47 protein-coding genes (2 of these 47 only partly in view) are annotated in these 57,671 nt (G+C 61.6%); 17 read left to right on the top strand and 30 right to left on the bottom strand.

Annotated features, from left to right (window positions below; genetic code table 11):
- From gshB to AC27VO_RS06975, 6 genes are all read right to left on the bottom strand, one after another.
- Positions 1 to 182: the start of a glutathione synthase gene (gshB, locus tag AC27VO_RS07000; protein WP_488665988.1), read on the bottom strand. It extends 778 nt beyond the left edge of the window; only the first 182 of its 960 coding nucleotides appear in the window; it begins with the start codon at positions 180 to 182; the stop codon falls past the left edge of the window.
- A 42-nt stretch (positions 183 to 224) separates the two neighbouring features.
- Positions 225 to 1,412: a benzoate/H(+) symporter BenE family transporter gene (locus tag AC27VO_RS06995; protein WP_488665987.1), complete on the bottom strand. Its 1,188-nt coding sequence runs from the start codon at positions 1,410 to 1,412 to the stop codon at positions 225 to 227.
- A 221-nt stretch (positions 1,413 to 1,633) separates the two neighbouring features.
- The gene (gene gshA, locus AC27VO_RS06990) at positions 1,634 to 2,929 is read right to left on the bottom strand and encodes a glutamate--cysteine ligase (protein ID WP_488665986.1); all 1,296 of its coding nucleotides are present in this window, start codon (positions 2,927 to 2,929) and stop codon (positions 1,634 to 1,636) included.
- 95 nt (positions 2,930 to 3,024) lie between these two features.
- Positions 3,025 to 4,491: a TrkH family potassium uptake protein gene (locus AC27VO_RS06985; RefSeq protein ID WP_488665985.1), complete on the bottom strand. Its 1,467-nt coding sequence runs from the start codon at positions 4,489 to 4,491 to the stop codon at positions 3,025 to 3,027.
- A gap of 15 nt (positions 4,492 to 4,506) precedes the next feature.
- The gene (gene trkA, locus AC27VO_RS06980) at positions 4,507 to 5,964 is read right to left on the bottom strand and encodes a Trk system potassium transporter TrkA (RefSeq protein ID WP_488665984.1); all 1,458 of its coding nucleotides are present in this window, start codon (positions 5,962 to 5,964) and stop codon (positions 4,507 to 4,509) included.
- Positions 5,965 to 6,033: 69 nt separating this feature from the next.
- Positions 6,034 to 7,314: a glutamate-5-semialdehyde dehydrogenase gene (locus AC27VO_RS06975; RefSeq protein ID WP_488665983.1), complete on the bottom strand. Its 1,281-nt coding sequence runs from the start codon at positions 7,312 to 7,314 to the stop codon at positions 6,034 to 6,036.
- A 101-nt stretch (positions 7,315 to 7,415) separates the two neighbouring features.
- Here AC27VO_RS06975 and AC27VO_RS06970 point away from each other — a divergent pair, with 101 nt between their 5' ends.
- Complete coding sequence (locus AC27VO_RS06970; protein WP_488665982.1) at positions 7,416 to 7,709, top strand: hypothetical protein; 294 nt, start codon at positions 7,416 to 7,418, stop codon at positions 7,707 to 7,709.
- 123 nt (positions 7,710 to 7,832) lie between these two features.
- Here the strand turns inward: AC27VO_RS06970 and mnmA are convergent, their stop codons facing one another.
- Positions 7,833 to 8,954 carry a tRNA 2-thiouridine(34) synthase MnmA gene (gene mnmA / locus AC27VO_RS06965; protein ID WP_488665981.1) on the bottom strand — a complete coding sequence of 374 codons (1,122 nt, stop codon included), beginning with the start codon at positions 8,952 to 8,954 and terminating at the stop codon, positions 7,833 to 7,835.
- 56 nt (positions 8,955 to 9,010) lie between these two features.
- On the bottom strand, positions 9,011 to 10,252 hold the full coding sequence (locus AC27VO_RS06960; RefSeq protein WP_488666001.1) for a mechanosensitive ion channel family protein: 1,242 nt from the start codon (positions 10,250 to 10,252) through the stop codon (positions 9,011 to 9,013).
- Between the two features lie 250 nt (positions 10,253 to 10,502).
- Here AC27VO_RS06960 and leuS point away from each other — a divergent pair, with 250 nt between their 5' ends.
- Genes leuS through holA form a run of 3 tightly spaced genes read left to right on the top strand, consistent with a single transcriptional unit; the run spans position 10,503 to position 14,816 of the window.
- A complete protein-coding gene (gene leuS / locus AC27VO_RS06955) occupies positions 10,503 to 13,211 on the top strand; it encodes a leucine--tRNA ligase (protein ID WP_488665980.1) in 2,709 nt (902 codons plus the stop codon).
- Positions 13,212 to 13,232: 21 nt separating this feature from the next.
- Positions 13,233 to 13,745, top strand: a complete 513-nt coding sequence (locus AC27VO_RS06950; protein ID WP_488665979.1) for an LPS-assembly lipoprotein LptE — start codon at positions 13,233 to 13,235, stop codon at positions 13,743 to 13,745.
- Positions 13,746 to 13,751: 6 nt separating this feature from the next.
- On the top strand, positions 13,752 to 14,816 hold the full coding sequence (holA, locus tag AC27VO_RS06945) for a DNA polymerase III subunit delta (protein WP_488665978.1): 1,065 nt from the start codon (positions 13,752 to 13,754) through the stop codon (positions 14,814 to 14,816).
- Positions 14,817 to 14,996: 180 nt separating this feature from the next.
- Here the strand turns inward: holA and AC27VO_RS06940 are convergent, their stop codons facing one another.
- Positions 14,997 to 15,917 carry a phosphoribosylaminoimidazolesuccinocarboxamide synthase gene (locus AC27VO_RS06940; protein WP_488665977.1) on the bottom strand — a complete coding sequence of 307 codons (921 nt, stop codon included), beginning with the start codon at positions 15,915 to 15,917 and terminating at the stop codon, positions 14,997 to 14,999.
- A gap of 386 nt (positions 15,918 to 16,303) precedes the next feature.
- On the opposite strand from AC27VO_RS06940, the gene hpf reads away from it, so the two are divergent.
- The 3 genes from hpf to hprK all read left to right on the top strand — a co-directional run bounded on the left by hpf (position 16,304) and on the right by hprK (position 18,270).
- Positions 16,304 to 16,651, top strand: coding sequence for a ribosome hibernation-promoting factor, HPF/YfiA family (gene hpf, locus AC27VO_RS06935; RefSeq protein WP_488665976.1), 348 nt, complete (start codon positions 16,304 to 16,306; stop codon positions 16,649 to 16,651).
- Positions 16,652 to 16,781: 130 nt separating this feature from the next.
- Positions 16,782 to 17,249: a PTS IIA-like nitrogen regulatory protein PtsN gene (gene ptsN / locus AC27VO_RS06930; protein ID WP_488665975.1), complete on the top strand. Its 468-nt coding sequence runs from the start codon at positions 16,782 to 16,784 to the stop codon at positions 17,247 to 17,249.
- A gap of 52 nt (positions 17,250 to 17,301) precedes the next feature.
- Positions 17,302 to 18,270 (top strand): HPr(Ser) kinase/phosphatase, encoded by a 969-nt coding sequence (hprK, locus tag AC27VO_RS06925; protein WP_488665974.1) that lies wholly within the window; start codon positions 17,302 to 17,304, stop codon positions 18,268 to 18,270.
- Between the two features lie 72 nt (positions 18,271 to 18,342).
- On the opposite strand, the gene fur is transcribed toward hprK, so the two are convergent.
- Positions 18,343 to 18,771 carry a ferric iron uptake transcriptional regulator gene (gene fur, locus AC27VO_RS06920; protein ID WP_488665973.1) on the bottom strand — a complete coding sequence of 143 codons (429 nt, stop codon included), beginning with the start codon at positions 18,769 to 18,771 and terminating at the stop codon, positions 18,343 to 18,345.
- A 152-nt stretch (positions 18,772 to 18,923) separates the two neighbouring features.
- Between fur and AC27VO_RS06915 the strand changes: the two genes are divergently transcribed.
- Both AC27VO_RS06915 and dapB read left to right on the top strand, forming a co-directional pair.
- On the top strand, positions 18,924 to 19,469 hold the full coding sequence (locus AC27VO_RS06915) for an outer membrane protein assembly factor BamE (RefSeq protein ID WP_488665972.1): 546 nt from the start codon (positions 18,924 to 18,926) through the stop codon (positions 19,467 to 19,469).
- Positions 19,470 to 19,566: 97 nt separating this feature from the next.
- Positions 19,567 to 20,388 (top strand): 4-hydroxy-tetrahydrodipicolinate reductase, encoded by an 822-nt coding sequence (gene dapB, locus AC27VO_RS06910; RefSeq protein WP_488665971.1) that lies wholly within the window; start codon positions 19,567 to 19,569, stop codon positions 20,386 to 20,388.
- Between the two features lie 48 nt (positions 20,389 to 20,436).
- Here the strand turns inward: dapB and AC27VO_RS06905 are convergent, their stop codons facing one another.
- From AC27VO_RS06905 to AC27VO_RS06895, 3 genes are all read right to left on the bottom strand, one after another.
- Complete coding sequence (locus AC27VO_RS06905; RefSeq protein ID WP_488665970.1) at positions 20,437 to 21,783, bottom strand: diguanylate cyclase; 1,347 nt, start codon at positions 21,781 to 21,783, stop codon at positions 20,437 to 20,439.
- Positions 21,784 to 21,963: 180 nt separating this feature from the next.
- Positions 21,964 to 22,527: a single-stranded DNA-binding protein gene (gene ssb / locus AC27VO_RS06900; protein WP_488665969.1), complete on the bottom strand. Its 564-nt coding sequence runs from the start codon at positions 22,525 to 22,527 to the stop codon at positions 21,964 to 21,966.
- A gap of 266 nt (positions 22,528 to 22,793) precedes the next feature.
- A complete protein-coding gene (locus tag AC27VO_RS06895) occupies positions 22,794 to 23,984 on the bottom strand; it encodes an MFS transporter (protein ID WP_488666000.1) in 1,191 nt (396 codons plus the stop codon).
- Between the two features lie 229 nt (positions 23,985 to 24,213).
- Between AC27VO_RS06895 and uvrA the strand changes: the two genes are divergently transcribed.
- Positions 24,214 to 27,216 carry an excinuclease ABC subunit UvrA gene (gene uvrA / locus AC27VO_RS06890; RefSeq protein WP_488665968.1) on the top strand — a complete coding sequence of 1,001 codons (3,003 nt, stop codon included), beginning with the start codon at positions 24,214 to 24,216 and terminating at the stop codon, positions 27,214 to 27,216.
- Between the two features lie 146 nt (positions 27,217 to 27,362).
- Here the strand turns inward: uvrA and AC27VO_RS06885 are convergent, their stop codons facing one another.
- Complete coding sequence (locus tag AC27VO_RS06885; RefSeq protein WP_488665967.1) at positions 27,363 to 29,312, bottom strand: methyl-accepting chemotaxis protein; 1,950 nt, start codon at positions 29,310 to 29,312, stop codon at positions 27,363 to 27,365.
- A 342-nt stretch (positions 29,313 to 29,654) separates the two neighbouring features.
- Here AC27VO_RS06885 and AC27VO_RS06880 point away from each other — a divergent pair, with 342 nt between their 5' ends.
- A complete protein-coding gene (locus tag AC27VO_RS06880; protein WP_488665966.1) occupies positions 29,655 to 30,797 on the top strand; it encodes an NAD(P)/FAD-dependent oxidoreductase in 1,143 nt (380 codons plus the stop codon).
- Positions 30,798 to 31,004: 207 nt separating this feature from the next.
- Here the strand turns inward: AC27VO_RS06880 and AC27VO_RS06875 are convergent, their stop codons facing one another.
- A complete protein-coding gene (locus AC27VO_RS06875; RefSeq protein ID WP_488665965.1) occupies positions 31,005 to 31,985 on the bottom strand; it encodes a Bug family tripartite tricarboxylate transporter substrate binding protein in 981 nt (326 codons plus the stop codon).
- Between the two features lie 246 nt (positions 31,986 to 32,231).
- Between AC27VO_RS06875 and AC27VO_RS06870 the strand changes: the two genes are divergently transcribed.
- The 3 genes from AC27VO_RS06870 (at position 32,232) to AC27VO_RS06860 (ending at position 35,205) form a co-directional block, all read left to right on the top strand.
- Entirely contained in the window at positions 32,232 to 33,227 is a 996-nt protein-coding gene (locus tag AC27VO_RS06870; protein WP_488665964.1) for a Bug family tripartite tricarboxylate transporter substrate binding protein, read from the top strand.
- Positions 33,228 to 33,230: 3 nt separating this feature from the next.
- Complete coding sequence (locus AC27VO_RS06865) at positions 33,231 to 34,226, top strand: asparaginase (protein ID WP_488665963.1); 996 nt, start codon at positions 33,231 to 33,233, stop codon at positions 34,224 to 34,226.
- 61 nt (positions 34,227 to 34,287) lie between these two features.
- Complete coding sequence (locus AC27VO_RS06860; protein ID WP_488665962.1) at positions 34,288 to 35,205, top strand: LysR family transcriptional regulator; 918 nt, start codon at positions 34,288 to 34,290, stop codon at positions 35,203 to 35,205.
- Between the two features lie 98 nt (positions 35,206 to 35,303).
- Here AC27VO_RS06860 and fba read toward each other — a convergent pair whose 3' ends face one another.
- The 5 genes from fba to AC27VO_RS06835 all read right to left on the bottom strand — a co-directional run bounded on the left by fba (position 35,304) and on the right by AC27VO_RS06835 (position 41,145).
- Positions 35,304 to 36,368 (bottom strand): class II fructose-bisphosphate aldolase, encoded by a 1,065-nt coding sequence (fba, locus tag AC27VO_RS06855; RefSeq protein WP_488665961.1) that lies wholly within the window; start codon positions 36,366 to 36,368, stop codon positions 35,304 to 35,306.
- Positions 36,369 to 36,558: 190 nt separating this feature from the next.
- Entirely contained in the window at positions 36,559 to 37,992 is a 1,434-nt protein-coding gene (gene pyk / locus AC27VO_RS06850; RefSeq protein ID WP_488665999.1) for a pyruvate kinase, read from the bottom strand.
- 34 nt (positions 37,993 to 38,026) lie between these two features.
- The gene (locus AC27VO_RS06845; RefSeq protein ID WP_488665960.1) at positions 38,027 to 39,406 is read right to left on the bottom strand and encodes an aminopeptidase P N-terminal domain-containing protein; all 1,380 of its coding nucleotides are present in this window, start codon (positions 39,404 to 39,406) and stop codon (positions 38,027 to 38,029) included.
- 74 nt (positions 39,407 to 39,480) lie between these two features.
- Positions 39,481 to 40,227 carry a TSUP family transporter gene (locus AC27VO_RS06840; protein WP_488665959.1) on the bottom strand — a complete coding sequence of 249 codons (747 nt, stop codon included), beginning with the start codon at positions 40,225 to 40,227 and terminating at the stop codon, positions 39,481 to 39,483.
- 150 nt (positions 40,228 to 40,377) lie between these two features.
- Positions 40,378 to 41,145 carry a nucleotidyltransferase family protein gene (locus tag AC27VO_RS06835; protein WP_488665958.1) on the bottom strand — a complete coding sequence of 256 codons (768 nt, stop codon included), beginning with the start codon at positions 41,143 to 41,145 and terminating at the stop codon, positions 40,378 to 40,380.
- Positions 41,146 to 41,295: 150 nt separating this feature from the next.
- Here AC27VO_RS06835 and tkt point away from each other — a divergent pair, with 150 nt between their 5' ends.
- On the top strand, positions 41,296 to 43,338 hold the full coding sequence (tkt, locus tag AC27VO_RS06830) for a transketolase (RefSeq protein ID WP_488665957.1): 2,043 nt from the start codon (positions 41,296 to 41,298) through the stop codon (positions 43,336 to 43,338).
- A gap of 97 nt (positions 43,339 to 43,435) precedes the next feature.
- Entirely contained in the window at positions 43,436 to 44,434 is a 999-nt protein-coding gene (gene gap / locus AC27VO_RS06825) for a type I glyceraldehyde-3-phosphate dehydrogenase (protein WP_488665956.1), read from the top strand.
- Positions 44,435 to 44,553: 119 nt separating this feature from the next.
- Here gap and AC27VO_RS06820 read toward each other — a convergent pair whose 3' ends face one another.
- Both AC27VO_RS06820 and AC27VO_RS06815 read right to left on the bottom strand, forming a co-directional pair.
- Positions 44,554 to 44,811, bottom strand: coding sequence for a hypothetical protein (locus tag AC27VO_RS06820; RefSeq protein WP_488665955.1), 258 nt, complete (start codon positions 44,809 to 44,811; stop codon positions 44,554 to 44,556).
- Positions 44,812 to 45,020: 209 nt separating this feature from the next.
- A complete protein-coding gene (locus AC27VO_RS06815; protein ID WP_488665954.1) occupies positions 45,021 to 45,392 on the bottom strand; it encodes an HPF/RaiA family ribosome-associated protein in 372 nt (123 codons plus the stop codon).
- Positions 45,393 to 45,792: 400 nt separating this feature from the next.
- Between AC27VO_RS06815 and AC27VO_RS06810 the strand changes: the two genes are divergently transcribed.
- Complete coding sequence (locus AC27VO_RS06810) at positions 45,793 to 46,671, top strand: gamma-glutamyl-gamma-aminobutyrate hydrolase family protein (protein ID WP_488665953.1); 879 nt, start codon at positions 45,793 to 45,795, stop codon at positions 46,669 to 46,671.
- A gap of 16 nt (positions 46,672 to 46,687) precedes the next feature.
- On the opposite strand, the gene AC27VO_RS06805 is transcribed toward AC27VO_RS06810, so the two are convergent.
- The 8 genes from AC27VO_RS06805 to AC27VO_RS06770 all read right to left on the bottom strand — a co-directional run.
- Positions 46,688 to 47,950, bottom strand: a complete 1,263-nt coding sequence (locus tag AC27VO_RS06805; RefSeq protein ID WP_488665952.1) for a PepSY-associated TM helix domain-containing protein — start codon at positions 47,948 to 47,950, stop codon at positions 46,688 to 46,690.
- 12 nt (positions 47,951 to 47,962) lie between these two features.
- Complete coding sequence (locus tag AC27VO_RS06800; RefSeq protein ID WP_488665998.1) at positions 47,963 to 50,140, bottom strand: TonB-dependent receptor; 2,178 nt, start codon at positions 50,138 to 50,140, stop codon at positions 47,963 to 47,965.
- Positions 50,141 to 50,564: 424 nt separating this feature from the next.
- Positions 50,565 to 51,050, bottom strand: a complete 486-nt coding sequence (locus AC27VO_RS06795) for an FKBP-type peptidyl-prolyl cis-trans isomerase (RefSeq protein ID WP_488665951.1) — start codon at positions 51,048 to 51,050, stop codon at positions 50,565 to 50,567.
- A 111-nt stretch (positions 51,051 to 51,161) separates the two neighbouring features.
- The gene (locus AC27VO_RS06790) at positions 51,162 to 52,199 is read right to left on the bottom strand and encodes a pirin family protein (protein WP_488665950.1); all 1,038 of its coding nucleotides are present in this window, start codon (positions 52,197 to 52,199) and stop codon (positions 51,162 to 51,164) included.
- A 185-nt stretch (positions 52,200 to 52,384) separates the two neighbouring features.
- Positions 52,385 to 53,095, bottom strand: a complete 711-nt coding sequence (locus AC27VO_RS06785; protein WP_488665949.1) for a glutathione S-transferase N-terminal domain-containing protein — start codon at positions 53,093 to 53,095, stop codon at positions 52,385 to 52,387.
- A 142-nt stretch (positions 53,096 to 53,237) separates the two neighbouring features.
- On the bottom strand, positions 53,238 to 53,810 hold the full coding sequence (locus tag AC27VO_RS06780; protein ID WP_488665948.1) for a DUF1439 domain-containing protein: 573 nt from the start codon (positions 53,808 to 53,810) through the stop codon (positions 53,238 to 53,240).
- 168 nt (positions 53,811 to 53,978) lie between these two features.
- On the bottom strand, positions 53,979 to 54,740 hold the full coding sequence (locus AC27VO_RS06775; protein ID WP_488665947.1) for a tyrosine-protein phosphatase: 762 nt from the start codon (positions 54,738 to 54,740) through the stop codon (positions 53,979 to 53,981).
- A 134-nt stretch (positions 54,741 to 54,874) separates the two neighbouring features.
- A protein-coding gene (locus AC27VO_RS06770; protein ID WP_488665946.1) for a DNA topoisomerase III crosses the window boundary here: on the bottom strand, positions 54,875 to 57,671 show its 3' portion. 125 nt of this gene lie beyond the right edge of the window; the window shows 2,797 of its 2,922 coding nt (coding positions 126-2,922); the start codon falls outside the window, past its right edge — the gene reads right to left on this strand; its stop codon occupies positions 54,875 to 54,877.

Here is a 57,671-nt window from a genome sequence, read left to right as displayed (position 1 = left end):
CCGGTCAGGCGAATCTGGCGCACCTGCGCCACCACCTGGCCACCCACTTGCCAGCTCATGTCCTTGGACTCGGCAGCAAAGATGGTGTGACCACGTTTTTGCGCTTCGCGCATCATGACGAAGGTGGTGTCTTTTTTGGTGTTGAAAGATTCCAGCGGATCGGCAACGAAAAGAAATTGCATGGCAAGCAGGGGGCGAGCCCCGTTCAATAAAAGACAAAGTGTTCAGCGCTGTGTTGTACGCCAAGGTTTGTACTGTTGCACAAACAAGGCCAAACTGCCGGCCAGCACACCCCAAAAGGCCGAGCCAACACCTGCAATCACCACGCCACTCAAAGTGACCAAGAAGGTGATGAGCGCGGGCTCTCGGCTGCTTTCTTGTTGCATGGCCACCAGCAAACCACCGCCAATGCTGCCCAGCAAGGCCAAACCTGCAATGGCCATGACCAGCTCTTTCGGGAATGCAGCCAGCACACCCGCCACCATGGCACCGAAAATGCCCACACCTATATAGAACACACCGCACCATACGGCAGCGGTGTAACGCTTGTCTTTGTCCGCATGGGCTTCAGGCCCCATGCAGATGGCAGCAGTGATGGCCGCCAGATTCAAGCCAAAAGCACCAAAGGGTGCCAGCAGCAGAGTCATCAACCCCGTGCCCCCCACCAGTTTGGACACGGGCAGCACATAGCCGCTGGCGCGGATCACAGCCACGCCGGGCAAGTTCTGCGAGGCCATGGTCACCACAAACAAGGGCAACGCCAAGCTGATGCAGGCTTGCCAGGAAAACACCGGAGCCGTCCACGCCGGCATGGCGAAAGACCACTGCACCTGCGACCACTGCATCTGCCCCTGGAACGCAGCACAGGCAATGCCCGCCAGCAGCGTGCACATGACGGCATAGCGTGGCAGCAGGCGGCGTGCCAGCAAGTAGGTCAGCAGCATGCTCAGCACCAGGGGTAGCGCCGTTTGGACCGATTCAAACACCTGCAACCCGAAACGCGCCAGCACCCCGGCCAGCAAAGCGGCCGCAATCGAGGCGGGAATGCGGTCCATCAACTTCTCAAACCAGCCGCTAAAGCCAAACACGGTGATCAGCGCGGCACTGAGCATGAATGCACCCACCGCCTCGGCCATCGAGAAGCCTCCGCTCAAGCCCGCAGCCGCCAAGACCGCAGCGCCCGGCGTGGACCAGGCCACCATGACGGGCTTGCGCAACAGCAGCGACGGCACCGCGCAGCACAGCCCAATGCCCCAGCCCAGCGCCCACATCCATGAGCTGATCTGTGCGGGCGTGGCACCAAACGCCTGCGCCGCCTGAAAGACCAGCGCCACCGAGCTGGTGATGCCCACCAGCACCGCCACAAAGCCAGCGCTCAAGGCAGACAGGCTGAAGTCTTTGAAAAATTGCATAGCTGCACATTGTGCGCAGACGCAGCGCCGCCCGCCACCCTTACTTGCAGCCCGCACACGCCCATGAAAAAAGCGCGCGGTTTGCACCACGCGCTTTCAATAAACAGGAGCAGTGAGCGCTTGATTGGCAATGACTTCAGAAGATTTTCAACCTAAAAGCTAAAGAATACGAGCGCTAGCAGCTCCTATTTTTGCAGAACCACCTGCCAAAGGAACCGCTTTTAGTCGTAAACCTCGGCCTCAGGGTTGGTGGCCTCCAACTCATAGCTGGCAGCCAGCATGGCCAAGCGTGCAATCACGCCATACATATAGAAGCGGTTGGGCGCGCTGGCACCGGGGTTCATACCGGGTTGGGGCATGTGGTTGCTGTGCGCAAACGCCAGGGGCACGTAGCTGGAGCCTGGGGCGTTGAGGTTTTCGTCAATGCCGCGCTCGGGGTGCATGCGGTAGAAGCCGCCAACCACGTAACGGTCCAGCGTGTACACCACGGGCTCGGCCACCGCATCGTGCATGCGCTCGGAAGTCTGCACACCTTCTTGCAAGATGAAGTCCTGCACAGGCAGGCCATCTTTGATGATGCCCATCTTGTTGCGCGCCTTCTTGGTCAGCTCTTCCAAGTCTTTCGCGTCGCGCACCGTCATCACGCCCATGCCATAGGTGCCGTTGTCAGCTTTGACAATGACAAAGGGCTTTTCCTTGATGCCGTATTCCTTGTACTTGCGGCGCACCTTGGTCAGCAACGCATCCACCTGCGTCGCCAGCTCGTCCATGCCCTTGCCTTCGTTGAAGTCCAGCTGCTCCACCTTGGCAAACAAGGGGTTGATCAACCAGTGGTCAATGCCCAGCAACTTGCCAAAGCGCTTGGCCACTTCTTCATAGCTCTGGAAGTGGCGGCTCTTGCGGCGCACGCTCCAGCCTGCGTGCAGCGGGGGCAGCAGGTATTGCTCGTACAACTCTTCCAGAATGCCCGGCGCGCCGGCAGACAGGTCGTTGTTGAGCAAGATGGTGCAAGGGTCGAAGTGCTTGAGGCCCAGGCGGCGCTTGGTGCGCAGCACCGGCTCCAGCAGCACGGTTTCGCCATTGGGCAGCTTCAGCTCGGTCGGCTTTTTGATGTCCGGGCTGATCGAGCCCAGGCGCGTGTTCAGCCCCGCCATCTTGAAGATGCGTTGCAGCTGGGCCAGATTGCTCAGGTACGAGGGGTTGCGGTTGTGGTTCTCCGGAATGATCAGGAGGTTGCGCGCCTCGGGGCAAATTTTTTCGATGGCCGCCATGGTGGCTTGCACGGCCAGGGGCAGCATCTGATCGGTCAGATTGTTCCAGTTGCCGGGGAACAAGTTGGTGTCCACTGGCGCCAGCTTAAAGCCCGAATTGCGAATATCAACCGAGCTGTAGAACGGCGGCGTGTGCTCCATCCACTCCAAGCGAAACCAACGTTCAATCGCGGGCATGGAGTCAATGATGCGCTGTTCTAGCTCGTTGATGGGGCCGGTTAAAGCTGTAATGAGATGGGGAACCATGTATGTCCTCAAACGACGGTGGTTATGTAATTGTAGGGAATTGCCACGAAATTAAGTATTAACCCTTATTTTCCGAATCATACGCATGCGCTCACTCACCTTCTCCAAAATGCGGGTGTCAGCAGTGCCAGAAAGCTCAGAATCTCCAGCCGTCCCAGCAACATGCCCAACGTGCACACCCAGATCTGGAACTCTGTCAGCGTCGCATAGGTCGAGGCCGGCCCCACCATTCCCAGGCCAGGCCCCACGCAATGCACACTGGCCACCACCGCAGAAAACGCGGTCAGCGGGTCCAGATCCGTCAGCAGCAGCACCATGCTCAGCAGCACGATCGTGCCGCCATACACGAGCATAAAGGCCATAACCGCAAAAATCATGCGGTTATCCACAACACGCCCGCCCAGTACAACGGGTTGTACCGCACGTGGGTGCACAAGCCGCGTCAGTTCACGCCGCGCCTGACTGAACAAAATCAGCACCCGCATCATCTTGATGCCGCCGCCCGTCGAGCCGGCGCTGGTGGCCATGCCCGACAGAATCAGCATGAAAACCGGTGCAAACACCGGCCAGGTCAAATAATCGGTGGTGACAAAGCCCGTCGTGGTCGCCACGGAGACGGTGTTGAACATGCCGTAGCGCAAAGCATCCAGCGGGCCATAGATGCCCTTGGCCCACAGCAGCAGCGCCACCAGCAAGCCACCTATCAACAGCACCCCCACCGTGGCGCGCATTTCCGGATCCTGCCAAAAACCCCGCCAGTGGCCTTTGCGCATGGCGACAAAGTACAGGGCAAAGTTGCAGCTGGCAGCCACCATGAAGACAAAGGCAATGCCCTCCAGCCACGGTGACTGGAAGTAGGCAAAACTGGCATCGTGCGATGACAGCCCACCCAGGCTGACCGTTGTGAACATGTGCATCAAGGCATCGAGCGGTGTCATACCGCCCAGCCAGAAGGCGCCAAAGCAGCTCACCGAGAACACGGCATACACCCCCCACAGCCCCTTGGCCGTGCCGGTGATGCGCGGCGTCAGCTTGGTATCTTTCACCGGGCCCGCCGCCTCGGCGCGGAACAGCTGGCTGCCCCCCACCCCCAACAGCGGCATGATGGCCACAGCCAGAATCAAAATTCCCATGCCCCCCAGCCACTGCAGGAAAGTGCGCCAGATATTGAGCGAGATGGGCAGCGTATCCAAATGATTGAGCACCGAAGATCCTGCCGTGGTCAGGCCCGAGACGGCTTCAAAGTACGCATAGGTGAACGGCAAGTCCTGACCCATCTGGTGGTAGACCAGCATCATGGGCAGGGCCGCACTCAGCGGCAGGCACACCCATACCAGCGTCACCAAAATTACCCCGTGGCGCGGCTGCAGCTCCTGCTTGTGGTGGCGCATGCCAAACCACAGCAACAGCCCCGCCACCACAGTCACCAGCATGGCCGTCGGCCAGGCCTGCCACATGCCGTCTTGCAAAAACCAGGAGGCGGCCAGCGGCACCGTCATGCCAAAGGCGAAGAACACCAGCAAGACGCCCAGCACGCGTAAGACAGGAAACAGATCGCGCATGCGCTACTCCCGTCCTTAGAAGAAGGTCGCGCTGACGCGGAACAGACGCTCCACGTCCTGCACCAAGCGCTTGTTGGGCAAGAAGAACACCACGTGGTCATTGCTCTCGATCACCGTGTGGCTGCGCGGAATGATGACCTCGGGCTCGGCACCATTGGCCTGCGCACGAATGTCTTCCGTATCCGGCAGCCCGCGAATGATCAGGCCAATGTGCACCTCGGGCGGCAACTTCAGGTCTTCCACCTTGCGGCCCACCACCTTGGAGCTTTTGCGGTCGCCGCGCGCCACGATCTCCAGCGCCTCCGCCACCCCGCGGCGCAGGCTGTGTACAGCCTGCACATCGCCCTTGCGCACATGGGCCAAAAACTCCCCCAGCATGGCCTGCGCGGGCGACAGGGCAATGTCGATCTGCGTGCCGTGCATCAAATCGGCGTAGCTGCGCCGGTTGATCAGCGCCAGCACGCGGCTGGCCCCCATGCGCTTGGCCAGCAGGCTGGCCATGATGTTGTTCTCGTCGTCTTCCGTCAGCGCCAAGAACAGATCGGTTTCGTCCACGCACTCGTCAGAGAACAGGTCTTCATCCGTCGGATTGCCCTGCAGCACCAGGACCTCGCTGGGCAGGGACGACGCCAGCTGCTCACACCGCTGGGGATCGCTTTCAATGATTTTGATGATGAAGCGCCCGGATTCAGATGCCAGCTCCTGCGCCAGCTGCAGGCTGACCTGGTCGCCACCTGCTATCAAAATACGACGCACTGCCCTGGCTTTTTGCCCGCTAGGGCGGTGAAAGGCATCCAAGACTTCCTGCAAGTGTTCGCTGGCGGCCAGCACAAATACTTCGTCGCCAGGCTCAATCCGGGTGACGCCATCGCAGCGCACAAAGCGATCCGGCTCATCGGCAAAGCGGCGGTAAATGGCCACCACGCGCAACCCCAGCTCTGGGTTGTGCAGGCGCAAATCCCCAATACGCATGCCCACCGCTGGGGCACCCAGGCGGGCGCGCACGGAAGACAAGCAGGCGCGGCCACCGGCAAACTCGCGCACCTGCAGGGAGTCTGGGTACTCAATCAGCTTGCGGATATAGCGGGTCAACGACGCTTCGGGGCAGATGATGGCATCCACCGCAAAGCCTTCAGGCCCCATCAGAGGCTGGGTCACGTCAAACCCGGAAGAGCGCACGCGCGCCACCCGCGTGGGAATGCCAAAGGCCATGTGTCCGATCTTGCAGCAGACCAGGTTGGTCTCGTCCTGGGCCGCACAGGCAATCAGCAAGTCGGTATCGGCCGCGCCGGCCTCGGCCAGCACCTGGGTGTCGATGCCATTGCCGACCACGCCGCGCAGGTCAAAGCGCTCCTGCAACTCGGCCAGCCGCGCGGCATCGGTGTCAATCACGGTGATGTCGTTGCGCTCGGAGACCAAACTCTCCGCCACGCTGTAGCCCACACGGCCAGCACCCAAAATAATGATCTTCATGCACTGTCCTTGGTCTTGTCGCGCATGCAAAAGAAAAGGCCGCCGAAGCCGCCTTGTCTGTCTTAGCCTTTAGCTGCGGACATCGCCCTCGCCCAACACCACGTATTTGAGCGACGTCAGCCCCTCAATGCCTACCGGCCCACGCGCATGGAACTTGTCGGTGCTGATGCCGATCTCCGCCCCCAGCCCATATTCAAAGCCATCCGCAAAGCGCGTGCTGGCATTGACCATGACGCTGGACGAATCCACCTCGCGCAGGAACTTCTGTGCGTGCACATGGTGGGTGGTCAAGATGGCTTCGGTGTGGCCGCTGGAGTACTGGTTGATGCGGGCAATCGCTGCATCCACCCCATCCACCACCTTCACGCTGATGATGGGGGCCAGGTATTCCTCGCTCCAGTCGGCCTCGGTGGCAGGCGTCAGCTGCAGGCCGTCCACGGACTGCAGAATCGCCAGCGATTCGGGGCAGCCGCGCATTTCCACGCCCTTGGCTGCAAACACCTTGCCAATTTCGGGCAAAAAGGCCTGCGCCACACCGCGCGCCACCAGCAGGCTTTCGGTGGCGTTGCAGGGGCTGTACTTGTTGGTCTTGGCGTTGTCCGTCACCTTCACCGCCAGGGCGATGTCGCAGGGCTCGTCCACATAGGTGTGGCAATTGCCGTCCAGGTGCTTGATGACGGGCACCTTGGCCTCACGGCTGATGCGCTCGATCAGGCTCTTGCCGCCACGGGGAATGATCACATCCACATACGCGGGCATGGCAATCAGTTGGCCCACAGCGTCGCGGTCGGTGGTTTCCACCAGCTGCACGCCGTGCACGGGCAAAGCGGCTTCCTGCATGGCCTGCGCCACCAGCTTGGCCAGGGCCTTGTTGGACTCGATCGCTTCCGAGCCACCGCGCAAGATACAGGCGTTGCCGCTCTTGATGCTCAGGCTGGCCGCTTCAATGGTCACATTGGGGCGGCTTTCAAAAATCATGCCGAACACGCCGATGGGCACGCGCATCTGTCCTACGCGAATGCCGCTGGGCTGCTGCTTCATGCCGAGAATTTCGCCAATCACGTCCGGCATATGCGCCAGCTGTTCGCACCCCTGAGCGCAGGTCTCCAGCACCTTGGGCGTCAAGCGCAGGCGATCGACCATGGGCGCTGCCAAACCGTTGGCCACGGCGCGCTCCACATCCTTGGTGTTGTCGACCTGCAAAGCCTCGACGCTCTCACGCAGCAGGCGCGCCAGCGCCAGCAGGGCTTTACTTTTAGTAGCTGCATTCGCCCGTGCCATTTGGGCTGCGGCCACTTTTGCTTGCAAACCCAAGGTTTGCATGTATTCGGCAATATTCAGCGCGTTCATGCCGCCATTCTCGCCGAGAAGTGACCCCAGGGCGCAGACCGGGCCCAGTGCCAGGCTCTACACTGCGGGCATCGATGTGCCGCACACCCCGAGGAGGCCCCATGACCACAGAGACCGATGCACTGGTGCAACTCCAGGCTTTTCAGGATGCGCTGCAGCGCTTTGAAGACGGCAGCATCCCTGCCAGCGCGCTGAGCGATCAGGCGCGTGCCTCCCAGGCCCTGCTGACCCGCTTGCCCGAGCGTTACGGGCAGGTGCTGCTGCAGCTGCTGGACCGGCTGGAGTCAAGCGCGCTGTTCACCGAAGAGAGCTGCTCGTTCAGCCAGACCGATCTGCACGAGCACCTGCGGGGCTGGCTGGGCAAGGCGCACGCACAACTGCAAAAAAACGCCTAAACCATAGCTACCAGCGCTTGTTACACATGGCCTTGCGACCAATTTCACGCATAAAAAAAGGCAGCCAAGGCTGCCTTTTTGTTGTGCTGTGTTTTGCAGTGAAGTGCCTGCTGGCACCCGCCTCTAGTCTTGAGGATCTACCGCCGCAATAATGCCGCCGCCCAAACACACATCCCCGTCATACAGCACGGCCGACTGGCCGGGCGTGACGGCCCACTGCGCCTCGGGAAAGTCCAGGCGGAAGTGGCTGTCCGTCGCCTCCGCGCCAATCACGGCAGGGGAATCGGGCTGGCGATAGCGGGTTTTGGAGCCATAAGTGCCGGCTACCGGCGGCTGGCCGGCCACCCAGCTGGCACTGTCCGCATCTAGGCGGTGCGACAGCAGCATGGGGTGGTCGTGCCCCTGCACCACGCGCAGCACGTTCTTGTCCATGTCCTTGGCGGCCACAAACCACGGTGCATGGTCGCCCGCACCGCGCGCCGCACCCTTTTCCTTGACCCCGCCAATGCCCAGACCCGAGCGCTGGCCCAAGGTATAAAAGCTCAGCCCCACGTGCTTGCCCAGACGGCGGTTGCGATCGTCCAGGATCCAGCCGGGTTCCTTGCTGATGTAACGGTTCAAAAAATCGCGGAACGGGCGCTCGCCAATGAAGCAAATGCCCGTGGAATCTTTTTTCTTGGCGTTGGGCAGGCCGATTTCTTCGGCAATACGGCGCACTTCGGTCTTGCACAACTCGCCCACGGGAAACAGGGCCTTGGACAGTTGGGCCTGATTCAGGCGGTGCAGGAAATAACTTTGGTCCTTGCTGGCATCCACACCCTTGAGCAGCTCATACAAGCCGGCTTCGGTGTTGTGGCGCACGCGCGCATAGTGACCGGTGGCAATTTTTTCGGCCCCCAGGCGCATGGCGTGGTCCAAAAAGGCCTTGAACTTGATCTCGGCATTGCACAGCACATCAGGGTTGGGCGTGCGGCCCGCCTGGTATTCGCGCAGAAACTCGGCAAAGACACGGTCTTTGTAGTCGGCCGCGAAGTTGACGTGCTCAATCTCAATGCCCAGTACGTCGGCCACGCTGGCAGCATCCAGAAAATCCTGGCGGCTGGAGCAAAACTCGCTGTCGTCGTCATCTTCCCAGTTCTTCATGAAGATGCCGACCACGTCATGCCCTTGCTGCTTGAGCAAATAGGCGGTCACTGCTGAATCTACGCCGCCGGACAGGCCAACGACTACACGGTGCTTGGTCATAGCGAAATTATGGCTGTGCGCCCACTGGCGCGTGCGGGCACGGGTTTTGGCAGCGATCAGGCATGCGGCGCCTCATCGCTGCGCAGTGCCTGCACGATCTGGCGGTTGCTGTAATCCGACGAGCGCTGGTAGAGCGACAGCCCAAACACCGGCAGCACGCCCATCAGGTGGTCAAAGATTTCCCCCTGAATGGCCTCGTACTCCACCCACACCGTGGTCTTGGCATAGCAGTACAGCTGCATGGGAATGCCGGTGGGCGAAGGCTCCAGCGTTCGCGCCAGCAAAAACATGCCGGGGCCCTTGGCAATGCGCGGATGCGCTATCAAATACGCATAGGCATAGGCCTTGAATGCGGCCAGGTTGGTCACCATCTCCGGCGCGATGGCCTGGGTCGGCATGGCGCTTTCGGCGGATTCGGGCTGCGCCAGCAGGCCCTCACGCTCGCTCCAGTAGCCTTGCAGCAGTGCAATCTGCGACAACGCCACACGCTCCTGTGCGGTCAGCAGGTGCACCGTGGCCGCATCAATGTGCAAAGCGCGCAAGATGCGGCGCCCACCCGCATCAAACATGCCGCGCCAGTTCTTGAAGCTCTCGCTCATCAGCTTCCAGGTGGGGATGGTGGTGATGGTTTTGTCAAAGTTCTGCACCTTCACGGTGTTCAGCGCAATGTCCACCACAAAGCCATCGGCGCCCACCTGGGGCATTTCAATCCAGTCGCCCACGCGCATCATGTCGTTGGACGCAATCTGCACCCCAGCCACAAACGACATGATAGTGTCCTTGAACACCAGCATCAGCACCGCAGACATGGCCCCCAGACCCGACAGCAGCAGCAGCGGCGAGCGGTCCATGATGGCGGCCGCAATCAGCAGCGCGCCCACGATATAGGCCAGCAGCTTGCCCAGCTGCACATAGCTCTTGATGGAATTGGTCTGCGTGGCCTTGGGGCCATCGTGGCGGTCATGCGCCTCATTCATCTCATTGAGCAGTGCCGACAGCACGCGCACCACGTGGTAGACGGTCAACGCCGTGGCGATGTTGGCAATTGCCCTGTTGGCATTGCCCGGCAGATGGTCAACCCAGTGAATTCCCAGCTGCACCACCACCGAAGGCACCACCTTGGCCATGCGCACCAGCACATGGTCGTGCAGCAGAATCTGCGCCCAACCCATTGCCGGCATGGCGCGGCGCCACAGCCGGATAAAGTGCATCAGCACGCCCTGTGCCGCAAAACGCGAGACAAAAGCAATCAACGCCAGCAGCGTCAAGCCTGTAGTGGCCCGAGCCCAGGGCTCCATCTCGGCATACATGGAAATAACGGTCGAAGACACACTCACCGAAACCAACCTTTAATCGGCCGCGCCACTGCGCTGCCTGGTAAAAAAACAAGAATTCATGCTACGGGTCGCCACCATCAAAAAACGGCCACCCGGCCGCCAAGGCGTAGAGGTCTGCGGGGCTGTCAGCCCACCATGACCGCAAGCAGCGCCCATGCGCCTAAAATCTACGCGAAGCAGTATTGTGACTGCAGCACCACCAACCAGTTCCATGCAAGACAAATACAACCACATTGAGGTCGAGCGCAGCGCGCACGACCACTGGGCCGCCACCGATGCCTACCGCGTCGTAGAAGACAGCAACAAAAAGAAGTTCTACGCCTGCTCCATGCTGCCCTACCCCTCGGGCAAGCTGCACATGGGCCATGTGCGCAACTACACCATCAACGACATGCTCACGCGCCAGCTGCGCATGAAGGGCTACAACGTCCTCATGCCCATGGGCTGGGATGCGTTTGGTCTGCCTGCTGAAAACGCCGCACTGAAGAACAAGGTGCCGCCTGCCAAGTGGACGTACGAAAACATCGCGTACATGAAAAAGCAGATGCAGGCCATGGGCCTGGCCATCGACTGGAGCCGCGAAGTCGCCACCTGCGACCCCGACTACTACAAGTGGAACCAGTGGCTGTTCCTGAAAATGCTGGAAAAAGGCATTGCCTACCGCAAGACCCAGACCGTGAACTGGGACCCGGTGGACCAGACCGTACTGGCCAATGAGCAGGTGATCGATGGCCGCGGCTGGCGCACTGGCGCGCTGGTGGAAAAGCGCGAGATTCCCGGTTACTACCTGGCCATCACCAACTACGCTCAGGAGCTGCTCGACCATGTGCAGATGGGCAACGACAAAGCCACTTTGACCGGCTGGCCCGACAAAGTGCGCCTGATGCAGGAAAACTGGATCGGCAAGTCGGCCGGTGTGCGCTTTGCGTTCACCCATGACATCAAGGATGCTGCAGGCAACCTGATCCAAGACGGCAAGATGTACGTCTTCACCACGCGTGCCGACACCATCATGGGCGTGACCTTCTGCGCCGTAGCGCCGGAGCACCCTCTGGCCCAGCACGCGGCTGCTTCCAAGCCTGAACTGGCAGCCTTCATTGAAGAATGCAAAAAGGGCGGCACGACCGAGGCCGAGCTGGCCACGCAGGAAAAGCTGGGCAAGCCCACAGGCTTGTTCGTGACCCACCCCATCACTGGCGCGCAAGTCGAGGTGTGGATTGGTAACTACGTGCTAATGAGCTACGGCGACGGCGCCGTGATGGGCGTGCCTGCCCACGACGAGCGCGACTTTGCCTTTGCCAACAAGTACAACCTGCCGATCAAGCAAGTGGTGACTGTGGAAGGTCAGGGCGAGTACGACAGCAAGACCTGGCACGATTGGTATGGCGACAAGGAACGCGGCGTTCTGATCAACTCTGGTGACCTGGATGGCCTGAACTACAAGGATGGCGTGCAGGCCGTGGCCAAGGCTGTGGCAGACAAGGGTCTGGGCGAGCTCAAGACCACCTGGCGTCTGCGCGATTGGGGCGTGAGCCGCCAGCGCTACTGGGGCACGCCTATCCCCATCATCCACTGCGAAGACTGCGGTGCACAGCCCGTGCCTGAAAAAGACCTGCCCGTGGTGCTACCGCAGGATCTGGTGCCCGATGGCTCTGGCAACCCGCTGATCAAGAGCGAAGCTTTCCACGCTGGCGTGGTCTGCCCCTGCTGCGGCAAGCCTGCCCGTCGCGAGACGGACACCATGGACACCTTCGTGGATTCGTCCTGGTACTTCATGCGCTATTGCGATGCGAAGAACAGCGAGAAGATGGTGGCCGATGGCGCCGACTACTGGATGCCGATGGACCAGTACATCGGTGGCGTGGAGCACGCCATCCTGCACTTGCTGTACGCGCGCTTCTGGACCAAGGTGATGCGCGATCTGGGCCTGCTCAAGATCGACGAGCCTTTCACCAAGCTGCTCACGCAAGGCATGGTGCTGAACCACATCTACAGCCGCCGCACGGCCAAGGGTGCCAAGGAATACTTCTGGCCCAAGGACGTGGAGCATGTGCTGGACGAAGGCGGCAAGGTCATTGGTGCCAAGCTCAAGAATGAAGTTGACAGCGCCGACGGCATGCTGCCCGTGGGCACGGCCATTGACTACGAGGGCGTGGGCACCATGTCCAAGTCCAAGAACAACGGTATCGATCCGCAAGAGCTGATCGAGAAGTACGGCGCCGACACCGCCCGCCTGTACACCATGTTCACCGCACCGCCCGAGCTGACGCTGGAGTGGAACGACGCCGGCGTGGAAGGCAGCTACCGCTTCCTGCGCCGCGTCTACAACTTCGGCCACAAGCTGCTGGGTCTGGACTATGCGGCCGCCGAAGCCACCACCCACGGCCTGACCGATCTGTCGCAAGTGCAGTTTGGCAAGGACGCCAAAGCGCTGCGCCTGGAAATCCACACCGTGCTCAAGCAGGTCGAATATGACTACTCGCGCATGCAGTACAACACCGTGGTGTCGGGCGCCATGAAGATGATCAATGCGCTGGAAGGCTTCAAGGCCACGGATACCGCTGACGGCCAGATCGCCGTGATCGAATGCTTCGGCATTCTGCTGCGCGTGCTCTACCCCGCAACACCCCACCTCACCCACACGCTGTGGCGTGAACTGGGCTACGCCAACAAGCAGGGCGACCTGCTGGATGCGGCCTGGCCAGAAGTGGATGCCGGCGCGCTGGTGCAGGATGAGCTGGAGCTGATGCTGCAAGTCAACGGCAAGCTGCGCGGCTCCATCCTGGTGCCCGCCACCGCCGACAAGGCCCAGATTGAAGCCGTAGCCATTGCCAACGAAGAAGCCCAGAAGTTCATTCTGGGTGCCACGCCCAAGAAGGTGATCGTGGTGCCTGGCCGTCTGGTCAACATCGTCGTCTGACGCCAACCAAGGATGCCCGCCATGCGTAAACGTACGCTGCTTTCCCTGATGGCACTGGCCCCCGTGGTCAGCGCCTGCGGCTTTCGCCTGCGTGGCGCGCCGTCCTTTCCGTTTTCGACCCTGTACGTGCAAGCGCCGGAGGGTTCGCCCTTCACGCGCGAAGTGTTGCGCAACCTGGCCACGGCAGGTGGCAACCTCACCGTGTTACTACCGCCCGCCAAGCCAGATCTGGCCGACGCCACCCTGCACCTGCTGGGCGAGCGCCGCCAGCGCGTGATTCTGGCCAAGACCGCCTCGGGCCAGGTGCGCGAAGTGGAGCTGCGCCTGTTCGCCCGTTTCAAGCTGGTCGACAAAGCAGGCCGCGTCTGGATCGAAGACACCGAAATGCTGCAAAAGCGCGAGATGAGCTACAGCGAATCGCTGGCCCTGGCCAAGGGTGAAGAAGAAGCTGCGCTCTACCGCAACATGTACGCCGACCTGGCGCAGCAGCTGCTGCGCCGCCTGTCTGCCGCCCAAGCCCCAGCTGCGGAATAGCACCGCATGCAACTGGCTTTGAACCAACTGGCCGCACACATGCAAAAAGGTCTGCGGCCTTTGTACACCTTGCACGGCGACGAGCCCCTGCAGCTGCAGGAAGCCGCCGACGCCATCCGTGCGGCAGCACGCGCTGCCGGCCACACCGAGCGCAGCGTGCACACCGTGCAGGGCGTACATTTCGACTGGAGCAATGTGCTGGCAGCGGGTGGCTCACTGAGCCTGTTTGCCGACAAGCAACTGGTCGAAATCCGCATTCCCTCGGGCAAGCCGGGCAAGGATGGCAGCGCCGCCATCCAGCAGCTGGCCAGCCAGGCGGCGGGCGATGACAACACGCTGACCATCGTGACCCTGCCGCGTCTGGATGCCCAGACCAAGAAAGGGGCCTGGTTTGCGGCGCTGGACGCGCATGGCGCCACCATCCAGGTGGACCCCATTGAACGCCCTGCCCTGCCCAGCTGGATTGCCCAGCGGCTGGCCCTGCAGCGCCAGCGCGTGGCGTCGGGTGAGGAAGGCCAGCGCACGCTGCAGTTCTTTGCCGACCGCGTGGAAGGCAACCTGCTGGCTGCGCACCAGGAAATCCAGAAACTGGGTCTGCTACAGCCCGAGGGCGAGTTGAGCTACGCCGTGGTTGAGCAAGCCGTACTCAACGTGGCGCGTTATGACGTGTTCAAGCTCTCAGAATCCGTGCTCTCGGGCAATCTGCCGCGCGTCATTCGCATGATGGATGGCCTGCAGGCCGAAGGCACGGCCGAAGTGCTGGTGCACTGGACGCTGTCTGAAGACATTCGCAACCTCAAGCGCGCCAAAGATGCGCTGGCCAGCGGCCAGCCCCTGCCCATGGTGCTGCGCAGCCTGCGCGTCTGGGGCAACAAGGAAAAACTGTTTGAGCGCGTGGTGCCACGCCTGACGGCCAGCGCCGCCGTGCGCCTGCTGCACTCGGCCCATGTGGTGGATGGCATTGTCAAAGGCCTGCCGTCGGATGGCTGGCCACGTGACAGCTGGCAGGCACTCCGCAAACTGGCCGTCGACATGGTGACCGCCTTGCAAGGGCCTGCAGACCGCAAATAAACATAGCAGCTTGCGCTTGTCAGCCCTTAATCTCAGGCACTTTCCAACCCAAGAACAAGGTTTCACCTACGCAAGAAGCTCACTTTTTAGCAATCAACAGCCCCAGCAACGTCTTTGCACGCCAAGCAGCCATAAAAAAAGCAGCCGATCGGCTGCTTTTTTTGCGGGTATGTTCGCGACTCAGGCGGTCAAACGCTCCAGCGCTTCGCGGTACTTGGCCGCAGTCTTCTCAATCACGTCCTGGGGCAGACGGGGGGCTGGGGCCGTCTTGTCCCACAGCTTGCCATTGACCTTGGCCTGCTCCAGCCAGTCACGCACAAACTGCTTGTCGTAGCTGGGAGGATTCACGCCGGCGTTCAAGGCATCTTCATAACCTTCCACGGGCCAGTAGCGCGAGCTGTCGGGGGTCAGCACTTCGTCCATCAACACCAGCTCGCCGTCTTCGGTCAGGCCAAACTCGAACTTGGTGTCGGCAATGATCATGCCCTTGGTCAACGCAATCTCCGACGCTTCCTTGTAGATGCGGATCGCGGTGTCACGGATCTTGGAGGCCAGCGCCTCGCCCACCATTTCCACAGTGCGCTCGTAGGTGATGTTTTCGTCGTGGTCACCCATCTCGGCCTTGGCCGCAGGGGTGTAGATGGGTTCGGGCAACTTGGCCGAGTTCACCAGCCCTGCAGGCAGCTTCACGCCGCACACGGCTTGGCCTTCTTGGTATTCCTTCCAGCCGCTGCCAGCCAAGTAGCCGCGCACCACGGCTTCGATCAGCACAGGCTTGAGGCGCTTGACCAGCATGGAGCGGCCCTTGACCTGCGCCACCTCTTCCGCCGTCACCACCGACTCCGGCGCCTCACCGGTCAGGTGGTTGGGGCAGATGTGACCCAACTTGCCAAACCAGAACAGGGCCATCTGCGTCAGCAACTCGCCCTTGCCGGGAATGGGCTCGCCCATGATCACGTCAAAAGCAGACAGGCGGTCCGAAGCCACCATCAGAATGCGGTCGTTGCCCACGGCGTAGTTGTCACGCACCTTGCCACGTGCGAGCAGCGGCAGCGAAGTGATGTTGGAAGTGTGCAGGGCAGAAGTCGTGGGCTGTGTCATGAGAGGGCAGACAAAAGGAATTCGGAACGTGGCAAAGCCATCTACCGCAGAGGCAGACAGACGGTGCTCCGATACGGGATTTTAGGGCCGGACTGGCATGCACAAAGCTGACAATCGCGACTACTTCATGTCGATGCCGATCATGATTGGCGACGAGAACAGCGCCCGCCACCTTCAGCAAAAACGTCTCATTCTGCGCCGATTTCTGGCCTGCGTCTGTAGGTCGGTCATACCCCAGCAAAGCATGCCGAAATGCCGTTGCGCGCTTTCGGCAACAGGCGCATAGTGGCTCACAAGCGACGAATGCGCATTCAACCGCCCCATTTCGCACAGCACACGCTGTGTGGAAACTGCTTTGCGAACCTGAAAGCACAGGAGGTTGTTTTATGAACTTGACCATCAGCGGCCATCACTTGGAAGTCAGCCCCGCGCTGCGTGCCTATGTCATCTCCAAGCTCAAGCGCGTACTGCGACACTTTGACCAGGTCATTCACGTCAAAGTCTTGCTATCCAAGCACAACGAGGCACAGAAAGAGCGCCGCCAACGCGTAGAGTGCAGCATCCACGTCAAAGGCAATGCCCTGCACGCAGGCAGCAAACACCTGAACCTGTATGCTGCCATCGATGAACTGGTCGACAAACTGGATCGCCAGATCGTCAGCCACAAAACCCGCGTCCAGGGTTGGCGCATTAGCCCCGTTAAGCGGGAATTAGCAACTGTAGGACTGGACTGACGCCGGACACCTGTTGCTTGTGCGAAGATTTAGGTAAAGTCCCCAGTGACAGGCCGCCGACTGGCGGCCTTTTTTGCTTTAACGCACCTGCCAGAGATTTCCAATTCGGGCGATGCATAATAGTTTCCACATGAACCGTCTTGCCTCCATTCTGTCGCCCGCTCAAGTGCTTGTGAGCGTTGATGCCACCAGCAAAAAACGCGCTTTTGAAGAAGCGGGCCTGCTGTTTGAAGGCTTGCACGGCCTGTCGCGCGCCCTGATCACCGACAGCCTGTTTGCGCGAGAACGTCTGGGTTCGACCGGTTTGGGCCACGGCGTCGCCATTCCCCATGGTCGCATCAAGGGCTTGAAAGCCCCCATGGCTGCAGTGTTTCAGCTCGCACGCCCGATTGGCTTTGATGCCCCCGATGAGCAGGCCGTCCAACTGCTGATTTTCTTGCTGGTGCCCGAAGCGGCCACCCAGCAACACCTGGAAATTCTGTCCGAAATTGCAGAGCTGCTCAGCGACAGCAATCTGCGCGAGTCCCTCAAAAGCGCAACCGACGCCGAAGCCCTCTACCAGCTGATTGCCAGCTGGAAGTCCGCCACCACCGCCTAAACACCCGCCTTGCCTGCGCACCGGGCTGGCAAGGCCTTCATGCCGCCTCGCCATGCGCCACAAAGCCATCAACGCCAACCGGCTTTTCGAAGCTTTCCGTGAAACCTTGCGCTGGGAATGGCTGGCTGGCCTGGGCGCCTCCGAGCGGCGCTTTGATGAAATGGCCGTGCGCTCGGCGCGTTCCGGTGCCGACCTTGTTGGCTACCTCAACTATATCCACCCTTATCGCTTGCAGGTGCTGGGCGAGCGCGAGGTGGCTTATCTGCAAAACGCCACCGAGGAAGATTGCGCGCGCCGTATCGCGCGCATCGTCAAGCTAGAACCCCCGGTGCTGGTGCTGGCCGATGGCCAGCAAGCCCCCCAGGCTTTGCTGTCCATGTGTGAGCAAGCCCAGATCCCCATGTTCTCGACGGCAGAGGCTTCTGCCTTCGTAATCGATGTGCTGCGGGCCTACCTGTCCAAGCACTTTGCCGACCGCACCACCATGCACGGCGTGTTCATGGACATTCTGGGCATGGGCGTGATGATCACCGGCGAGTCCGGATTGGGCAAAAGCGAGCTGGGTCTGGAACTGATTACGCGTGGAAACGGCCTGGTGGCCGACGATGCGGTCGATCTGTACCGTATCAACCAGACCACCATTGAGGGCAAGTGCCCTGAATTGCTGCAGAACCTGCTGGAAGTGCGCGGTATTGGCCTGCTGGACATCCGCGCCATCTTTGGGGAGACCGCCGTACGCCGCAAGATGCGTCTCAAACTGATCGTGCACCTGGTGCGCAAAGAAACCATGGAACGCGAATACGAGCGCCTGCCCCAAGAACCGCTCACCCAGGATGTGCTGGGTATTTTGGTGCGCAAAGTAGTCATCCCCGTCACTGCGGGCCGCAATATTGCGGTGTTGGTCGAAGCGGCTGTGCGCAACAGCATCTTGCAACTGCGCGGCATTGACACCTACCAAGAGTTTGTAGAACGCCACCGCCTGGCGATGGAGCGCGACATGGGCAAAGGCGCCCACCACTAAAGGCACTGCGGGTATCCGGCACAAAAAAAGGCATCCATGGGATGCCTTTTTTGTATCCGATTGCCCGAGCAATCAGCGCTTGGTCGAACGGCTTGCGCAGTCTGCGCATTGGCCATACAGCGACATGGAGTGGTCTTGAATGCTCCAGCCCATCTGGTCCGCAATCATCTGCTGGCGCTTTTCAATTTCCGGGTCATAGAACTCTTCCACCTTGCCACACGATGTGCAGACAAAATGGTCATGGTGCTGGCCTTCATTGAGCTCATACACCGCCTTGCCGCTTTCAAAGTTGCTGCGCAGCAAAATACCGGCTTGCTCAAACTGCGTCAGCACGCGGTAAACCGTGGCCAAGCCGATGTCAGAGCGTTCGTCCAGCAGCACGCGAAACACGTCTTCCGCTGTCATATGGCGCTGCTTGCCGCCCTGGAAAATCTCCAAAATCTTCAGACGCGGCAGTGTCGCTTTCAGGCCCGTGCTTTTGAGGTCGTCAATGTTCTTCATGGCGTAATTGGAGAGTGGGTGTTTGGCCCAAGCTTACGACAGCTCACGCCAGACATCAAAAACGGCCTGCTCAGGGGCTGGTCCCACACGCCAAAACCCGAGTAAAACCTGCCGCTACAATGGGGCAGATCATATCCCTTGGCTTATTACCCATGCATGTACAAGCTCGTTGTCGCCTTCGGGTGGCGTTGACTCTGTCTCTCGCCTCGCTCTTGGCTGCATGCAGCAGCATTGGCGAATCCACGCGCAACGCCATGAGCGCCATCACACCCTACAAAGTCGAAGTGGTGCAGGGCAATTTTGTCTCCCGCGAACAAGTGCAAGCCTTGCAGCCCGGCATGAGCCGCCAGCATGTGCGCGAAATTCTGGGTACACCGCTGGTCACCAGCGTCTTCCACAACAATCGTTGGGAATATGTGTTCACCATCAAGCGCCAGGGCGTACAAGAGCAAAGTCGCAAGCTGACCGTTTTCTTTGAAGACGATCGCTTTGTGCGCGTGGAAGGTGACGAAATGCCGTCCGAAGACGAGTTCGTGGCCACGCTAGTCAAGCCCATGGGCAAGCTCAAGGTGCCCAATCTGCAGGCTTCTGAAGAACAGCTGGCCAAGTTCCCTGTGCCCAAAGCCAAGGCTTCGGAGGCCAGCGAACCGGAAGCAACGCCCCCCCAACGCAGCTACCCGCCTCTGGAAAACCGCTAAGTTTCAGCATGCACTGCATGCGGTACACAGGCCGCTCAGCCCCACCATGGGCGCTGCAGCGGCTTTGTACATTTGACTCCTCATTGACTGGATCGTTATGACATCGCCCTCTTCCTCCCCTTTGCGCGTGGCTGTGGCCGGCGCGTCTGGCCGCATGGGCCGCATGCTCGTGGAAGCCATCCAAGCCAGCCCCGACTGCGTGCTGACAGCGGCCCTGGATTTGCCCGACAGCCCCGCCCTGGGCACCGATGCAGCCGCCTTTTTGGGTCAAGCCAGTGGCGCACTGATCGAGAGCGACTTGAAAAGCGCGCTGTCCAAGGCGGATTTTCTGATTGACTTCACCCGCCCTGAAGGCACGCTGGCCCACCTAGCGATCTGCGCGGAGCTTGGCGTCAAGGTGGTCATTGGCACCACCGGCTTCAGCGAGGCGCAAAAGGCGCAGATTGCCGCTTTTGCACAGAAGACCGCCGTCATGCTGGCGCCCAATATGAGCGTGGGCGTGAACGTCACGCTCAAGCTGCTGGAGATGGCCGCCAAGGCGCTGGATACGGGCTACGACATTGAAATCGTGGAAGCCCACCACAAGCACAAGGTGGATGCGCCATCGGGCACAGCCATCAAGATGGGTGAAGTGATTGCCGAAGCCCAAGGCACGAAGCTGGAAGATCGCGCGGTGTACGAGCGCTTTGGCCACACGGGTGAACGCAAGGAAAACACCATCGGCTTTGCCACCGTACGCGGCGGCGACATTGTGGGTGACCACACCGTGCTGTTTGCCGGTACGGGCGAGCGCGTGGAGATTTCCCACAAATCCAGCAGCCGCGCTGGCTATGCCGATGGCAGCCTGCGTTCAGTGCGCTTTCTGGCCCGCCAGACCACCGGCCAGTTCGATATGTTTGACGTGCTGGGCTTGCGCTAAAGCGCCTGCCCACGGCCATCCACCCAAACCCTGCTCTGCAGGGTTTTTTTATGCCATCACCACGCGATTGCGGCCCTGGGCCTTGGCCTTGTACAAGGCTTCATCGCTTTGCCGCAAGATGCGCTGGTAGTCAGGATGCCCGTCAAATGTGGCCACCCCGGCGCTGATCGTGACTTTGCTGCGCTGGTTGCGGGGCAGATGAAACGCCTCGCGCTCAATCTGGGTGCGCAGCTTCTCCGCGACGCTGGCTGCCCCAGCAGATGCGGTATCCACTAGCACCATCAAGAACTCTTCGCCACCCAGGCGGAACAGATAGTCGCCGCCGCGAATATTGTTGCCCAGCACATTGGCCACCTGCTGCAGCACCATGTCTCCGCCTTCGTGGCCGTACTGGTCATTGATCTGCTTGAAGAAATCGATGTCCAGGGTCACGATGCTGAAGCATGAGGCACTCTGGCGGGCGTATTGCACCTCTTTAGCCAGCACCACCGGCAAGAACTTGCGATTGAGCAGCTGCGTCAGCACATCGCGGCCGGCATCCAGCTCGCTATTTTGGGCAAACAAAGCGTCCAGGCTCATTGCAATATGCCGCGAATGCTCCCGCAATTGCAGCAAAGGGGTTGCCACTTCCCCGCCTTTGGCCCGCATCAGTGCCGGCAGCAGATCGGCATCAATCCGCTGCATGGCATCCACAATGCTCTGACAGGCGGGCGCGCCGTGAAAGATATCCACGCCCTTGTGCCGGAACCACAGGCCAAAGTCCGAATTGGCCAAATTGCTCAGCGACTGGCTGTCCACTCCCATGGCATGCAGATACAGGCACTGGTTCTCCCAGTCCAGCAGCTCGGCGCGGCGCTGCTCGCGCACCGTCGCCAGGTTCTGCGTGACGGTGAACAGGCGGTAGGCTTCTTTGGTGCGCGAGTTGCTGTCGCGCGAGACCGCATAGCCCTGCGACATGGCTTCCATGGCATGGTCAATCAGGCGGCCTGCCATTTGCAGCGCACGGTTTTGCAGGGCGGCGGGTTCATCGCACAGCATTTGCTGCACACCATCTTTGAGGCTGCGTGCGCCGCGCAGCACCAGGTGCACCGGCACATCAATGCGCGCATGCACCTCGCCAATCTTGATCTGCTGCGCTACCAGCGCCTCCAAATCATCCTCCGGCTGTGCAGCAAGCACTTGCACAATCCAGCGGCGCATGGAGGCCATCAGCCGCGTCTGCACCTGTTCGTGCGACAGCAGCCCTGATGCAGCCTCATCTTCCAGCATGGCACTGTAGAAGAACGTGGCCAGCGCCTCGTTGTGCGCTTGGGCAATGCGTGCCAGCACGGCACGGGCATCGGCATCACAGCCCTGTAGCAAGCAGCGCCACTCGCTGGCGTAGAAAGAAAACATGGGCAAAGATCCGCGCAGCACAAATGTAAAAAGATGTGACAGTCTCGCGCAGAAAGCGCACATGCAAAGTAACAAGCCGCAAAACCCCGGCAACCATGCAGGGCTAACCATGCCGCACCAAGAAAAAAACCCATACGGTTGCCCGTATGGGTTGCAGTTCAGCGTGACAGCGCAGTTCGCTTAGAACGGGATGTCATCGTCCATATCGTCAAAGCCGGAGGCAGCGCGCTGTGGGGGCGGAGCCATGGGCGCAGGTGCTGCCGCAGGAGGCGCCATGCGCTGCTGAGGTGCCGCAGGGCGGGGGGCAGGGGCTGCACGGCGGGGGGCTGCATCGTAGCCGCCACCGTTGTCGCCGTAGCCTGCGTCATCGCCGTAGCCCTGACCTTGCTGACCACCACCCATGCCCTGGCGGCTGCCCAGCATCTGCATGCTGTCAGCACGAATTTCGGTGGCATAGCGCTCTTGGCCGGTGGCCTGATCGGTCCACTTGCGGGTGCGCAGGCTGCCTTCCACATACACCTGGCTACCCTTGCGCAGGTACTGGCCCACGATTTCAGCCAGACGGCCGTTGAACACGACGCGGTGCCATTCGGTGGACTCTTTGTTCTCACCGGTGTTCTTGTCGCGCCAGCGGTCGGTCGTGGCGATGGTGACGTTGGCGACCTGATCTCCGCTGGGGAAGGTGCGCATTTCAGGGTCGCGGCCCAGATTACCGACCAAAATGACTTTGTTAACGGATGCCATGATGCAAATCCTTGCAAGTAGTTCGGGTGAACAAGGGGGAGGTCCCGAACCAAATTAAGTGAAGTACAGCCCCTCCGACAGGCTGCAGGAGCGCAGCTTAACCCAAAGTTTTTAACGCATGCGCCTGCCTTCCAATTCCCGCAGAACGGCGTGGCGCATGCACGACGCCTCTTCAAAAACAGAAGCTGCTTGCGCACTAAAAACAAAGGCTTCAAAGCGAAAACACCTTGAAGCCTTGACTAGTTGATCGCTCAACGCTCCTGTTTTTATGAATTTGATGCGCGGGCAGGCCGTGCCACGGGCTGCAGCGGCCAGGTCATCACCAGCCACAGCACCATCAACGCCGCCGTGGCGGTGAACAGTGCGGGCATACCGCCCCACTTGGCCAGCACACCGCCCAGAAAGCCGCCGGCAAACAGCCCCAGCGACTGCAGCGTGTTGTAGGCCCCCAGCGCTGCGCCGCGCAAATGGGCCGGCGCCATGCGCGACACCAGGCTGGGCTGGCTGGCTTCCAGCACGTTAAAGCCCACGAAGAACAGAAACATCAGCCCGCCCATCAGCAGCAGCGATGGTGTGGTGCCGGTCTGCGCCACCGCGCCCAGGCCCACTTGCACCACCAGTACCAGGCCAATCGCGCTCAGCAGCGCGGCCCGCAGCTTGCCCTTGCGCTCCATCGAGAACAGCCCGCCCATGGCCACAAACGACAGCGCCACAGCTGGCAGGTACACCTTCCAGTGGCCATCCTTGCTCAAACCGGCAGCCACCAGCAAGGCGGGCACCGCCACCCACATGGCCATCTGCACGGTATGCAAAATGAAAACCCCGGCATTCAGGCGCAGCAAATCCTTGTGTTGCAACAGCTCGCTGGGCTTGCCGCGCGGGGCATTGCTTTGCTGGGCGGGCTCTGGCGGCACCACCCACAGCACCACGGCCACACCCGCCAAAGCCAGGGCAAACGTCAGGCCAAAAATGCCGGACAGGCCCACCCAGGCAGCCAGCAGCGGGCTGAGCACCAGCGCCAGCGCAAACATCAGGCCAATGGAGCCGCCCACCATGGCCATGGCCTTGGTGCGCACGCTGTCACGGGTCAAATCCGACATCAGCGCCGTCACTGCGGCCGACACGGCACCAGCGCCTTGCAGCGCGCGGCCCACCATCAGGCCGGTGAGCGAATCTGCCAGCGCTGCGACCAGGCTGCCAATGGCAAACACCACCAGGCCACCCACGATGATGCGTTTGCGCCCCCAGCGGTCGGAAGCCATGCCCAGCGGCAGCTGAAACACGGCCTGCGTCAGGCCATACAAGCCCATGGCCAAGCCCACCATGGCCGCGTCGTCCCCGCCCGGGTATTTGCCTGCTTCCAGGGCAAACACAGGCAGCACCAAGAACAGACCCAGCATGCGCAGCGCAAAAATCAGCGCCAGGCTGCTGCTGGAACGCAGCTCCTGCGGGGTCATCTTGCTGCTGGCAGCATCGGGGACGGGAGAGAGGGATTCGTTGTGGGGCTGAGACACGCGCTAAAACCAGATGGGGACGGCACAAAAAGCCGCGCTGTGCGGCCTGCACGGCAGGCACAAGCCTGCCAGCGCCAAACCCTTATTGTCCGCGATTGGGCGCATGGCTGCTACACATGCTTGCAGCCAACTCTCTATGATGGGCAGATTTACCTCTGCACACCGCCTGCCCGTGACTGCCGCCTCGAAAACCTCACTGCCAGTAGATACGCCAGATGCTGCCGGGCGTTATCTGGGCCATGCCATTGGGCATACGCACATCAGCATTCGCGGTGCGCGCACGCACAACCTCAAGAACATTGACCTGGACATTCCGCGCAACCAGCTGGTGGTAGTGACGGGGCTGTCCGGCTCCGGCAAATCCAGCCTGGCGTTCGACACGCTGTACGCCGAAGGCCAGCGCCGCTATGTGGAAAGCCTCTCGGCCTATGCGCGCCAGTTCCTGGGGCAGCTGGACAAGCCCGATGTCGACCTGATCGAGGGTCTGTCACCCGCCATTGCGATTGAGCAAAAAGCCGCTAGCCACAACCCGCGCTCCACCGTCGGCACGATCACCGAGATCAACGACTACCTGCGACTGCTGTTTGCGCGTGCCGGCACCCCGTATTGCCCGGAGCACAACCTGCCACTGCAGGCACAAACCATCAGCCAGATGGTGGACGCCATCCTGGCCCTGCCGGAAGGCACCAAGCTGATGCTGATGGCCCCCGTGGCGCGCCAGCGCAAGGGCGACTTCGCCGACCTGCTGACGCAGATGCAGGCACAGGGCTACATCCGCTTTCGCATCAATGGCAGCGTGGTGGATGCCGCAGACCTGAAGCCGCTGGACAAAAACAGCAAGCACGATGTCGACGTAGTGGTCGACCGCATCAAGGTGCGGGCCGATCTGCAGCAACGCCTGGCTGAAAGCCTGGAAGCCGCCTTGCGCATTGGCGGTGATGCCGCCAGTGGCCGCGTGCTGGCCGTGGACATGGATTCCGGCCACGAGCACGTCTTCAGCAGCCGCTTTGCCTGCCCGCTGTGCACCTACTCGCTCGAAGAGCTGGAACCCCGCCTGTTCTCCTTCAACTCCCCCATGGGCGCCTGCCCCACCTGCGACGGCCTGGGCGTGAGCGAAGACTTTGACCCGGACAAGGTCGTCCCCTTCCCTTCCGTGAGCGTGGCCAACGGCGCCATCCATGGCTGGGACAGCCGCAACAGCACCTACTTCACGCTGCTGCAAAGCATTGCCCAGCACTACGACCAAGACGTGAATGCCGCGTTTGAAAGCTGGCCTGCCGCCGTGCAAAAAGTGGTGCTCTGGGGCTCTGGCAACGAAAAAATTGCCTTCACCTACGAGGGTGACGGCAAGCCCACCGTGGTGGAGCACGTGTTTGAAGGCGTGATCCCCAATATGGCCCGCCGCCTGCGCGAGACCGACTCACAAATCGTGCGCGATGACCTCACGCGCCTGCGCAGCATCCGCAGCTGCCCGGACTGCCAGGGCACGCGCCTGCGCCGCGAAGCCCGCTTTGTGCGCGTGGGCGACGGTGACCAGGCCCGCGCCATCTACCAGATCAACGCCACCACACTGGCCGAAGCGCACCAGTGGTTCACCACCTTGAAGCTGCAGGGCAACAAGGCCGACATTGCGGAGAAAGTGGTCAACGAAATCGCCTCGCGCCTGCGCTTTTTGCTGGATGTGGGGCTGAACTATCTGAGCCTGGATCGCAGCGCGGACACGCTGTCCGGCGGTGAATCTCAGCGCATCCGCCTGGCCAGCCAGATTGGCAGCGGCCTGACCGGTGTGATGTATGTGCTCGATGAGCCCAGCATTGGCCTGCACCAGCGCGACAACGACCGCCTGATTGCCACGCTGGCGCACCTGCGCAACATCGGCAACAGCGTGATCGTGGTGGAGCACGACGAAGACATGATGCGCGCAGCCGACTGCATCATCGACATGGGCCCTGGCGCGGGCGTGCACGGCGGCCAGGTCATGGCCCAGGGCACGTTCGAGCAGATCAAAGCCAACCCGCAATCCCCCACCGGCCAGTACCTGAGCGGCACCAAGCGCATTGCCGTGCCCAAGCGGCGCACGCCCTGGCTGCCCGTGAAGGTGGACGAGGCCGAGAGCAAGCCGGCCAGCGGCTTCCCCAGCGTGCCCGGCACGGAAGCCCCCAACCACCATGCCCTGCAAAGCCTGCGCGTGGTGGGCGCCAGCGGGCACAACCTGCGCGATGTGACGGTGGAATTCCCCGTGGGCCTGCTGACCTGCGTGACAGGCGTCTCAGGCTCGGGCAAGTCCACACTCGTCAATGACACGCTGTACGCCGAAGTGGCCCGCCAGCTGTACCGCGCGGGCACCGAGCCAGCGCCCCACCAGGCGCTGCAGGGGCTGGAGCACTTTGACAAAGTCATCAACGTGGACCAGGCCCCCATTGGCCGCACGCCACGCAGCAACCCGGCTACCTATACCGGCTTGTTTGCACCCATCCGCGAGCTGTTTACCGAAACCAACACCGCGCGCGAACGCGGCTATGGTCCGGGACGCTTCAGCTTCAACGTGGCAGGTGGCCGCTGCGAGGCCTGCCAGGGCGACGGCATGATCAAGGTAGAAATGCACTTTCTGCCCGATGTGTACGTGCCCTGCGACATCTGCCACGGCCAGCGCTACAACCGCGAAACACTGGAAGTGCAGTGGAAAGGCAAGAACATTGCCAACGTGCTGGCCATGACGGTGGAAGACGCCCACGCCTTCTTCAAGGACGTGCCCAGCATTGCGCGCAAGCTGCAGACCCTGCTGGACGTGGGCTTGGGCTATATCCGCCTGGGGCAAAGCGCCACCACGCTCTCGGGCGGTGAGGCGCAGCGCGTCAAACTGGCGCAAGAGCTGTCCAAACGCGACACGGGGCGCACGCTCTACATCCTGGACGAGCCCACCACCGGCCTGCACTTTGCCGATGTGGAGCTGCTGCTCAAAGTGCTGCACCAGCTGCGCGATGCGGGCAACACGATTGTGGTGATCGAGCACAACCTGGACGTCATCAAGACCGCCGACTGGCTGATCGACATGGGCCCTGAAGGCGGCGCAGGCGGCGGCCAGGTGGTGGCCACCGGCACGCCCGAGCAAGTGGCTGCCAACCCCGCCAGCCATACAGGGCGATATTTGCGCAACTATCTGCAGCCAAATTGATTTTTATAGCTGCCAGCGCTTGAATGCATTGAGTATTAAACAGTTTATCTACTCAAAGCCAACATTCATCAGCGCTAGCAGCTATCAAATCTAAAAACCAACAAGGGGCCACGAGGCCCCTTGTTTTTGGATGCGCTTGTGTCGCCCTAGCTGTTGGCCAACGCTTTCACCGCCGCCGACTTGGCAGATGGCAGTGCACGGCCTTGGGGTGCGAATGCAGAAGCTGCATGCGCCTCTCCATCCCAGCAAAAGAAGGACACGGCGTGCACCAGCTCTTGCCCCTGCTGGTTCAGGCTGTTGGCCGCTGCGGCCATTTCTTCCACCAGCGCGGCGTTTTGCTGCGTGGCATGGTCCATCTGCTGCACAGCCTCGCCCACCTGTCCCACGCCGTTGGCTTGCTCCTGGCTGGCGCTGCTGATGCCCGCGACAATCGTGCTCACCTTTTGAATAGCCTGCACCACATCACCCATCGTGGTACCCGCTTGCTGCACCAGCACATTGCCCTCGCCCACACGCGAGACACTGGTGTCAATCAAGGCCTTGATTTCTTTGGCCGCTTCCGCGCTGCGCTGCGCCAGCGAGCGCACTTCACTGGCCACCACCGCAAAGCCACGGCCCTGCTCTCCGGCACGGGCCGCCTCCACAGCGGCATTGAGCGCCAAGATATTGGTCTGGAACGCAATGCCGTCAATCACACCAATGATGTCGGAGATTTTGCGGCTGCTTTCGTGAATGCCTTGCATGGTCTGCACCACGCGCTCCACCACATCGCCACCCTCCACGGCCACGGTACGCGCTGACTGTGCCAGCTGGCTGGCTTCTTGCGCGTTATCAGCGTTGTGGCGCACGGTGGCACTGAGTTGCTCCATCGATGCCGCGGTCTCTTCCAGCGCGCTGGCCTGGCTCTCGGTGCGGCCAGACAAGTCCAGATTGCCCTGCGCAATCTCCGCACTGGCCAGCGCCACACTGTCCGCCCCTTGGCGCACCTGGGCCACCATAGGGCGCAAACGCGCGCGCATTTGCTGCTGTGCGTCCAGCAGCTCGCTGACCTCATTGGTGCCAACTTGTACGTCGCTGCCGCTCAAGTCACCCTGCGCCACATTGCGGGCCAACTGCACTGCTTTTTGCAAGGGTTCTGTGATCGAGCGCACAAACAGCATGGCCAGCACCACCGCAGCCACCATAGCCAGCGCCATCAACACCAGAACGCCCATCAGCTGTTTGCGCTGCTGCGCCGAATCATGCAGCAAGCTATCCGTCAACAAGCGACTGCCGTCGACACTGATGCTATTTACCGCACTGATCGCACGTGTCAGCGTGTCAAAAAACTGGGGGGCCGCCAGCGTCAGTGTCTGCGCCTCAATCAATTGCGTATTCGTCAGCTGCAGGCTTTCTGCGGTCAAGCTCGCCACATTCTGCGCCGGACCATTCAACGCCTGGCGGTAGGCAGCGTTGGCCACCATGCCCCGTTCCAAAGAGCGCCCCGATGCCGCCAACAACTCACTCACGCGGCGGTGCAAGGCACGCAAAGCTCCACGGTTTTCCGCAGGCAACTCCCCTTGCGCCAAAAATCCAGCGCCTTGGCCTCGCAACAAGCCCAGGTTCTCGCTGAGCAACGGCGCTTGCGACAGCAGCGCCTGAATCAATGCTTGGTTGTCCGATCTAGGCACCACCAGCAAGCCATAGTTGTGCATCAGCCCTTCATTGAGCTGCAACAGGCCATTCACCAACTGGGTATGCTGCGCCATGCTTTGGGGCGCATTGATCGCACGACTGCTGACCGAAGCCTCCAGGCTTTGCCAGGTTTGCACCAGCTTCTGAAATTGCTGCACCAGAGCTGATTCAGCCTGCGCAGCGGCCAAGGCTTCTTGTGCCTTGCTCAAATTCTGGTTCACCGCGTCGCGCAATGCAGGGCGGCGTGACTCCATGGTGGCATCACCACCCAGCATGCCTGCCGTGGTTCCGCGGTGGGCTTGCAACTGTTGCACCGCCGCATTCACGGCCATGATGGGCGGCATGCCTTGCGCCTCTTTTTCGGACTGGCGCAGCTCACCCATCAAGTCATTGACATACAGGGTCAGGGGAACCAGCACCATCACCAAAGCGATGAAGCCAAGAATTAAAAAGTTGTGAGCAAGACGAAGTCGTTGCAGCCATTGAGCCATCGAGCTACCTTTGATGCAGGGCACGTTCTGCGTTGCACAAAGACCAGCGGGGGTGCAGCGTACGCGAACGGCAGATGTTTCTAAAAGTTTCAAGCCCCAAAGTATCGAACTTTCACCCGCAACATTCGCACTCCCTTGACAATGCCGGCCATCAAAGAATCAATACTTTGATATTTATCAGATTGATTTAAAACAACTTGAGATAGCGACATTTCCTGACAAACTATCAAACGCGTGTATCGTCACCGTTCAACCGCAAACAAGAGATTGGCAATGAGTGAAGCGATGTGGGATGTGATTGTGGTGGGCGCTGGTATGGCGGGCGCCTCTGTCGGCTGGCGCCTGGCGCAAGCAGGCCAGCGCGTGCTGGTGCTGGAGCGTGAGAGCCAACCGGGCTACCACACCACCGGGCGCTCTGCGGCACTGTTTGAAGAGCATTACGGCCCCGCGCAGGTGCAAGCCCTCACGCGCGCCAGCCGTGCGTTTTATGAGCACCCGCCCGCAGGCTTTGTTGACACCCCCATCCTGCACCCCCGCGGCGTGATGTATGTGGGCACGGCCGCGCAAAAACCGCTGATCGACGCGGCCTACGCCGAGGCCGTGCAGCACTCTCCCGATGCCCAGCGCCTGAACGGTGACGCCCTGCGCGCCATCGTGCCCGTGCTCAACGCCAGCATCGTGGACGGTTTTGTGGACGATGGCGCCCGCGACATCGACGTGCACGCGCTGCACCAAGGCTTTCTGCGTGGCCTGCGCCACGCCGGTGGCGCCCTGTGGTGCAACGCCGAAGTGCGCGCCTTGGCGCATGACGGCAACACCCGCACCTGGAACGTAACGCTGGCTGACGGCCGCAGCGCACAAACGGCCGTGCTGGTGAATGCCGCAGGCGCCTGGGCCGACGGCATTGGCGAGCTGGCCGGTGCCCGGGCCATCGGTCTGGTGCCAGCGCGGCGCAGCGCATTCACCTTCCCCGTGCCCGAAGACATGGATGCCACGCACTGGCCCGCCGTCATCAGCGCGGACGAAAGCTTTTACTTCAAGCCCGATGCAGGCCAGCTGCTGGGCAGCCCAGCCAATGCCGACGCCACCTACCCGCACGACGTGCAGCCCGAGGAAGAAGACATTGCCACCGGCATCTGGCACATCGAGCAGGCCACCACGCTGCAGATCCGCCGCCCCTCGCACACCTGGGCGGGGCTGCGCAGCTTTGTGGCCGACGGTGAGATGGTGATCGGCTGGGATGACACCGCACCCAATCTGTTCTGGGTGGCCGCGCAAGGCGGCTACGGCATCCAGAGTGCCGCCGCCTACAGCCTGCTGGCGCGCAACCTGCTGCTGGATGAGCCGATTGACAGCCAGCTGCTGGCCCAGGGCGTCAAGCTGGAAGCGCTGGAGCCCGTGCGCTTACAAAAATAAGAGCAGCCTGCGCTGATCCAACGCTCGATGCAGATAGAAAACCATCTGTATCGCAGCGTGGAACAGCGCGACGCGCTCCTCTTTTAGAGAGACCATAAAAAACCCGCCAGGCTTGCACCTGGCGGGTTTTTTGCATCTGCATCTGCATCTGCATCACCCCACCGCACTGGCCATGGCCCATGGCGCGCTGGGGAGAAAACCAGCTGCTTACAGCTCGATTTTCGCGACGTCGACAATCTTCTTGTACTTGGCGATTTCGCCGTTGATGTACTTGCCTGCATCCAGCTTGCGGTCCATCACAGCAGCGCCGGCATCTTCCATCTTCTTGCGGAACTCAGGCGCAGCCATGGTCTTGTCCAGCGCAGCCTTGATCTTGGCCACCACAGGGGCAGGCATGTTGGCAGGGCCCATCAGCGCAAACCAGGAGTTGATGTCCACATTCTTGAACGCAGGGGTTTCAGCCAGCGCAGGAATATCGGGCGTCGCCGCGTAACGCTTGGCTTCGGTGGTGCCCAGCGCCGTGACCTTGCCCGCCTTGATCAGCGGCAGACCCGAAGACAGCACGAACACGCCGTATTCGATGTTGCCACCCATCACGTCGTTCGTCAGCGCAGGCACGCCGCGGTAAGGCACGTGCTGCATGTCGATCTTGCCCTGGTCCTTCATCATTTCGCCAGCCAGGTGCAGGGCTGTGCCCACGCCGGACGAGCCGTAGCTGAACTTGCCGGGGTTGGCCTTCACAGCCGACACGAAGTCACCCGCGGTCTTCACTCCGGCCTTGGCCGATGCCACCAGCACCATGGGCTGCGAAGCCACCATGCCGATCGAGGTGAAGTCCGAAATCTTGTACTTGACGGCCTTGTTGATCTGGTTGGCAATGGCCAGCTCATTGTTGGCGCCCACCAGCAGCGTGTAACCGTCGGCCTTGGCCGATGCCACCTTCTGTGCACCAATCGCTCCACCGGCACCGCCGAGGTTTTCCACCACCACGGTTTGGCCCAGATGCTTTTCGATCTCATTGGCCACCAGACGGCCCACCAGGTCGGTCGAGCCGCCCGCAGGGTAGCCGACCACGATGGTCACGGGCTTGTTGGGGTAGGACGCGGCGTCATCCGCAAACGCGGGGCCTGCCGCCAGCATGGCAGCACCGCAAGCAATCAAAGTGCGACGAAGAATGGTTGTGGTCATAAATATTCCTTGTTACCCCGATTGTGAACAGCTTTTCGCAATTTATGCATGAATTTATGCAATATACACATGAACATTCGGCAACAAGCCCGTCCACTCCAGGCCAGCGCCCCAAGTGGCTGATTTCACACCACAAACCCCTGACCTAAAAAAAATCAAAGCCAGACCTAAAGCAAATTCGCTTTTCACGCCACAGCCCTCACGCCCATGCTCGGCCCATTCCTTTCCTGTTCGTGAGATGCCTCCATGCCCTCTTTCACCGTATCTGGCCTGAGCCGCCGTAGCCTGATCACCGCCTGCCTGGGCGCTGCCACCCTGTCAGCCCCCCTGGCCCATGCCGACGCCAACTACCCCAACCGACCGGTGCGCGTGGTCGTGGGCTACACCCCAGGCGGCGCGACCGATGTGGTGGCGCGCCTCATCACCTCGCAGATGGCCGAAAAGCTGGGCACGCCCTTTGTGGTCGAGAACAAGCCCGGCGCAGGCTCCAACATTGCCTCCGAAGAAGTCGCTCGCGCCAAGCCCGATGGTTACACCTTGCTGGTTTCAACCATCCAGAACGCGACCAATATGTCCATTTACAAGCGCCTGCGCTACGACATCAACAAGGATTTCGTGCACGTTGGCCAGTTCATGGCCTCCCCCAGTGTGCTGGTTTTGGAGCCCAATGCCAAGGCCGCCGACCTCAAGAGCTTTATCGCCGAGGTCAAGCAGCAGCCGGGCAAGCTCAGCTACGCGTCCACGGGCAGCGGCGGCTCACCCCACCTGGCCGGTGAAATGCTGAAGGCACGCACGGGCATTGATCTGCTGCACGTACCCTACCGCGGCACAGCCCCCGCGCTGATGGATGTGACCTCGGGCACCGTGACCGCCAGTTTCATGACCACGCTGGGCGTGCTGCAGCATATGCAAAGCGGCAAGGTCAAACCCATCGCCGTGGCCGCCCCCGAGCGCCTGAGCGACCTGCCCGCCGTACCCACCATGGCCGAAGCCGGTCTGCCCAACTTTGAAGTGCTGTCGTGGAACGGCCTGTCGGCCCCCGCTGGCACCCCCCCAGCCGTGGTCGCCAAGCTGAGCCAAGCCCTGCAAGAAGTGCTGGCCCAAGCAGATATCCAGCAACGCATCCAAGGCCTGGGCGGCGTGCCGGGCAAGCGCTTCCAGCAGGGGTACAGCCAATACATTGCGGCGGAAGTCGATAAGTGGACCACCGTGGTGAACACCGCCAACATCACCCAGGACTGAGCCATGGCCGTCGCACTCATCACCACCGGAGGCACGATTGCCTCACAACGCGCCAGCGACACCCAGCTGGCCCAGCCTGTGCTGGCAGGCAACAGCCTGCTGGCCAGCGCGGCGCAATACGGCGCCCTAGGTGACGTCGAAGTCGTGGATGCCTTCCGCGTACCCTCCCCCCACGTGGAAACGATCCATTGGCGCATCCTGCATGACCTGCTGCAGCCGCTGCTGCTGCGCGAGGACATCCAGGGCGTGGTGATTTCGCACGGCACGGCCTGCATGGAAGAGACGGCCTGGTTTCTCGATCTGTGCCTGGCAAGCGCCAAGCCTGTGGTCTTGACCGGCGCCCAGCGCAACGCCTCCGAGCCCGACTCTGACGGCCCGCGCAATTTGTACAACGCCATCCGCATCGCCCAAAGCCCTGCTGCCTGCGAGATGGGCGTGATGATTGCGCTGAACGAACGCATTCAGGCTGCACGCGAAGTCACCAAGAGCCAGACACTGAATGTGGACACTTTCCTCAGCGGTGACTGGGGCAGCCTGGGGCTCATTCGCGCGGGCCGGGTGGTCTTCCAACGCCAGCCCCTGCGCCGCCTGCACGTGCCGCTGTCCCACACCCCGTTTCCCCATGTGCCCATCATCCCCATGTATGCCGGGGCAGATGGTCGCCTGCTGGATGCGGCCGTGGCCTACGGCGCGCCTGGCATAGTCATTGAGGCCTGCGCGTCCGGCCATGTGACTGCCAGCCTGCAGCACAGCATTGCAGCGGCTTTACAGCAAGGCGTGGCGGTGGTGGTTGCCACGCGCATCCCCAATGGCGGCACCCGCGCGGGCTATAGCTTTGAGGGGTCGAGCCACAACCTGGTGCAGCTGGGCGCTGTGCTGAGCGACGATCTGTCGCCATGCAAGGCACGGATCTTGCTGATGCTTGCGCTTCAACATGGCTGGCAAGACAGTGCCGCACTGACCGCACTGTTCAGCCAGGACCAGCGACCGCAAACGTAAGACCCGCACTCGCCACGCTCGACGACGGCCTCACTTCGTTTGCAACGCCTATTGGCTTGCTATGAAAATTGATGCATTCGCGACCCTGGAAGCGGTCTTACGGCATGGCACCTTGGCCGCAGCCGCTTCTGAAAAACACCTGACGGCCAGCGCTGTCAGCATTCAGATCAAACAGCTCGAGAGCTTTTTTGGCCAGCCGCTGTTTGATCGTTCGCGCGCGCAGCTGCGCCCCACGCCACTGGCGGGGCAAGCCGTCGAGGTGATGACCGAAGCACTGACCAAACTGCAGGCCCTGCGTGAACCCAGTCAGATGGCCGTGCAGGGCGTGATCAAGCTCGGGGTCCTGGAATCGCACCTGCCGCTGCTGCTACCTCCCGTGCTGCACCACGCGGCACAGCACTTTCCGGCGCTGGAAGTGCGCGTCATTTCGGGCCGCAGCAGCAGTTTGATCGCCGCCGTCAAAGCAGGAGACATCGATACCGCGCTGGTCGCTCAGCCCGAGGACGGCGGCAGCTCACGCCTGCACTGGCAAGCCATGGAGCGCCGGGAAATGGTGCTGGTACACCCACCCGGCACGCAGAACCTGTCCGTGCCGGAGCTTTTCCGTCGCTATCCCTGGATCCGCTACGACCGCCGCACCACCAGCGGCCAGCAAGCACAGCGCTATGTACAGGCCCGAGGCTTTGCCACCCACGGCAAGCTGGAGTTTGATACGGCGGGCGCTATCCTGGCCTTGGTGAGTGCGGGCCATGGCATCTCTGTGCTGGAAATCTCCGAGCCCGCGTTGCTGCACACCTACCCCGTGGCCGTGCACCAGCTCGGCGCTCACCCTCCCACCTACCACCTGGCGCTGCTCATGCGCAAGGCAGACCAGGAAAAACGCAGCATTGCCGCGCTGCAAACCTGCCTGAGACAGGCCCTGCAAGATGCCCGACTGCGCCGTAACAAGCACCATGCCGTGCTGGCGCAAGCGGACTGAGCCCCCTACACACTGGGCACGCGGGCATAAAAAAACCCGCAAACCATGCGTTTGCGGGTTGAGACGTTTCGCCTGCGTCGGGGCAGGCGGTATCCGCCTTACTTCACCAGCTGTGCCAAATCACCAGCGGCGTACTTCTTGGCCATTTGCTCCAGGCTGTAGCCCTTGATCTTGGCGCCCTGGCCTTCGCAACCGAATTCCAGGTAACGGGCCTTGCACAGCTGCTTGGCCGCTTCACGGGCAGGCTTGAGCCATTCGCGGGCATCGAACTTGTCAGGGTTCTCGGCCAGGAACTTGCGCACCGCGCCGGTCATCGCCAAGCGGATGTCGGTGTCAATATTCACCTTGCGCACGCCGTACTTGATGGCTTCCTGGATTTCCGAGACGGGCACGCCGTAGGTTTCCTTCATCTTGCCGCCGTATTGGTTAATGATGGCCAGCAGCTCTTGGGGCACCGAGGAAGAGCCGTGCATCACCAGGTGGGTGTTGGGAATGCGGGCGTGGATTTCCTTGACGCGGGCGATCGACAGAATGTCGCCCGTAGGGGGGCGGCTGAACTTGTAAGCACCGTGGCTGGTACCGATGGCGATTGCCAAAGCGTCCAGCTGGGTTTCGCGCACAAACACGGCCGCTTCTTCGGGGTCCGTCAGCATCTGGCTGTGGTCCAGCTTGCCCACGGCGCCAATGCCGTCTTCTTCACCGGCGTCACCGGTTTCCAGGTTGCCCAGGCAGCCCAGCTCGCCTTCCACGGTTGCACCCATCTGGTGGGCCATGGCCACCACTTGCTTGGTCACGTCCACGTTGTATTCAAAGGACGAAGGGGTCTTGCCGTCACCCATCAAGGAGCCGTCCATCATCACCGAGCCGAAGCCCAGGTTCAGCGCGCCGCGGCACACCTCAGGGGTGGTGCCGTGATCCTGGTGCATCACCAGTGGGATGTGGGGGTACATCTCGGCAGCAGCCTGGATCAGGTGCTTGATGAAGGGCTCACCAGCGTACTTGCGGGCACCAGCCGATGCCTGCAGGATCACGGGCGCGCCGACTTCGTCAGCCGCCGACATCACGGCCTGAACTTGTTCCAGGTTGTTGACGTTAAAGGCGGGGATGCCATAGCCGTTTTCAGCGGCATGGTCGAGCATTTCGCGCATCGAAATCAAAGGCATGTTCGTGGTCCGGTAAGGGTTAATCTAAAGATTTTGCGCGGCGGTAACCGCGTGGTAACTGCCAATTTTAACCGCCCATCCCCCATCTGGCGATGGCCTCGGACAATCGCCTTGATACAAAAGGTCCATCCCGCACCACGCCACACACGGCAGCATTCCGGGCAAATTGACAGCCTGCGGGGCGGCGGGCTTACTGCACGCGGCAGATCTGCAGCATGTTGGAGCCTCCAGGCTGCCCCATGGGCTCGCCACAGGTGATGGCGTACACATCCCCCGTCTGCACAATGCCACGCATGCGCAAATGGCTTTCTGCCTGGCCCAGGGCGGTGTCGCGCTCCGCGCTGGTGTCCATGAGCAGGGGGCGCACATTGCGGTACAGCGCCATCTTGCGCTGGGTGCTGATATTGGGGGTCAGCGCATAAATCGGCGTATGGATGCGGTGGCGGCTCATCCACAGTGCGGTCGAGCCGCTTTCGGTCATGGCCACAATGGCCTTGGCGCCCAATTTGTGGGCCGTAAACAAGGCTCCCAGCGCAATCGCCTGGTCAATGCGGGTGAATTCACGATCGCCAAACTGTGCGTCCTGACGGCGGTCTTCGGCCGCTTCTGCAGCAGCGCAGATCTTGGCCATCTCGCGCACGGTCTCCAGGGGGTAGCGGCCCGCAGCGGTTTCGGCACTCAGCATGACCGCATCGGTGCCGTCCAGCACGGCATTGGCCACATCGCTCACCTCAGCACGCGTAGGCACGGGGTTGGTGATCATGCTCTCCATCATCTGGGTGGCAGTGATGACCACTTTGTCCATCTCGCGCGCCATGCGGATCATTTTCTTTTGCAGCGCAGGCACGGCGGCGTTGCCGACCTCGACCGCCAGATCCCCGCGCGCCACCATGATGCCGTCCGAGACGCGCAGAATTTCTTCCAGCAAAGGTATGGCTTCGGCGCGCTCAATCTTGGCGATCAGACCGGGGCGATGGCTGCCCGTGCTGGCCACAGTGCACAGCTGGCGCGCCATTTCCATGTCGGTGGCATTTTTGGGAAAGCTCACCGCCACATAGTCGGCACCCAAGGCCATGGCCGTCTTGATGTCTTCCATGTCCTTGGCCGTCAGCGCCGGCGCCGTCAGTCCGCCACCTTGCTTGTTGATGCCCTTGTTGTTGGACAGCTCGCCACCAATCGTCACCGTGGTGTGCACGGCGGCGCCCAGCACGCGCTCCACGGTCAGCACAATCAGACCGTCATTGAGCAGCAGCACATCGCCGGCGCGCACATCGCGAGGCAGCTCCTTGTAGTCCAGGCCCACGCCCTGCAGGTCACCCAGTTCGGTACGGCTGGCATCCAGCACGAAAGACGCCCCTTCCACCAGCATGACCTTGCCTTCGGCAAACTTGCCGACGCGAATCTTGGGGCCTTGCAGGTCGGCCATGATGGCCACTTCGCGGCCTGCCAGGACGGCGGCTTCGCGCACGGCCTGGGCACGGTCGATATGGTCTTGCGCTGTGCCGTGGCTGAAGTTCAGGCGTACCACGTTCACGCCCGTGGCAATCATTTTGGCCAGCAGTGCCACATCGCTCGATGCGGGGCCCAGGGTTGCCACGATCTTGGTGGCACGGCGGATATACAGGTCTTGCAGGCTCATGGGGCTCTCAGTCGGTGTTTCAGGCGCGCATCAGCGCTTCAATGGCATCGGCCTCAACGGGCACATCACGGGTAATCAGCTCACAGCCACTTTCAGTCACCACCGCATCGTCTTCGATGCGAATACCGATGTGGTGGAACTGCTCAGGCACTCCGGGCGCGGGGCGCACATAGATGCCGGGCTCAATCGTGGTCACCATGCCCGGGCGCAGGATGCGGCTGGGGCGGGTGATGGTTTCGCCCGACAGCGCATCTTGGCGTGCACTGCTGGCGTCCACTTCGCTCATCTCCACATAGCTGCCGCAGTCGTGCACGTCCATGCCCAGCCAGTGGCCGGTGCGGTGCATGTAGAACTGGAAGTAAGCACGCTGGGCGATCACGTCCTGGGCGTTGCCGTATTTGGACTTGTCCAGCAGCCCCACATCCAGCATGCCCTGCGCCAGCACGGCCACCGTCGCGTCATGTGGGTCATTGAAACGGTTGCCGGGCTTGGTGGCGGCGATGGCGGCCTTCTGGCTTTCCAGCACCAGCTCATACAGCGCGCGCTGGGGGCCGGTGAAGCTGCCGTTGGCAGGGAAGGTGCGGGTGATGTCGCTGGCATAGCCTTCCAGCTCACAACCGGCATCAATCAGCACCAAGTCGCCATGGCGCACCGGCGCTTTGTCAGCGCGGTAGTGCAGCACGCAGGCGTTGGGGCCTGCGGCAACGATGGAGTCATAGGCCACGCCCTCGGCACCGCCTTGGCGGAATTCGTGCAGCAGCTCCGCATCCAGGTGGTATTCGCGGCAATCTTCACCAGCGCGCAGCATGCGGGCTGAGCGCTGCATGGCACGGATGTGGGCACGGGCGCTGATTTGACCGGCACGGCGCATGATGGCCAACTCATGCGCGTCTTTGACCAGGCGCATATCGTCCAGCAGCGTGCAGACATCGCCTTGGCTGGCGGGGCACAGCGCTCCCGCACGGGTACGGGCGCGCACGCTGCTAAGCCAGCCTTCCACACGGGCAGCCAGGCCTTCGTGTGTGGCAAACGGCCACCAAACGGTGGCCTGGTTTTCCAGCAGACGGGGCACACGGGTGCCGATCTCGGCAATGGACAGGGCTTCACTCACCCTCAGGGTGGCCACTGCGGCATCTGGCCCCAGGCGGTAGCCGTCCCAAATCTCGCGCTCCAAGTCCTTGGGCTGGCAGAACAAAGTGCTGCTGCCATCGGCCTTCAGGACCAGGCAGGCGTTGGGCTCGGTAAACCCGGTGAGGTAGTAAAAATAGCTGTCGTGGCGGTACAGATAGCTGTTGTCGCGGTTGCGGCCACGCTCGGGTGCCGTCGGAATGAGGGCGATGCCGCCATCGCCCAGTTGGGCAGCCAGACGGGCGCGGCGTTGTGCGTAAACAGAAGTCATGCAGCAGATGGTACTGCGCTCTGGTGACGTTCGCGCGTCAGGGCAGGGCTTGTCCGTACTTCTTGCGCACCGCGCTACAAGGCCGAGGCCAGCAGGCTCCCCCCCGCCAGCATCAGCAGTGCGCACACCAGCCACTGCAGGGCCCGCTGCGGCAACGGTGGCGGGTGTTTGGCGAAAAACCAGGTCACCGCCGCCACCACGGGCAGCGCCACGGCGCTGACCAGCACGGACGACCACGCCAGCTCCCCCATGGCCATGACCACGCCCAGACGCAGCACATTACCCATCAAGAACAGCGCCAGCAGACTTTGCCGCACCACCAGCACCGACAGCGGCTGGCGGTACAGGTGGTAGACCAGGGGCGGGCCGGAGGTGGAAAACAGCCCGCCCAGCACCCCCGCCAAGCTCCCAGCCAGCCAAGTGGCGGGCCAGGACGATGGCGTGGCACGCTGCGCTTTTTGCAGCAGCAACACCACGGCGCACACCACAATGGCAGCCCCCAGCACCATGCGTAGCATGCCCAGCGCACTGCCGCTGAGCCAGTGCAGCAGCGCCAGCCCCAGCAGCGTGCCCAGCAAGCTGGTGACAGCCAGCGGCTTGATCACATCCCAGCGCGGCGTAAACGGGTGGCTGCGCAGATAGACCGCGCCATTCACCAGCGACAACAGGCACGCCACATTGGCGGCATCGGCAATGGGCAACAGCTGCAAAGCCCCGGCCACGCCCACAAAAATCAAACCAAACGCAAAGCCTGTGAGGTTCTGGCACATCGATGCCAAGGCCACCACCACAAACAACTGCGCGTATTCCCACCACGCCATGCTTGCTGCGCCGCAGGTGCGCAAAGCCCTGCAGCGATTGAATAAAGTTAAAAAGAAGAGCTGCTAGCGCTTTATATGCATTGCTTTCAAATACAAAAGCACCTGAAAACAAGTATTTACGAGCGCTAGCCGCTATGTTTATGCAGGGCTTTAGGCTGCACCGTTCAACGCAGCCAGCCGCTCGGGCGTGCCCACATCCGTCCAGCGCCCGGTGTAGAGCGTGGCACCGCAGCGCCCCGCATCCATGGCCTGGCGCAGCAGTGCCGCCAAAGGTGCTGCAACACCCTCGGGGTTACCCGCCGCAATGTCACACCACGGTGCGCGCAGCAGTTCCGCCTTGAGCAGCGCGATGGTGCTGTAGGTAAAGCGCGGGCGCAGATCACGCGCCACATCGGCGGGCGGCAGATTCACCGCGCGGCCTGTGCCGCTGCCCGGCGTGCTTTCCACCAGACCAAAGTCGCCCCCGGGGTGGTGCGCTGGGTTGGGCACCATCCAGATGTGGGTCAGATCGTCCGACTGCGCAAATGCCTGCGCGGCGGCGGCATCGAACACAAAGTCCGGTGCAAACACATCGCCAGCAGCCAGCCAGAACGCCGCACCCAGCTGCGGCACTGCGCGCGCAATGCCGCCGGCGGTTTCCAGGGCATGGCCAAAATCTGCCTGCTCATGCGAGTACTGCAAGCGCAGACCTTGCTGGGGCCAAACGGCATCCAGATGCGCGGGAATTTGCGCGCCCAGCCAGGCGGTGTTGACCACCACATCGCGCACACCATCGCGCTGCAGCGCGGCCATGTGCCAGTCCAGCAAGGCGCGACCCTGCACAGCCAGCAAGGGTTTGGGGGTGGTATCGGTCAACGGGCGCATGCGTTCGCCGCGCCCCGCAGCCAGCACCATGGCGGGAAGATTTACATAGGTCATTTCAGGGAATTTCTTAACGCGTTCAGGCACGCGCTGCAACCCACACTGTAGGCGATACAGGGGGCTATGTAATCGCATGGAAACCGGGCTTGGTGCACATCGGTAAAATCCCGCCATCTTTTGAATCAATCCCTCCGGAATCTCCTTCCCATGGCAAACACCCCAATGATGGCCAACGCAATCCGCGCGCTGGCGATGGACGCAGTGCAACAAGCTAACTCCGGCCACCCCGGTGCCCCCATGGGCATGGCCGACATGGCCGTGGCGCTGTGGAGCCGCCACCTGCAGCACAACCCTGCGAACCCTCACTGGGCCAACCGCGACCGCTTCATCTTGTCGAACGGCCACGGCTCCATGCTGATTTACGCGCTGCTGCACCTGAGCGGTTACGACCTGCCCATGGAAGAGCTGAAGAACTTCCGCCAGCTGCACAGCAAGACCGCCGGCCACCCCGAAGTGGGCGTGACCCCCGGTGTGGAAACCACCACCGGCCCTCTGGGTCAGGGCATCACCAATGCCGTGGGCTTTGCGCTGGCTGAAAAGCTGCTGGCCGCTGAGTTCAACCAGCCCAAGCACGCCATCGTCGACCACCACACCTTCGTGTTCATGGGTGACGGCTGCCTGATGGAAGGCATCTCGCACGAAGCCGCTGCACTGGCTGGTGCCTGGAAGCTCAACAAGCTGATCGCCCTGTGGGACGACAACGGCATCTCCATCGACGGCCAAGTGACCCCCTGGTTCGGCGACGACACCCCCGCCCGCTTTGAAGCCTACGGCTGGAACGTGATTCGCGCCGTCGACGGCCACAACGTGGACGCCGTGGACGCTGCCATCGCCAAGGCCAAGAAGAGCAAGATCAAGCCAACGCTGATCTGCTGCAAGACCAGCATCGGCAAGGGATCGCCCAACCGCGCCAACACCTCCAAGGCCCACGGCGAGCCACTCGGTGCCGACGAAATTGCACTGACCCGCGCCGAACTGGGCTGGACCGCTGCACCGTTCGAAATCCCCGCGGAAGTCTACGCAGACTGGAACTGCAAGGATGCCGGCGCCCAGCTGGAAGCCGCCTGGAACAAGAAGTTTGCCGCCTACACCAAGGCATTCCCCGAGCAAGCCGCTGCCTTCACCCGCCGCATGGCCGGTGACCTGCCAGCCAACTTCCTGGAAACCGCTGCAAAGATCGCTTCGGACGCGCACGACACTGCCGCCACCGTGGCCAGCCGCAAGGCCAGCCAGCTGGCCCTGGAAGGCCTGACTGCTGCTTTGCCTGAACTGCTGGGCGGCTCTGCTGACCTGACCGGCTCGAACCTGACCAACACCAAGTCCACCCCTGCTTTCCGTGTGGACGACAAGGGTGCCGTGGTCAAGACCGAAGAAGGCAAGATCGGCCGTCACATCAACTACGGTGTGCGTGAGTTCGGTATGGCCGCCATCATGAACGGTGTGGCGCTGCACGGCGGCTACATCCCCTACGGCGGCACGTTCATGACCTTCTCGGACTACAGCCGCAACGCCATCCGCATGGCTGCGCTGATGAAGCAACGTGTGATCCACGTGTTCACGCACGACTCCATCGGCCTGGGTGAAGACGGCCCCACCCACCAGTCGATCGAACACGCAGCGTCGCTGCGCCTGATCCCTGGTCTGGACGTCTGGCGCCCCGCTGACACCACCGAAACCGCCGTGGCATGGACTGTGGCCCTGAGCCAGAAGAACAAGCCTACCGCCCTGCTGCTGAGCCGCCAGAACCTGGCTTACTCGCCCAAGTCGGAAGATGCGCTGGACAACATCGCCTGCGGCGCTTACGTGCTGAGCGAACCCAAGGACGTGGGTCTGAAGGGCAAGGCCCAGGCCGTGATCATCGCCACCGGCTCTGAAGTGCAACTGGCCCTGGCTGCACAGAAAATGCTGGCCGAGCAGAAGATTGGCGTGCGCGTGGTCTCCATGCCCAGCACCACCACCTTCGACAAGCAAGACGTGGCATACAAGACCTCGGTGCTGCCCGCTGGCACACCCCGCATCGCCGTTGAAATGGGCGTGACCGACTTCTGGTGGAAGTACGGCTGTGCTGCCGTGGTCGGTATCGACACCTACGGCGAATCGGCGCCAGCCCCCGTGCTGTTCAAGCATTTTGGCTTTACCGCTGAGAACGTGACCGCCACCGTGGTGGAAGCCATCCAGCGCAACAAGTAAGCCCACATCACCCGCCACCGCCCTGTAGCGCTGGCGGGTGTTGTTCACTGAGTTCCCCGGTTTTCTTTATCTCCACTATCCATAGCAAGAGGCAACTATGACTATCAAGGTAGGTATCAACGGCTTCGGCCGCATTGGCCGCAACGTGCTGCGTTCCGCCGTGCAAAACTTCTCCGACATCGAAATCGTTGGCATCAACGATCTGCTCGAGCCTGATTACCTGGCCTACATGCTGAAGTACGACAGCGTGCACGGCCGCTTTGACGGTGAAGTGTCCGTCGAAGGCAACACCCTGGTGGTGAACGGCAAGAAGATCCGCCTGACCCAAGAGCGTGACCCTGCTGCCCTGAAGTGGAACGAAGTCGGCGCCGAAGTCGTGATCGAGTCCACAGGCCTGTTCCTGACCGACGAAACCGCCCGCAAGCACATCGCTGCTGGCGCCAAGAAGGTCATCATGTCGGCCCCTTCCAAGGATGCGACCCCCATGTTTGTGTTCGGCGTGAACGACAAGACCTATGCGGGTCAGGACGTGATCTCCAACGCTTCGTGCACCACCAACTGCCTGGCTCCCGTGGCCAAGGTGCTGAACGACAAGTGGGGCATCAAGCGCGGCCTGATGACCACTGTGCACGCTGCTACCGCCACACAAAAGACTGTGGACGGCCCTTCGAACAAAGACTGGCGCGGCGGCCGCGGCATTCTGGAAAACATCATTCCTTCCAGCACTGGCGCTGCCAAGGCCGTGGGCGTGGTGATTCCTGAGCTGAACAAGAAGCTGACCGGCATGTCCTTCCGCGTGCCTACGTCCGACGTGTCCGTGGTTGACCTGACCGTGGAGCTGAACAGCGAAGCTTCGTACGAAGAAATCTGCGCCGAAATGAAGGCCCAGTCCCAAGGCGCGCTGAAGGGCGTGCTGGGTTACACCGAAGACAAGGTGGTGGCCACCGACTTCCGCGGTGAAACCTGCACCTCCGTGTTCGACGCCGAAGCCGGTATCGCCCTGGACAAGACTTTCGTGAAGGTCGTGTCCTGGTACGACAACGAGTGGGGCTACTCCAACAAGTGCCTGGAAATGGTGCGCGTGGTGGCCAAGTAATCTTTACTGATTACAAGCCAAATACGACTCTAGCGCTTACCCTGTAAGCGCTAGCAGCTATAAAAAAAGCCAAGTCACAACGACTTGGCTTTTTTGTTGCCGCAAGGCACGCAAAGCGCTCAGGCCAGAATCTGGATCGAGCCTTCGTCCACGTAAAACAGGAATTCCTCGCGCGCGACGGTCACGGTCACGGGCTGTCCTTCACTCACCCAGGAGACCACCATGCTGGCCAGCGCCACATCCACCTGCACCTCCAGACCGACAGGGATATCTGCCGTGGGACCATCGCCCACGCGGTGCTGCACCTTGCCCACTATGCGCGCCTTGAAGTGCTCGGGCAACTTGGTGCTGGTAGCGGGGGTATGTTGTGTCGTCATGCAGTCCTCCTTGTTGTTGCGACATGGCTTGAACGCCATGATCAACGCAAGAATGTAACCAAGGCGGGACACCGTTGTCTGTCAGCCAAGTCACTCAGGTCACCCAAGATGCATCGAGATGTATCCACCTGACCTTGCGAAGCCGCATGCCCATAAAAAAAGCCATGTCCGTCAGGCCATGGCTGGTGTGTGACCTGCGGCCCAGCGGTTTAGCCGGCCGTGCCCGTGGCGGCATCATCCACACCGCGCACGCTTTCGCGGCCATTTTTATCGCGCAATTTGTCCAGATCCGCCTCTACCGCGCGACGCAGTTTTTCGAGTGCAGCGCTGAAGGCATCGCGCACCTTTTCCGCCTCAGCGTTCACGGCAATGGGGGGCCGGCCATTGGCACGGGTTTCCAGCACACACTTTTTGCCAGGCCCGCCCGTCGCCTTGAGCGCGTCGACCCCGGTCAAAAAGACTTCCACCCGCACCACATACTCTTTGAGGCGAGCCAACTTGGTGTTGATCTCTTCATGGGCCCATGTTTCCAGCGAATCACCACCCTGGATGGTTGCGTCAGTATGGACTTGAACTTGCATCAGCGTACTCCTTGTTGCCTAAGGTGCTCCGCAGCGCCGCCAAACGCCTCCACCCTTGCGGCGGGGGCTGGCCTCTTGTGCCCTGCGTCGATTCCATGATGCCCCAGCGGGCCACAAAAAACAGCCAGACAACCCTTACACAGCGCAGGCTATTGATGCATATCAAGCCTCGCCCTGGCACGCCCCCAGGCGACCAGCAGAGGGGTAAAGCCGGAGGGCCAAGGGGTGTAGCAGACACATGCGAAGACCATCGGCTCCTCAGCGCCAGCAAGGCTGGGTAACTGCGCACTACACACCCGCTTTGCCGGCGCACAGAAAGACCAGCCCGCCGCTGTCCTACGTGACACCGGCGGCAACTACCGTTACAAAGAGAGGCCCTTGCGCCCTCTCTTTGCTGCCTATGTCGCCATCACTACCCGTCAAGCACCGCCTCAAGATCGGCCTCTCGGCCTGCTTCTCGCACGCCGACCCCGGGCGTCCGCTATTCACGGGCAAGACCCTGCAGTACGTGGAGCAATCCATTGCGCACTGGATCATGTCCAGCGGCGCCATGGTGGTGATGGTGCCCTGCCCCATGGGTGAGACCGCCAAAGGCGATGTGACGCTGGCGCATTACGCCGAATGGCTGGACGGCGTGGTGATGCACGGCGGCGCGGACGTGTGGCCCGGCAGCTATGGCGAGGAGCCACTGCGCCCCGAGTGGCTGGGTGACCGTGTCCGCGATCTGTACGACCTGGCGGTGGTGGAAGCCTTCAGCCAGGCAGGCAAGCCCATTTTTGGTGTGTGCCGGGGGCTGCAACTGATCAACGTGGCCTTTGGCGGCACGCTCTACCAAGACCTGCTGACCCAGGTGCCCGGCGCCCAGATGCACCGCAACGCCCTCACCTACGACAAGCACCAGCACGACATCCACATTGTCAAAGGCTCGCGCCTGGCGCAGCTGTACCCCAACACCTATATGGCACGGGTCAACAGCATCCACCACCAGGGCATCAAGGGCGTGGCGCCGGAATTTGCGGTGGAGGCCTGGAGCGTGCCCGACCACATTCCCGAGGCCATTTACCGCCATGCACCGGGAAAAAGCTACATCGCTGCCACGCAGTGGCACCCCGAATTCAGCAACCCGGACAGCCCCATCATTGACAGCAGCGTGCTGCTGCACGACTTTCTGTCCGCCTGCGAGCGCGCCAAGCTGCGCCCGGCAGACAGCCACAGCCCCTTCCAGATCCGCGACCGCGCCGCGCGCGTGCTGCGCCGCGCCTTGCTGCGCAGGCAGTAGCAAGGGCCGGTCTGGATTAATGCGCCTCGGGTTTTCGTACTTGCCGTGGGATCGCCTTGCGCGCACGGCGCTTGCGCTCCCAGATCACAATGCCTGTCACTGACAGCATGACCACCATCACGCCCATCAGCGACATCAGAATGCGCCCGGTCATGCCCAGAATACGGCCCGAATGCAGCGGCAGTTGAAGCTGCACAAACACATCGGCCGCCGTGCCATGCCATGGTCGGTGAGTGCCCAGCACGGCACCATCTTCGGCGCTCACATAGATATTGGACAGACCCATGCCCATGGCCCCCATCTCATCTTTGGGGTCAAAAAACGAGATGTTGTAGAACGGGAAATCCCCCCCGTACCAAATACCGCCGGGCGGGTGTTCAAAGCTCAGCCGTTGGCCTTCAGTGCGAGCAATATCGATCGCTTGTGCAAACGAGATTTTGGGCACGATGAAACTGCCCCAAGGGGCGGGCTCGATGGTTTCATAGGGGCCGGGCGTGGTAGTCGATATCTGCGACATCACCGGGTAGAAAACCTCCCGGTACAGATTCAGCGAGAACGAGGTAAACGACACCACGATGATGATGACCCACACCCATAACCCGCCCGCACGGTGCAGGTCAAAGTTCAGCTTGTAGCCGCCTGCGCGCCAGCGCAGCAGCCAAGAAGGTTTCCAGCGCTGCCACCAAGATCGCAAGGGCACCGCCACCCGCTGCGTGCCTCTACGGGACGCCACACGGCGCGGCAGCGTCAGGTACAGCGCCACAAAGCTGTCGATGAGCCACATCAACGCTACGCCGCCCATCAACCAAAAGCCCCAGCGGTCCGAACCCCAGAACGCGGGCATGTGCAGGCTTTCGTGCAGATGGCGCAACCAGGGCATCAGGTTGCGCGTGCTCAGTGCAAGGCTTTGGGAGTCCCGGCGGCCCGTGATCTGCGCCGTGACCGGGTCGACAAACACATTGTTGTAGTCCAGCGCAAACGGCTGACCCGTGGCCGGATTCTGGCGCGGGCGCACCAAAAAAGAGGCAGCGTGCCCCTCTTCCAAACCCAGCGTGATATAGGACACCTCGGTACGCGGGTCGGCCGCCGCCACGACCGCAGCCAGCGCTACGGGGTCTTGCAACTGCCCGCGCCCTGGGGTTTCCATGATGTCGGCATTCAGCCATTCATCGATCTCGTGGTCCCACGAAATCACGGCCCCCGTGGCCCCGGCCACGATCAGGAACAGGGCCACTGTCAGCCCCACCCAGCGGTGCACCTCCGTCCAAAAATCACGCATGCAACGCTACTTTCAGAAGTCCATGCTGGCGCTCAGTGTGAAGGTGCGCGGCGCGCCCAGCACGAGGTAGCCATTGCCTGGATAACCGCCCACCGAACTCCAGTAGTTGCGGTCTGCCACGTTGTCCACGCGGGCGCGCAGCGTCAGCAGCTTGCCTTGCACTTCGGTCAGGTAGCGCACGCCCAAGTCCAGGCGCGTCCAGCCCGCCACGCGCAGCGTATTGGCGCCGTCGGCGTAGCTGGAACCCGTCATAACTGCACGTGCGTCCAAAGTCAGGCCATGCGCCTGCGGTACATCCCATTCCATGCCCAGATTCGCTTGCTGTTTCGGTACGCCAATCACACGCTTGCCGTCGGTGGCCGCACTGCCGGTGTTTTTCTGCTTGGCATCCAGCAGCGTCAATCCGCCCAGCAGGCGCAGTCCCTTGGTTAGCTCGCCATAGGCCGACAACTCCAGACCCTGATGGCGGTCTTCACCATTCGCGGTCACATAGTTGTTGACCACCAGCTTGCCGGGCTTGTCGGTGGAGAAGAAAGCCAATGCGCCACCGATGCGACCACCGTCGTACTTCACGCCGACTTCTTTTTGCTTGGAGACATAGGGGGGTAATGAAGAGCCGGCATTGGCAAAGGTGCCGACAATGTTCTCGCCCCGCGAAAGGCCTTCGATGTAATTGGCATACAAAGACACACTAGGGCGCAGCTTGAAGAGCACGCCTGCCACCGGGCTGGTACGACTTTCTTCATACGGCGTTCCACTCTTCACATCGCTGTAGGCATAGTCGGTGTTCGACAGCTGTTGGTGGCGCAAGCCCAGCGTCAGCTGCAATTGCTCGTCCAGCATGGACAGCGTGTCGCCCAGCGCCAAGCTGGTCATACGCACGGTGTTGAATTTACCGGGTTGAGACAAATCACCTCCAACCCAGGCCATACCGCTCAAAGCCGGCAAACCGTGGGAGGTGGGGTTGTAGATATTGGTAGGCAGCGGGTTCAAAAAATCCATCGCCACGGCGTTTTTCTCTTGCTTTCCGTAGTACGAGAGCGCAGCGACCACGTTGTGGCCTACCCTGCCTGTGATGAACTTGCTGCGCAGTCCCAGTTCTGCTGTCTTGGTGGTCTCCTGGCGGCGATTGTCAAAGCGATAGGTGCTGGCATCGCCGGTGCTGCTATCGCTGACCGTCACACCGGCCAAGAGGTTGTCCTCGTGACCTTGGCGCGCACCAGCGGCCAGCCAGCCCGTGACGTTGTCGCTGAAATCGTATTCCCCGCGCACCGTGCTGTAGATGTCGCGCTCATAGGAATGCGTCCAGGGCTGGGCATAGTTGGTCGTGTTTTCGGGTGCCGTAGGCACCGCGCTGACACCTCCCAACGTGACACTGGGGCGCGTGCCATTGAGTTTGTAGTTCTGATAGCCCACATCAGCCGACAGGCGGGCACGGCTGCTGCGCCAATCCAGGCCCAGCAATGCCACATTCAGGCCCACGCGCTCGCCATCGATGGCCGTGTCGCCCTTGCGGTGCGCCATATTGATGCGGATGCCAGCGCTCTCGTCGGGGCCAAAACGACGCGCAATATCGGCCGCCACATAGGGCTGACCACCACTGGCGGCGCCCACAGTCACGCGGTTCAGTGGCTCATTCGGGGCGCGCTTGGGCAACAGGTTGATGTTGCCGCCAATACCGCCGCCCGAAGGGGTTGCACCGCTGAGGAACGCATTCGCACCGCGCAGTACCTCCACGCGCTCAAACAGCTCGGCCGACGTGTATTGGCGAGGCATCAGCCCATACAGTCCGTTGTAGGCAATGTCATCCGAGCTGAGCAAAAAGCCGCGCATGAAGTACGACTCTTGAAAGTTACCAAAGCCACGCGCGACACGCACGGCCGGATCGTTTTGCAGCACATCGGCCACGCTGCGCGCCTGCTGGTTCTGAATCAGCTCGTTGGTGTAGCTGGTAATAGCGAACGGCGTTTCCATGTTGTCGCGTGTACCCAGAATCCCAGCCCGGCCACCACGCGCCACTTGCCCACCGGCATAGGGTTTGGACAAGCCTTCCGCCGAAGCATCCGCACTGGCCTCGACAGTGACAGTGGCCATTTCAGGGGCTTCGGTCTGTGCCCAGGTCGCTGTGCCCATCGCACAGAGCGAGAGCGCGGCCGCCAAGGGGCGCAGAGGGTATGCAGTCGGATTCATGATGTTGCGAATGTTGTTGGGAATCGTTTTCATTTATTTTATGAAAACTCTGGGCGAACCCCGCCAGGGTTGCCACGCCATCCATCGCACAACCGCCAAAAGGATCAGTAATTCATAGCAACGTATTGAATGCGTGCACTGACTTACAGGATTAAAACTCCCTCTCCGAGCGGAGCCACGCAGCGGACCTGCGCCCATTGGCTGTGTCGACCAAACAACAGTCCAAAGGATAGGGAGATGCCTTCGGGCACTCTGTTATCCATAGCTAACAGCGCTTTTCAGATCAGAATAAATAGAACTTATCGCTTTGAAATATAGATTTCACAAGCGCTTGCAGCTATCTTTTTACTCATATAGACACAAAAAAACCGCCCGAAGGCGGTGGTGTGAGTGCACCGGCCAGGCCGCAGCCTGCCCCAGGTGATCAATGGTGGTGACCGTGGCCGCCATGCACGTGGCGGTGGGCGATTTCTTCTTCCGAAGCAGCACGCACTTCCGTCACCTTGCAGCTAAAGCGCAGTGCCTTGCCAGCCAGGGGGTGGTTGCCGTCCAGCTGCACCACGGGGCCTTTGATCTTCACCACGTTGTAGATCTGGGGCAGGCCCTGGTCGTTGGTGCCGCGCAGCTGGCCACCGACCTTCACGCCAGCCGGGAACTCGCCCTTGGGGATGGTGCGCTGCAGGCTGGGGTCATGGGGGCCAAACGCCTCGTCCATGCTCAGGTCCACCGTCAGCGTCTCACCCACTGCCAGGCCGTCCAGCGCGGCTTCTACCTTGGTGAAGATGTTGTCGTAGCCGCCATGCAGATAGGCCACATCGCCCTTGTCCAGCAGGCTGCCGGCAATACCGCCGTTCAGGACTTCGTGGATCTTGTAGTTCAGCGTAACGGCAGTGTCTTTGGTGATGTTCATGGATGTCTACACAAAAAAATGGCGGCCAGGCCGCCATGGGGTCGATGCGCTGCATTGTCCACCATCCTCTGCGGTTGCTGCAAAGGATGGTTAAGGCCTGCGTGCCCTGTCTTAGGCGCTGGGCACCTCATCCTCGGTCTGACCGGGATGGCGAGCAAAGCGCCGGGGTTCGCTGCCATGCACCGGGGCATTGCAGTCCCAGGGCCAGCCACCGAACTGGGTTCGGCGGAAGTCCGTCATGGCCTGCATGATTTCCTCTTGCGTATTCATCACAAAAGGACCGTACTGCGCCACTTGCTCACGGATGGGTGTGCCTTGCAGCAAAACCAATTCGGCCGTGGTATCGCCCGTGTTGACCAGCTCCAGCGCACGGCCCGCTTCTACTTGCAGGGCAGCGTGTTCGCTCAGGGCCTGGCCTTCCACCTCCAGACGACGGCCCACAAACCAGTACAGCATGCGGCGAGTGTCCGCGCCCACGGCTGCAGGCAGGGTCCAGCGCGCACCTGGCTCCAGGCTGATGGTCCAGATGGCCAGATCAGCACCCTCTTGCGAGGCCCAGGACTCCGGTGGGGGCGACAGGGGTGCATCAGCGCCAGCCAATGCACCGGCAATCACGGTCACCGTGGTCTTTTTGCCCGCTGCATCGCTGTGGTGCAGGCGCGGAATGCGCTCGTTCCACAGCATGGTGAAGTGGGGCTTGACCATCTTGTGGCTGGCAGGCAGGTTGAGCCAGATCTGGAACAGCTCCAGTGGATTGGGCTGGTCGGTGTTGAGCAGCGGAAACATCTCGCTGTGCATGATGCCTTCGCCCGCCGTCACCCACTGCACGTCACCGCCGCCAAAGCGCGCGGCAGCACCCAACGAGTCCGCATGGTCGATCAGGCCCTTGCGCACCAGGGTCACGGTTTCAAAGCCGCGATGGGGGTGGCCGGGGAAACCGGGCACGTGGTCACCGTGGTACATGTTGAAGCCGTCTTTGCCACTGAAGTCACTGCCCATGGTGCGATCTTCCAGCTCTACCGCCTGCACGCCCAGGCTGCCGTCTCCGGCAGGGTACGCGTCGTTGTGGTGGGCACAGAACAGGAACGGGTCAATACAGGGCCAGCGTGCGCCCAAAGGCAAGGATTGGATGATGGGGGATGCAGACATGTGCCTCTCCTAGAGGTGACGCGGTGACGTGGCACCGCATGCGCTCTGAAATGCGACCGCGCCCACCCCCTGTGGGTGAACGGCAAGCCGCGTTGCGATGCCTTAAAGATAAGGGCTGGGCGCTACCCTACCAAGCCCCTGCGCACGCAACAGTTCGTTCCAAGAGTAGAACGATGTAGGAATTATCAGGAATTTGGCGCTGGCGGCATACCCAATCCGCGCTGTACCGCAGGCCGCTGCAACCACGCGGCCAGCACACGCTGCACGTTCTGAAACTCTTCCAGGCCCAGCAGCGCACCGGCCTCGTAGTTGACATGCAGGCAGCGCACCCAGGGCAGCACGGCGATATCGGCAATCGTGTAATCGCTGCCCATGATCCATTCCCGCCCCTGCAGCCGCTGGTCCAGCACGCCCAGCAGCCGTTTGGACTCGTTCACATAGCGCTGCAGCGGGCGCTTGTCTTCAAAATCCTTGCCGCCATAGCGGTGGAAAAACCCCACCTGCCCAAACATCGGTCCGGCACCGCCCATTTGCCACATCAGCCATTGCAGGGTTTCATAGCGCTGCAAGGCATCCAGAGGCAGCAGCTGGCCTGTTTTCTCTGCCAGATAGATGAGGATGGCGCCAGATTCAAACAACGCCAGCGGGTGGCCGCTGGGGCCATGCGGATCCAGAATGGCCGGAATCTTGTTGTTCGGATTGAGCGCCAGAAACTCGGGCGAGAACTGCTCATTGGCATGAATGTCCACCCGGTGGGCTTCATACGGCAGCCCCACCTCTTCCAGCATCACCGACACCTTGATGCCATTGGGTGTGGGCAAAGAGTACAGCTGCAGCCAGTCCGGAAACTGGGCGGGCCATTTGCGGGTGATCGGGTGGTCGGGGAATTGCTGCATGGTGGTTCACTCCTGCCCATGCCGCAGCGCAGGCGCTACGACGTCTTGTTGAAAAGATCGTCCGATGTTAGCGAGCTTGCCTGCGCCACACCAGCGGCGCTGCGCAAGCGACTGCACACCGCCAGCCTGCTCCCTGCCAGGGTCAGGGTTTGGTATTGGCCACGGGCTTGGGCTCGATCGCCACATCCAGCCCCTCGCTGGTCACCGTGATGGCGCCGGGCTGCAAGCCCAGGCTGTCTGCCAGCTCCAGCTCTTCGGCCTTCACCGTGTACAGCGGGAAGCCCTGCAAGGCCTGCTGCGCCAGGCGCAGGCCGTAGGTTTGCACCATATCGGCCATGGCGGGGTTGGCGTCCTGCAGCTGCAGCGACAGCACCTCGACGCGCTGGGCACGCACGCTGCGGTCACGCGGTTCGTAGTACAGGCCAAAACGCACTTGCATCTGCCCTTGGAAGCTCTGGCGCAGCGCCGGGCCAGACAGTTGCACCACCAAGGAGGTTTGCAGCTGGTTGCTCACGGGCAGCAGTTGCAGCTGGGGCTGCTGCATATCGATCTGCAGCAAGCCTGCAATCGGCAACTGCTTGGGGAAGTGGGCCTGCAGGCCCTGCTCCAGCTGCGCCTGGGTCACACTGATTTTGGTGGGTACCGCCTGGGAACAGGCGCTGATCCACATGGTGCTGGCTGCAGCGACAGCAAGAAGGAAACGACGGCGAAACATGGCTCTGGCTTTAGGTGCTGCTTCAGCCGCCGGGGCAGCTTGGGCTATATATGCTTAAAAATGTCACAAACGCTGATGTAATCAGCGTAGATTGCTCTCAATTTAAGCAGTTTAGCGCAAAGCGTGCTGCGGCAACGCAGGCGATGCCAACGCTGCGATCGCAGTATTTCAGCCCTGCAGGTAGCGCGCGCGCAGCGCCTGCTGGGCAGCGGCGTCCAAGCCCATGACGTCGCGCAGATAAGCCGCCATACCGCCGTGCTCGCGCTCCACCATCTCGTAGGCGCTATCCAGAAAGGCGGGCTGCACGCGCCACAGCACATGCAGGATTTCCTGCGGCACCGTCTGCGCCGCCCGCGCCGCCATGGCAGCTGGGCGCTGGTAGAACTGGTTGGTGAGCAGATAGTCCTGCGCGATATCGCTGCGTGCCACACCCAGCGCTTCCAGAATCAGGGCTGCGGCCCAGCCGGTACGGTCCTTGCCCGCCGTGCAGTGAAAGACCGTGGGTGCATCTTCTTCCAGCAGCAAGCGAAACAGCTGTGCAAACTGCGCCGCGTTCTGGCGCACAAAGCTGCGGTAGGTGTCTTGCATCAGGCCCACGCTGTCGGCCACCGACAGACTGCCGCCCGCATGGATCAGGGCAAAGGCTTTTTGCACCACCGTGGGCTCGACGGTCAGCGCATGCATCTGCAGGCCTTCCCAGTCATAGGCGTCCGTGCTGCGCTCTTGCACGCCACGAAAGTCTGCGCTGCGGCGCACGCCCAGTGATTGCAGCCCTTGCAGGCCTTCCGGGGTCAGATCGGCCAGGTGGTCGGAACGAAACAGCACGCGCCAGCGCACGGTACGCCCCTCGTGGCCGACATAGCCGCCCAGATCGCGGAAGTTGGTGGTGCCTGGCAAGGCGATGTGGCGGGCGGGAACAGGGCTGGTCATTGAATGCACTCTCCAATCGGTCAGGGGCTCAGCATGCACGCGGCCTGTGTCAGGCCCATGAAAAACGCCGCAGCGCCCCGTATTGGAGCGGGCTGCGGCGTGGCTGTCAGTCACACAGGCTGCAGGCCGTGCAATCAGTCGTTGGGCAACAAGTGCTTGCCCACCGCGCCCGTCACTTCAAACATGCCGATGCGTTCTTTGCCAAACACGGGCAGCAGCTTGGCGTCGGCCACGATCACGCGCTTGTCTGCAGGGTCCTGCAGGTTGTGCGCCTTCACGTAGTCCCACACTTTTTTGACCACCTCGGTGCGGGCCACAGCGCCGTCACCGATCACCGCGGCCAGTACGGCATCAGGGCGGAAATTGGCAGCCGCAGGCTTGCGGGCAGTGGTTTTTTTGGCGGCAGCTGTTTTCTTGGCTGCAGGTGCTTTTTTGGCTGCAGCGCCCGTCTTTGCTGCGCCAGCAGCTGCAGTTTTTGTAGAAGCTGCCGTCTTGCGCGCAGGGTATTTGCTGGCCTCGAACTCAAAGTTCACCTTGCCCGCAGCCGCATCCCAGGCCAGGAAAGCCTTGAAGTTGCGGCGTGTGCGGTTGGAGACAAACTTCTCCAGCAGATCGGTCTTGCCCGTTGCCAGCAGCTTGCTCATCTGTTCGCGCTCAATCGGCTGCTGCAGGATGATCTGACCGCTCTTGAAATCACAGCTGGGGGTGGGCTGCTGCTGCGTGGGCACGGCCTTGGAGCAGACGTAGTTGGCGCCGTGCTCAAACACCGGTGCACCGCACTTGGGGCAGTGGCCCAGCGATTGCTGGGCGCTGAAGTCCACGATCTCGCCAGACTCTTCTTCCTTGTCGTCGCCAAAGTCGAACTCGAACTTGAAGTTGTTGTTGTCTTCGTCGCGCACGATGGTCACTTCAGCAGTGAAGGGCCAGCCCGCCTTGGAGCGAAAGCCCTCCAGCGGGCCAATGCGGCGGTCGCGCAGCAGTTGCTCCGCTTCGGCCGTTTCAAACGTGCGGCCTGCGGGCGACTTGGTGAACGAGAAGCCGCAGCCATCGCTGTGGCCATCTGCGCCGGTGCAGGCGTAGCGGCGGTAGTTTTCCTTGACGACGCCGCCGCAGTTGGGGCACGGCGCTGCCAGGGTGGCGTAGTCACCAGGAATGGTGTCGCGGTCGTATTCCTTGGCTTTCTTGACCATGTGCTCGGTCATGGCAGCAATCTCTTGCATGAACGCCGCCCGCGAGAGCGCGCCCTTTTCCATCTGCGAGAGCTTGTATTCCCACTCACCCGTCAGATCGGCACGGCACAACTCTTCCACTTGCAGGCCGCGCAGCAGCGTCATCAGCTGGAAGGCCTTGGCCGTGGGAATCAGCTCGCGCCCTTCACGCAGCATGTACTTTTCGGTCAGCAAGCCTTCAATGATGGCCGCACGCGTAGCTGGTGTGCCCAGGCCCTTCTCTTGCATCGCAGAGCGCAGCTCTTCGTCGTCGATCTGCTTGCCAGCGCTTTCCATGGCGCCCAGCAGCGTCGCTTCCGAATAACGGGCCGGCGGCTTGGTCTTCAGCGCCTTGGGCTGGGCATCGCTGGTGTGCGGCTGCTCGCCCGGCTGCACGGCCACCAAAGGCTGGCCCTTGTCGCCTTCCTTGGCATCTTCCACTTCGTTGGCGGCTTCCTTGCCGTAAATCGCCAGCCAGCCGGGTTTGACCAGCACCTTGCCTTCGGTCTTGAAGGCGTGCTGCTCCACCTTGCTGATGCGCGTGGTGACCTGGTATTCGGCACTGGGGAAGAACACGGCCATGAAGCGGCGCACCACCAGGTCGTACAACTTTTGTTCAGCCTCACTCAAGCCCGATGGGGCCTGGGTGGTGGGGATGATGGCAAAGTGATCCGACACCTTGGCATTGTCAAAAATGCGCTTGGAGGGACGCACATAACCCGCCTCAACCGCCTGCTGTGCATACGGCGCCAGATGGCGCATGCCGCTGTGGGCCAGCATCTCGAAAGTCTGCTTGGCCACGGGCACATAGTCCTCGGGCAGCGCACGCGAATCGGTACGGGGGTAGGTCAGCGCCTTGTGGCGCTCGTACAGGCTCTGCGCCAGGGCCAGCGTGGTCTTGGCGGAGAAGCCGAACTTGCCGTTCGCTTCGCGCTGCAAGCTGGTCAGGTCAAACAGCAGGGGCGAAGCCTGGGTGGTGGGCTTGCTCTCTTCGGTGACGGTGGCAGGCTTGCCCTTGACGGCTGCGGCAATCGCGTTGGCCTCGGCAGCGCTCCACACGCGGTCGGCCTTGGCCTCCACGTCGTCGCTCTTTTTCCACTGCGGGTTGAACCACTTGCCCAGGTACTGGCCCGCTTGCGCATCGAAGCTGCCATGTACTTCCCAGTAGTCACGGCTGATGAACTTGCGAATCTTCTCTTCGCGGTCCACCACCAGCGACAGCGTCGGCGTTTGCACACGGCCCACGGTGGTCAGGAAGAAGCCGCCATCGCGCGAGTTGAACGCCGTCATGGCGCGTGTGCCGTTGATGCCCACCAGCCAGTCGGCCTCCGAGCGGCTGCGCGCCGCATCGGCCAGGCCCTGCATTTGCTGCTCAGAGCGCAGCTTGTCAAAGCCTTCACGGATCGCTTGCGGCGTCATCGACTGCAGCCACAGGCGCGAGATGGGCTTGCCCAGGCCGCCCTTGGCACCACCGGCGTACTGCTCGATCAAGCGGAAGATCAGCTCCCCTTCGCGGCCCGCGTCACAGGCGTTGATAAGTTGCGTCACATCTTTGCGCTTGGCCTGCTTGACCACCGCGTTCAGGCGGCTCTTGGTCTTGTCTACGGGCTTGAGGTCAAAGCGCGGAGGAATCACGGGCAGGTTGGCAAAGCTCCACTTGCCGCGCTTCACATCAAATTCTTCCGGGGCCTGAATTTCCACCAAATGGCCCACAGCACTGGTG

It is taken from the genome of Comamonas sp. 14P8.1.4, from assembly GCF_057799285.1.
The sequence above is the reverse complement of the archived record's forward strand: the minus strand, read 5'-3'. Positions and strand labels throughout refer to the sequence as shown.

Bases quoted from the DNA above. Each gene is read 5' to 3' on its own strand.
- ssb (WP_488665969.1), bottom strand. From the start codon at position 22,527: ATGGCATCCGTTAACAAAGTCATTTTGGTCGGTAATCTGGGCCGCGAC.
- ptsN (WP_488665975.1), top strand. From the start codon at position 16,782: ATGAACCGTCTTGCCTCCATTCTGTCGCCCGCTCAAGTGCTTGTGAGC.
- AC27VO_RS06915 (WP_488665972.1), top strand. From the start codon at position 18,924: ATGCATGTACAAGCTCGTTGTCGCCTTCGGGTGGCGTTGACTCTGTCT.
- fba (WP_488665961.1), bottom strand. From the start codon at position 36,368: ATGCCTTTGATTTCGATGCGCGAAATGCTCGACCATGCCGCTGAAAAC.
- AC27VO_RS06810 (WP_488665953.1), top strand. From the start codon at position 45,793: ATGTCGCCATCACTACCCGTCAAGCACCGCCTCAAGATCGGCCTCTCG.
- fur (WP_488665973.1), bottom strand. From the start codon at position 18,771: ATGAAGAACATTGACGACCTCAAAAGCACGGGCCTGAAAGCGACACTG.
- AC27VO_RS06970 (WP_488665982.1), top strand. From the start codon at position 7,416: ATGACCACAGAGACCGATGCACTGGTGCAACTCCAGGCTTTTCAGGAT.
- AC27VO_RS06835 (WP_488665958.1), bottom strand. From the start codon at position 41,145: ATGACCTATGTAAATCTTCCCGCCATGGTGCTGGCTGCGGGGCGCGGC.
- holA (WP_488665978.1), top strand. From the start codon at position 13,752: ATGCAACTGGCTTTGAACCAACTGGCCGCACACATGCAAAAAGGTCTG.
- AC27VO_RS06815 (WP_488665954.1), bottom strand. From the start codon at position 45,392: ATGCAAGTTCAAGTCCATACTGACGCAACCATCCAGGGTGGTGATTCG.
- AC27VO_RS06995 (WP_488665987.1), bottom strand. From the start codon at position 1,412: ATGCAATTTTTCAAAGACTTCAGCCTGTCTGCCTTGAGCGCTGGCTTT.
- AC27VO_RS06875 (WP_488665965.1), bottom strand. From the start codon at position 31,985: ATGACCACAACCATTCTTCGTCGCACTTTGATTGCTTGCGGTGCTGCC.
- AC27VO_RS06870 (WP_488665964.1), top strand. From the start codon at position 32,232: ATGCCCTCTTTCACCGTATCTGGCCTGAGCCGCCGTAGCCTGATCACC.
- hpf (WP_488665976.1), top strand. From the start codon at position 16,304: ATGAACTTGACCATCAGCGGCCATCACTTGGAAGTCAGCCCCGCGCTG.
- AC27VO_RS06795 (WP_488665951.1), bottom strand. From the start codon at position 51,050: ATGAACATCACCAAAGACACTGCCGTTACGCTGAACTACAAGATCCAC.
- AC27VO_RS06880 (WP_488665966.1), top strand. From the start codon at position 29,655: ATGAGTGAAGCGATGTGGGATGTGATTGTGGTGGGCGCTGGTATGGCG.
- gshA (WP_488665986.1), bottom strand. From the start codon at position 2,929: ATGGTTCCCCATCTCATTACAGCTTTAACCGGCCCCATCAACGAGCTA.
- tkt (WP_488665957.1), top strand. From the start codon at position 41,296: ATGGCAAACACCCCAATGATGGCCAACGCAATCCGCGCGCTGGCGATG.
- AC27VO_RS06940 (WP_488665977.1), bottom strand. From the start codon at position 15,917: ATGACACAGCCCACGACTTCTGCCCTGCACACTTCCAACATCACTTCG.
- AC27VO_RS06805 (WP_488665952.1), bottom strand. From the start codon at position 47,950: ATGCGTGATTTTTGGACGGAGGTGCACCGCTGGGTGGGGCTGACAGTG.
- trkA (WP_488665984.1), bottom strand. From the start codon at position 5,964: ATGAAGATCATTATTTTGGGTGCTGGCCGTGTGGGCTACAGCGTGGCG.
- AC27VO_RS06785 (WP_488665949.1), bottom strand. From the start codon at position 53,095: ATGCAGCAATTCCCCGACCACCCGATCACCCGCAAATGGCCCGCCCAG.
- AC27VO_RS06985 (WP_488665985.1), bottom strand. From the start codon at position 4,491: ATGCGCGATCTGTTTCCTGTCTTACGCGTGCTGGGCGTCTTGCTGGTG.
- AC27VO_RS06790 (WP_488665950.1), bottom strand. From the start codon at position 52,199: ATGTCTGCATCCCCCATCATCCAATCCTTGCCTTTGGGCGCACGCTGG.
- AC27VO_RS06780 (WP_488665948.1), bottom strand. From the start codon at position 53,810: ATGTTTCGCCGTCGTTTCCTTCTTGCTGTCGCTGCAGCCAGCACCATG.
- AC27VO_RS06885 (WP_488665967.1), bottom strand. From the start codon at position 29,312: ATGGTGCTGGTTCCCCTGACCCTGTATGTCAATGACTTGATGGGTGAG.
- AC27VO_RS06820 (WP_488665955.1), bottom strand. From the start codon at position 44,811: ATGACGACACAACATACCCCCGCTACCAGCACCAAGTTGCCCGAGCAC.
- AC27VO_RS06905 (WP_488665970.1), bottom strand. From the start codon at position 21,783: ATGTTTTCTTTCTACGCCAGCGAGTGGCGCTGCTTGCTACAGGGCTGT.
- AC27VO_RS06860 (WP_488665962.1), top strand. From the start codon at position 34,288: ATGAAAATTGATGCATTCGCGACCCTGGAAGCGGTCTTACGGCATGGC.
- dapB (WP_488665971.1), top strand. From the start codon at position 19,567: ATGACATCGCCCTCTTCCTCCCCTTTGCGCGTGGCTGTGGCCGGCGCG.
- AC27VO_RS06840 (WP_488665959.1), bottom strand. From the start codon at position 40,227: ATGGCGTGGTGGGAATACGCGCAGTTGTTTGTGGTGGTGGCCTTGGCA.
- AC27VO_RS06960 (WP_488666001.1), bottom strand. From the start codon at position 10,252: ATGGAGCCCTGGGCTCGGGCCACTACAGGCTTGACGCTGCTGGCGTTG.
- AC27VO_RS06845 (WP_488665960.1), bottom strand. From the start codon at position 39,406: ATGACTTCTGTTTACGCACAACGCCGCGCCCGTCTGGCTGCCCAACTG.
- AC27VO_RS06950 (WP_488665979.1), top strand. From the start codon at position 13,233: ATGCGTAAACGTACGCTGCTTTCCCTGATGGCACTGGCCCCCGTGGTC.
- AC27VO_RS06975 (WP_488665983.1), bottom strand. From the start codon at position 7,314: ATGAACGCGCTGAATATTGCCGAATACATGCAAACCTTGGGTTTGCAA.
- AC27VO_RS06800 (WP_488665998.1), bottom strand. From the start codon at position 50,140: ATGAATCCGACTGCATACCCTCTGCGCCCCTTGGCGGCCGCGCTCTCG.
- leuS (WP_488665980.1), top strand. From the start codon at position 10,503: ATGCAAGACAAATACAACCACATTGAGGTCGAGCGCAGCGCGCACGAC.
- AC27VO_RS06865 (WP_488665963.1), top strand. From the start codon at position 33,231: ATGGCCGTCGCACTCATCACCACCGGAGGCACGATTGCCTCACAACGC.
- AC27VO_RS06895 (WP_488666000.1), bottom strand. From the start codon at position 23,984: ATGACCCCGCAGGAGCTGCGTTCCAGCAGCAGCCTGGCGCTGATTTTT.
- hprK (WP_488665974.1), top strand. From the start codon at position 17,302: ATGCGCCACAAAGCCATCAACGCCAACCGGCTTTTCGAAGCTTTCCGT.
- AC27VO_RS06775 (WP_488665947.1), bottom strand. From the start codon at position 54,740: ATGACCAGCCCTGTTCCCGCCCGCCACATCGCCTTGCCAGGCACCACC.
- mnmA (WP_488665981.1), bottom strand. From the start codon at position 8,954: ATGACCAAGCACCGTGTAGTCGTTGGCCTGTCCGGCGGCGTAGATTCA.
- gap (WP_488665956.1), top strand. From the start codon at position 43,436: ATGACTATCAAGGTAGGTATCAACGGCTTCGGCCGCATTGGCCGCAAC.